This is a genomic window from Mycobacterium sp. 1274756.6 (genome assembly GCF_001668625.1).
In the GTDB taxonomy this organism is placed as follows: domain Bacteria; phylum Actinomycetota; class Actinomycetes; order Mycobacteriales; family Mycobacteriaceae; genus Mycobacterium.
The window spans coordinates 55073-111318 of sequence record NZ_LZLJ01000091.1 but is presented as its reverse complement, the minus strand read 5'-3'; the positions used below and the strand labels follow the sequence as shown (position 1 = coordinate 111318).

Here is a 56246-nt window from a genome sequence, read left to right as displayed (position 1 = left end):
TTGTCCTCGGCGGAGTCGGGGAGGCCGGCCCGGTCCAGCGCCTGCCGTTCGGTCTCGGTGGTCAACACGCCGTTGGCCACCGGGACGGCGGCGTCCAGCGACACCCGGGTCAGGCCCTGGGTGACCGCGTCGCAGACGTAGTCGAAGTGCGGGGTCTCGCCGCGGATCACCACCCCGAGGGCGACGACCGCGTCGTGGGAGCGGGCCAGTTCCTGGGCGACCACCGGGATCTCGATGGCCCCGAGCACCCGGGCGACGGTCGGCTCGGCGATGCCCGCGTCGGTGGCCACCGTGCGCGCCCCGGCCAGCAGCGCGTCGCAGATGCGGGCGTGCCAGGTGCTGGCCACGATCGCCAGCCGCAGCCCGGACGCGTCGAGCGTCGGCAGCTCCGGCACGCCGGCACCACCGCTCACCGCGCGTCCCCCAGTTCGCCGGGCAGCCGCGGCTCGTCGTCGAGGCCGGTGAGTTCGTGGCCCATCCGGTCCCGTTTGGTGCGCAGATAGCGGATGTTCTCGGCGTTGGCGCGCACCGGCAGCGGCACCCGTTCGAGGATGTGCAGCCCGTAGCCGTCGAGGCCGACCCGCTTGGCGGGGTTGTTGGTCAGCAGCCGCATCGAGCGCACCCCGAGGTCGACCAGGATCTGGGCGCCGGTGCCGTAGTCGCGGGCGTCGGCGGGCAGGCCGAGTTTGAGGTTGGCGTCGACGGTGTCGTCGCCGGCGTCCTGCAGCTGATAGGCCTGCAGCTTGTGCATCAGGCCGATGCCGCGGCCCTCGTGGCCGCGCATGTAGAGCACCACGCCGCGGCCCTCCCGGGCCACCATCGCCAGCGCGGCGTCGAGCTGCGGGCCGCAGTCGCAGCGCTGCGAGCCGAACACGTCGCCGGTCAGGCATTCCGAGTGCACCCGCACCAGCACGTCGGTGCCGTCGTTGTGCGGTCCGGCGATCTCGCCGCGCACCAGCGCCACGTGTTCGACGTCCTCGTAGATGCTGGCGTAGCCGACCGCGCGGAACTCCCCGTAGCGGGTGGGGATGCGCGCCTCGGCGACCCGCTCGACGTGCTTTTCGTGTTTGCGGCGCCACTCGATGAGGTCGGCGATGGTGATCAAGGCGAGCCGGTGCTCGTCGGCGAAGATGCGCAGCTCGTCGGTCTGGGCCATCGCGCCCTCGTCCTTCTGGCTGACGATCTCGCAGATCGCGCCGGCGGGCTGCAGGCCGGCCATCCGGGCCAGGTCGACGGCGGCCTCGGTGTGGCCGGGGCGGCGCAGCACCCCGCCGTCCTTGGCGCGCAGCGGCACCACGTGGCCGGGCCGGGTGAAGTCGTCGGCGACGCTGGCCGGGTCACCCAGCAGCCGCATCGTGGTGGCCCGGTCCGACGCCGAGATGCCGGTGCCGATGTTGTGCTTGGCGTCGACGGTGACGGTGTAGGCGGTGCCGTGTTTGTCCTGGTTGACCGCGTACATCGGGAGCAGGCCGAGCCGGTCGCAGATGGCGCCGTCGAGCGGCACGCACAGGTAGCCGGAGGTGTAGCGGACCATGAACGCCACCAGTTCGGGGGTGGCCTTCTCCGCGGCGAAGATCAGGTCGCCTTCGTTCTCCCGGTCCTCGTCGTCGATGACCACGACGGGTTTCCCGGCGGCGATATCGGCAACCGCCCGTTCGACGGAGTCGAACCTCGTCATTGTCGCGTCGTCCCGTCCCGATCGAAGGTTACCGGCCGGTAGCGGCCGGTCGTGGTCTGTTCAGTATGGACCACCGGGTTGCGGCGGCTGCCCCGCGGGACGCCCCAGTAGCCGCTCCACATATTTGGCGACCACGTCGACCTCCAGGTTGACCGTGGCGCCCACCGCGGCGGCGCCCAGCGTGGTCACCGCCCGGGTGGTCGGGATCAGCGACACCTCGAACCAGTCCTCCCCCGCCGAGTCGCCCACCGCCGAGACGGTCAACGAGATGCCGTCGACGGTGATCGAGCCCTTCTCCACCACATAGCGGGCCAGCGCGGCGGGCAACCCGATGCGCACCACCTCCCAGTGCGGGGTCGGGGTGCGGACCAGGATCCGGCCGGTCCCGTCGACGTGGCCCTGCACGATGTGCCCGCCCAGGCGCCCGCCGACCGCCACGGCGCGTTCCAGGTTGACCGGGCTGCCCGCCCGCAGCCCGCCGAGGCTGGAGCGGCGCAGGGTCTCGGCCATCACGTCGGCGCTGAAGCGGCCATCCGCCCCCACCTCGGCGACGGTCAGGCACACCCCGTTGACCGCGATCGAGTCGCCGTGGCCGGCGTCGGCGGTGACCAACGGTCCGTGGATGGTCAGTCGGGCGGAGTCGGCGAGCTCCTCGCAGCCGACCACCTCGCCGAGTTCCTCGACAATTCCGGTGAACATCGTCCCAGGCTAGCCGCGTGCCGGGCGCCGGCCACCGGGCCGGCGGGCGGTGTTGGTGGCGCCGGTGTCCCCCGGCACCCTCTACCATTGCCCTCATGCTGAGACGCCGTCGCCTTCACACCAGCTTTCCCGCCGCTTTTCTGGCCACCGTCGCCCTGACCGCCGGGCTGATCGCCGGCTGTTCCTCCGCGAAGGACGCCGCCACCGACACCGCCGACCTGCCGGATGCGGCCACGCTGCTCGACCAGGCCCACACCACCACCGCCGCGCTGACCAGCGTGCACCTGGAGCTGTCGGTGGACGGTGAGATCGAGGCCCTGCCGATCAAAACCCTCAGCGGGGATCTGACCGCCACGCCGCAGACCGCGGCCAAGGGCAAAGCCAAGATCGTCGCCTTGGGCCAGGAGGTCGACGCCGACTTCGTCGTCCTCGACGGGATCCTCTACACCTCGATGTCCGGCAACCGCTGGTCGGACTGGGGCAAGGCCGCCGACATCTACGACCCGTCGCTGATCCTGGACCCCGACACCGGGCTGGCCAACGTGCTGGCCAACTTCACCGACGCCAAGGCCGAGAAGCGCGAGACGATCAACGGGGTCGACACGGTGCGGATCTCCGGTGAGGTCAGCGCCGACGCGGTGAACAAGCTGGCCCCGCCGCTGGATGTGAGCGCTCCGGTGCCGGCGACCGCCTGGATCCAGGCCGACGACCCGCATCAGCTGGTGCAGGCACAGCTGGAGCCCAGCAGCGGCAACACCGTGCAGATGACCCTGTCGGACTGGGACGCGCCGGTCACCGTTGAGAAACCGGCGGTGTGATGCGCACTAACCGCGGCATAGCGATCGGCGCTGGCAGCCTCGCTGTTCTGCTCGGTGCCCTCGACACCTATGTCGTGGTCACCATCATGCGCGACATCATGGCCCCGCCCCCGGCGGGCGTGGGCATCCCGATCAACAAGATCCAGCAGGTCACCCCGATCATCACCGGGTATCTGCTCGGTTATGTCGCGGCGATGCCGCTGTTGGGTCGCGCCTCCGACCGGTTCGGCCGCAAGCGGCTGCTGCAGAGCAGTTTGGCCGCGTTCGCGGTCGGCTCGGTGATCACCGCGCTCTCCACCGACCTGGCCACCCTGGTGGTCGGCCGGTCCATCCAGGGCGTGGCCTCCGGTGCGCTGCTGCCGGTCACCCTGGCGCTCGGCGCCGACCTGTGGGCCGAACGCAACCGCGCCGGGGTGCTGGGGGTGATCAGCGCCGGGCAGGAGCTGGGCAGTGTGCTCGGTCCGCTGTACGGGATCTTCATCGTGTGGCTGCTGCGCGACTGGCGCGACGTGTTCTGGATCAACCTGCCGCTGACCGCGGTGGCGATGATCATGATCCATTTCAGCCTGCCGTCGAAGAACCCGCAGCAGGGGCCGCCGGAGCGGGTCGACGTGGTCGGCGGGCTGCTGCTCGCGGTGGCGCTCGGCCTGGCGGTGATCGGGTTGTACAACCCCGAGCCCGACGGCACCCAGGCGCTGCCGGATTGGGGCCCGCCGGTGCTGCTCGGCGCGCTGGTCGCCGGGGTGGCGTTCTTCGCCTGGGAGTACTTCGCCCGGACCAGGCTGATCGACCCCGCCGGGGTGCGGTTCGGACCGTTCCTGGCCGCGCTGGGCGCCTCGCTGTGCGCCGGTGCGGCGCTGATGGTGACGCTGGTCGACGTCGAACTGTTCGGCCAGGGCGTGCTGTCGATGAGCCAGAACGAGGCCGCCGGGCTGCTGCTGCGCTTTTTGATCGCGCTGCCGATCGGGGCGCTGGCCGGTGGGTTCATCGCCACCCGGGTCGGGGACCGTGCGGTCACCTTCGTCGGGCTGCTGATCGCGGCCGGCGGCTACTGGCTGATCTCGAAGTGGCCGGTGGACCTGCTGTCCTACCAGCACGACCTCGGGGTGGTGCGGCTGCCGGCCCTCGACACCGACCTGAGCCTGGCCGGGCTGGGGCTGGGCCTGGTGATCGGGCCGCTGACCTCGGCCACCCTGCGGGTGGTGCCGTCGGCGCAGCACGGCATCGCCTCGGCGGGGGTGGTGGTTGCCCGGATGACCGGGATGCTGATCGGGATGGCGGCGCTGTCGGCGTGGGGCATGTACCGGTTCAACCAGATCCTGGCCGGCCTGCCCAGCGCCGAAGGCGACACCCTGGCGCAGAAACTCTCCGCCGAGGCGGCGAACTACCGGTTGGCGTTCGCGCTGCAGTACGGCGAGATGTTCGGGATCACCGCGCTGATCTGCGTGGTCGGCGCCGTGCTCGGGTTGTTCATCGCCGGGCGGGGTGCGTCGGCCGAGCCGGAGCCGCCGGCCGCCCCGGAGAATCTGGTGCGCGAGGGGTCCCCGACACCGGGATAGGATTTCCACACCCCGTCGGATTCGGGGCGGGTGCCGTCAGGCGCGCCGCCGCAGTCCGCAGCGAAAGGAGCGGGATGGTCCCCGGGCCGCTGGTGCACCCGCAGGCCGCTCCGCCGGCCCCCCAGCGACGCCGAATCCTGATCGTCATCGTCACGGCGACGCTGCTGCTCGCTTCCACGCTCGCGGTGATCGCCTACCAGCGGCACACCTCGAGCACCGGCGCGACGGCCCGCCCGCCGGCGGCGCCGGACCTCATCACGGTCGGCAACGGACCGTCCGGAGTGGCCGCCGACGCCGGCGGCCACGTCGCCTACGTCACCAACAGCGGTGACGGCACCGTCTCGGTCATCGACACCACCACCCACACGGTCACGGCCACCATCGCCGTCGGTAACCGGCCCTTCGCAGTGGATGTCAACCCCGCCGCGCGGACCGTCTACGTCGCCAACAGCGAGGACGGCACCGTCTCGGTCATCGACACCACCACCAACACGGTCACGGCCACCATCGCCGTCGGCGCAACCCCGGCCACAGTCATCGTCGACCGCCCTGACACCGTCTACGTCGCCAACCTCGACGACGGCACCGTCTCGGTCATCGACACCACCACCAACGCCGTCACCGCCACGTGGCACAGCGCCGGCGCCACCCTGGGCGCGGTCGCCGTCGACGCCGCCACCGGCACCGCCTACGCCACCAACTTCGTCGACGAGTCCGTGTCGGTCATCGACACCACGACCGGCACGATCACCGCGACCGTTCCGGTCGGCATGAATCCGGGACCGGTCGACTTCGACCCCCGCACCGACACCGTCTACGTCGCCAACTTCGGGGACGGCACCGTCTCGGCCATCGACACCACGACCCACACCGTCACCGACACCATCGCTGTCGGCGGCCAGCCACGCGCGGTGGCCGCCGACCCGGAGACCGACAGCGTCTATGTGGCCAACGGCGAGGACGGCACCGTCTCGGTCATCGACACCACCACCAACACCGTCACCGACACCATCGCTGTCGGCGAGCGGCCGTGGAGCCTCGCGGTCGACCCGGCCACCGACACGGTCTACGTCGCCAACAACGCCGACGGCACGGTGTCGATACTCCACCGGTGATTCACCCGTCCGCGGGACGGGTTCATCACCCGGTTAAGGTTTTCCGCACCCAGTCGGGCCGGGACCATGGCCGCACCACCGGCCAGCAGTTGGTCGATCCCATTCGTTCGGATGACGCCGAGCGTCGTCCGCCGTGATTTCTTTGTGCCATGTCCACCGATGGCTCGAAAACCGCCGCCCCGCGCGACGTCGATGCGGTGAGTTGCGATCTCTGCATCGTCGGAGCCGGCATCGCCGGGCTCAATGCGCTGTTCAGCGCGAGCAGGTATCTCTCCGCCGACCAGACGATCGTCCTGGTCGACCGCCGTGCCCGGGTGGGCGGCATGTGGGTCGACACGTACTCGTATGTCCGGCTTCACCAACCACACCCGATGTTCACGGCGGGGAACATCAAATGGACCTCCGGGAAAGACCCCTCGTATCTCGCGACCAAGGGTGAGGTGCTCGACCACCTGCGGCATTGCGTCGAGGTCATCAAGCAGCGCGTGCACGTCGACGAGTACTTCGGCTGGGAGTTCGAGTCTGAGGAGGAGACGGGCGGACAGGTGTGGGTCAGGTGCCGGTCGGTGACCGGTCGTTTTGTCGTCATAGCGGCCAAGCGACTGATCAAGGCTTATGGGTTGGGCGCCACACCGAATGAGCCACTGACGATCTCCAGTTCCCGGTTGAGGTCGGTGTCGCCGGACTATTGCGATATCCGCGGCGGCGAAATGCGGGAGAGCGACACCCCGGTGTGGATCATCGGCGGCGGTAAGACGGCGATGGACACCGCGTACACGCTGATCACCGAATGCCCGGGTCGCGAAGTGAACCTCGTGGCCGGCCGAGGAACCTTCTTCGGGACGCGCGACCGCTTGTTTCCGAGTGGGGCCCGGCGGTGGTGGGGCGGGGAGTCGGTAGCCGGCATTGTCGCGGAATTGGGCCGACGTTTCGACGGCACCAACGAAGCGGAAGTCCAGCGCTGGTTTCGCCCCACCTACGGCAACTTCGTCACCCCCGACGCCGATAATTATCTGTTCGGTGTGCTCTCGCAGGCGGAGAACAAGACGATCGCCGCGGGCCTCAACGGCGTCGTGATGGACTACTTCACCGACGCCGTCGACCGCAACGGTTCGACCACGCTGATGTTCCGCAGCGGAGCGACGACGACGATCCCGCCCGGAAGCTGGGTCATCAACTGCACCGGATACGTCGGGCTGGACGGGTACCCGTACGAGCCCTACGTTGCCGCGAGCGGAGCAGTAATTTCGATCAACTTGCGGTCCGCGGTACTGCACTTACCCGCGTTCATGGGTTATTTCCTGACCCACCTTCTCTTCTCGGGCAAGATCAGCGAAGTCCCGCTGTACGAACTGGATTGGCAGGATTTGCGACGAAAATCGCCGATAGCGTTCCCTTACACGGTTTTTGCGCTCGCCCAGCACAACCTCAGCCTCATCTATGATGCGGTCCCGAGCCGGGTGTTCCGGGAAAACGGACTCGACTTCGATACCTGGTATCCCCTGGCGCGCCGGTTGCCGGGCATGGTCCGCTTCATGCTCACGCACCGTCGCGAGCGCGAGCGGCAGCGCCGCGTGCTGGACACCGTGCGGGACCGCTTCGACGTGCGGTGCGGAACATTGGAGTCCGGCGGATCACCGCATCTTGTCCGAAACGCACTGTAAAAAGTCGAACGCAGACTTGTCACGTCGTGAAATCGCCGTCGGCGCAACCCCGCCACAGTCGTCGTCGACCGCCCTGACACCGTGTCGATACTCCACCGGTGATTCACCCGTCCGCGGGACCGGTTCATCGACGGCACCACCCGCGGCACGCGAAAAATCTCTGCGGAAGGGGTACGCCGCAGCGTTTTACGCTTCATTGCGATAACACACAGCAGCGTGGCCGGCTCGGTCGGCCGGCAATGACAATGAGGTGGAACACGATGAAGAAGACATTGGCACGGGCCTGGTTGGCGGCCATCGTCGGTGCCGGGCTTTTGCTGTGGGGCCTCTACGGTCTGGTGACCAGCGGCGACGTCCGCTGCGGCGGTCAAAGCATGACCGCAGGTGACACCAGCCAAGAATGTGTCCACTACGGCCAGGGCAAGCGGCTCGGTTACGACGAGCAGAAAAGCGACAACATCAAGCACAGTCTGATCAGCGGCGGGGTGGGGTTGGTGATGCTCGGAGTCGGCGGATACGGCTTCGTGGAAGTCTCCCGCCGCCGCGCCGACCAACCGGCCTCATCCCCCGACGTCGTCTGACGGCACCAGGCTGACCAGCAGATCCGGCCCGATCGTCTGCACCGCGTCGTAGCGCCAGCGCAGCGCCCGGCCGATGGTGGGTACCCCGACGTCGTCGACGGCGACGACCGGCCCGCCGAGCAGCATCGGCGCCACGTAGGCCAGGATGCGGTCGACCAGCCCGGCGCGCAGGAACGCCCCCGCCAGGGTGGGCCCGCCCTCCAGCAGCACGTCGGTGCGGTCGGCCAGCGCCTGCAGCACCTCGGCCGGGTCGCGGGTGCGGATCAGCATGGTGCGCGAGTCGTCGTTGAGCACCCGGGCGTCGCTGGACACCTCCCGCTCACCGACCACCACCCGCAGCGGCTGACGCTCGGCCAGGGTGCCGTCGGGGTGCCGGGCGGTCAGCGCCGGGTCGTCGGCGAAGACGGTGCCGGTGCCCACCACGATCGCCTCCACCACCGCCCGGCGGCGGTGCACGTCGGCGCGGGCTTCGGCGCTGGTGATCCACTGGCTGGTGCCGTCGGCGGCGGCGCTGCGCCCGTCGATGCTGGCGGCGAACTTCCACGTCACGTGCGGGCGGCCGGTGCGCTGCCGGTGCAGCCATTCCCGCAGCGGCCCGGCGGCGACCTCCTCGGCCAGCACCCCGCCGGTCACGGTGACGCCGGCGGCGGCGAGGCGCTCGGCCCCCTCCGCGGCGACCGGGTTGGGGTCGGTGACCGCGTAGACCACCGCGGCGATCCCGGCGTCCAGCAGGGTGTCGGCGCACGGCGGGGTGCGGCCGTGGTGGTTGCAGGGCTCGAGGGTGACCACCGCGGTGCCGCCGGCGGCGCGGGCCCCGGCCCGGCGCAGCGCCACCACCTCGGCGTGCGCGCCGCCGACCGGTTCGGTGCCGCCCGCCCCGGCCAGCCGGCCGTCGCGGTCCAGCACGACCGCCCCGACCGGCGGGTTCGGGTAGGTGGCGCCCTTGACCCGCAGCGCCTCCGCGATGGCCCGGCGCATCGCCGCCTCGACGGTGAGCGGCTCGGCGGCGCTCATCGATGCCGGTGCGGCGAGACGGCCGCGGCCTGTCGCCGCAGCGCCTCGACGGTGGCCGCCGGGTCCTCGGTGCCGTAGACCGCGGAGCCGGCGACGAAGCAGTCCACCCCGGCCTCGGCGGCGGCCTCGATGGTGTCGGCGTTGATGCCGCCGTCGATCTCGATGAGGATGGTCAGCTCGCCGGAGTCGACGAGTTTGCGCATGGTGCGCACCTTGTCGAGCACCTCGGGGATGAAGGCCTGCCCGCCGAAGCCGGGCTCCACCGACATGACCAGCAGCGTGTCGAAGTCGCGCAGGATCTCCAGGTAGGGCTCGAGCGCGGTGGCCGGTTTGATGCCCAGGCCGGCCTTGGCGCCGGCGGCCCGGATGTCGCGGGCGACCGCGACCGGGTCGTCGGTGGCCTCGGCGTGGAAGGTGACGTTGTGGGCGCCGGCCTCGGCGTAGGGCGGCGCCCAGCGGCCCGGGTCCTCGATCATCAGGTGGCAGTCCATCGGGATGTCGGTGACCGCCAGCAGGCTTTCCACCACCGGCAACCCGATGGTCAGGTTCGGCACGAAATGGTTGTCCATCACGTCGACGTGCAGCCAGTCCGAGCCGGCCACGGCGGCCACCTCGTCGGCCAGTCGGGCGAAGTCGGCGGACAGGATCGAGGGGGCGATCAGCGGTCGGCCCGCGGTGTCGGACATGGGGTTCAGACTACTTGCAGTGCGGCGGCGAACATGGCGTCGGTGCCGTGCCGGTGCGGCCACAGCTGCACGTACGGTCCGGGCCCGAGCCGGTCGACCGGGCCGAACAGCGCCGGAGTGTCCAGCGCGCGCACCGGGTGGCGGCGCAGCGCGTCGGCGACCACGCCGGTGGTTTCGGCCAGGTGCGGCGAGCAGGTCGCGTACAGCACCACCCCGCCGGGGCGGGTGAGCCCGATCGCAGCGGCCAGCAGCTCGCGTTGCAGCCCGGTCAGCGTCGGGATGTCGGCGGGGCTGCGCCGCCAGCGGGCCTCCGGGCGGCGCCGCAGCGCCCCCAGTCCGGTGCAGGGCGCATCGACGAGCACCCGGTCGAAGCCGGGCTCCAGACCGGACTCCCGCCCGTCGACGATGTGCACCCGCACCGGCAGCCCGGCGGTGTTCTCCTCGACCATGGCCGCGCGCCGCGGCACCGGCTCCACGGCGGTGACCTGGGCGCCGTCGGCGGCGCCGAGCGCGGCCAGCAGGGCGGTCTTGCCGCCGGGCCCGGCGCACAGGTCCAGCCAGCGGCCGGTGTCGTCGGCGACCGGGGCGGCGGCCAGGGCGCGGGCCACCAGTTGACTGCCCTCGTCCTGCACCAGGGCGCGGCCGTCGCGCACCGGGGCCAGCTGTCCGGGGTCCCCGGCGGGCAGGTACACCGCGTGCGGTGAGTACCGGCCGACGGTGCCGCCGACCTCGGCGGCCAACTGCTCGGCGGTGAGTACGCCGGGGCGGGCGGCCAGGTGCACCCGCGGGCGTTCGTCGTCGGCGGCCAGCGCCGCGTCGAGTTCGCCGGCGTCGGCGCCGAGCGCGTCGGTGAACGCCTGGGCGATCCAGCGCGGGTGGGCGCGGACGAAGGCGGTGTGCCCGACCGGGTCGCGGGCCGGGTCCGGCGCCAGCTCGGCCACCCAGGACGCCTCGTCGCGGCCGTCGATGCGGCGCAGCACGGCGTTGACGAATCCGGCTCGGGCCGAATCGAATTCGATGCCGGCCTGCTCGACGGTGGTGGAGACCGCGGCGTGGTTCTCCACCCGGGTGCGCAGCAGTTGGTAGGCGCCGAGGCGCAGCAGGTCCAGCAGCACCGGGTCGATGGCCTCCGGCGCCCGGCCGGCGGCCGCGCCGATGATCGCGTCCAGCAGGCCGCGGGTGCGGCAGGTGCCGTAGGTCAGTTCGGTGGCGAACGCGGCGTCGCGGCCGGTGATGTTGCGCTGGCGCAGCAGCGCGGGCAGCGCCAGGTTGGCGTAGGCGTCCTGGGCGCTGACCGCGCGCAGCACGTCGAAGGCGGCGCGTCGGGCCGGGTCCAGCGGGGTGCGGCGCGGCCGGGGCCGGCGCGGCCGGGTCATGAGGCGCCCACCTGCGGGTCGGGGCGGGCGCCGCGCGCCCAGTCGGCGGCGTTCATGAATTTCTTTCCGGGCGGCTGGATCTCGCCGAGGCGCACCGGGTCGGAGCCGGTGCCGATCCACACGTCGCGCCGCCCGATGTGCAGCCGGCCGGGTGCCAGCGCGGCCGGCGGGTCGGGGTCGACGTGCACCGGGCCGAGCTTGATCCGCTGTTCGCCGAGCATGGTCCAGGCGCCCGGGCTGGGGGTGACCGCCCGGATGTGCCGGTCGACGGCGCGGGCCGGATCGGTCCAGCGCACCCGGGCGCTCTCGACGGTGATCTTGGGGGCGTAGGACACGCCGTCGGCGGGCTGCGGGACGGCGGTCAGGGTGCCGTCGGCGACGCCGTCGAGGGTGGCCTCCAGCAGCTGCGCCCCGGATTCGGCGAGCCGCTCCAGTAGGTCCGCGGCGGTGTCGGTGGGCCGGATCGTCTCGGTCACCACCCCGTAGACCGGCCCGGAGTCCAGCGCCGGTTCGATGCGGAACGTGCTGGCCCCGGTGATCGGGTCGCCGGCGGCCAGCGCGGCCTGCACCGGGGCGGCGCCCCGCCACGCCGGCAGCAGCGAGAAGTGCAGGTTGATCCAGCCGTGGGCGGGAACGGCCAGCAGCGGCCCGCCCAACAGCGCGCCGTAGGCGACCACCGGGCAGCAATCCGGTTGCAGCGCGGTCAATTCGGCGACGAACTCGGCGCTGTTGGGTCGCTCCGGGCGTAGCACCGGGATGTTGTGCTCGGCGGCCAGCCGGGCCACCGGCGAGGGGGCGGTCCGGCCGCGCCGGCCCGCCGCCGCGTCGGGGCGGGTGAGCACCGCGACCACCTCGTGGCGCGGGGAGTCCAGCAGCCGCCGCAGCGACGGCAGGGCCGGTTCGGGGGTGCCGGCGAAGACGAGACGCACCGCGCCAGTGTAGGCGGGGCGCCCCGGCTAGCCGATGTGCAGCGGATCGATCTGCACCCGGGTGGGTTCGCCGCCCTGGTGGGCGGAGGCCACCGCGACGCCGCGGCGCAGCGCGGCGGCGACGGCCAGGCCGTGGTCGCGGGGCACCCGGACCAGCATCCGGATGACGGCGGCGTCGGCGGGGGTGCCCGCCGGGCGGCGGGCGCCGGGCGGCAGGTCCACCGGTCCGAGCAGTTCGGCCTCGGCGGGCAGCTCGGTTGCGGCCAGCAGCGCGGCCACCGCGTCGGCGCTGCCGTCCACCGCGGCCATGTGGGCGCTGGGCGGCAGGCCCACCTCGGCGCGGGCCACCAGTTCGGCTTCGGCGTGGCCCACCGGGTCCCAGCGGATCAGGGCCTGCACGGTCGGTATCGACGATTCGGCGACCACCACCACGACCCCGTCGCGGGCGTGCGGGCGCACCAGGGCGGCCGCCCCCAGCCAGCGGCGCAGCGCGTCCTCGGCGGCGCGCAGGTCCTGGCGGCCCAGCAGCGCCCAGGAGTCCAGCAGCAGGGCGGCGCCGTAGCCGTCCGGGGCGTGCGGTTCGGCGCCCGGGGTGGCGATGACCAGGGCGGGCCCGGCCGGCACGGTCGCGACGACGGTGTCGCCCGCGGAGGTGATCACGGTGGTCTCCGGGAAGGCGCGGCCCAACTCCTCGGCGGTGCGGCGCGCCCCGACGACGACCGCGCGCACCGCCTCGGAGCCGCAGCGGGCGCAGCGCAGCGCGGTGTCGGCGCGGCCGCACCAGCGGCAGACCGCGCCGGCGCCGCGGTCGGGCAGGGCCAGCGGGCCGGTGCAGTGCCGGCAGCGGGCGACGGTGCGGCAGCGGGCGCAGGCCAGCGCGGGCAGGTAGCCGCGCCGGGGCACCTGGACCAGCACCGGCGCCCCGGCCTGCAGCGCCGCGCGGGCGGCGTGCAGCGCCACCAGCGGCAGCCGTGCGGTGCGGGCGGCCGGGTCGCGGTCATCGGCGTGGCCGCCGTCGTCGGAGGCCACCACCCGCGGGGTGTGGTCGCGCAGCACCGCGCGGGTGGCGACCAGGTCGTGGGCCCAGCCGCCGGTCACCAGGGCCTGCGCTTCGGCGGTGCGGGCGTAGCCGCCGAGCACGGCGGCGCAGCGCACCTGGTGGGCGCGCAGCATCGCCACCTCCCGGGCGTGCGGGTAGGGGGCGCGCGGTTCGGCGAGGGAGTCGTCGCCGTCGTCCCAGACCAGCACCAGGCCCAGGTCGCGCACCGGGGCGAACACCGCGCTGCGGGTGCCGATCACCAGTCGCGCGCCGCCGCGCAGCACCGCCAGCCAGCGCCGATAGCGGGCGGCCGGGCCCAGCCCCGCCGACAGCGCCACCATCGCCGACTCGTCGAAGTGGGCGCCGGCGGCCGCCCACAGCGCGTCGATGTCGCGCTGGTCGGGGACCACGGCGAGCACCGACCGGCCGGCGCGCACGGTCTGGGCGGCCGCCTCGGCGAACCGGGCCGGCCAGTCCTCGCCGGGCAGGGCCTGCCAGACCGCGCGGGCGGCGCGGGCCTCCCCCAGCGCGGTGAGGAAACCCGCGCCCCGTTCGTAGCGGGCCCAGCCGGCCGGGTCGACCGGGTCGATCAGCGGCAGGGGCGGCTCGTCCGCCGGGGTTTTCTCGACCCGGGCGTGCCGGGGCGGCACGGCCAGGCGCAGCACGTCGGGGCGGGTGCCGGCGTAGCGGGCGGCGACCGCCTCGACCAGCCGGCGGACCTCGGCGGTGAGCACCGGCTCGGGTGAGACCACCCGTTCGAGGCGGGCCAGCCGGCCGGTGTGGTCGGTGTCGGTGCGGCGTTCGAGCAGGAACCCGTCGACCAGCCGGCCGTGGAAGCGGATCCGCACCCGCACCCCGGGCTGGGCGTCGTCGGACTGCTCGGCGGTGACCAGGTAGTCGAACTCCCGGTCCAGGTGCGGCACCGAGAGCATCGGCAGTACCCGGGCGACCGGCTCGTGCTCGGCGGCCCGGTGAACCTTGGCGCTCACCCGGCCGGTCTACCAGCCGGCGCCGACACCGCCGGCCGGCCGAACAGCAGCCCGGCGGTGATCAGCAGCTGCGCCGCCGCGTAGCACCACCAGATCGGCAGCGCCAGCGCCTCGGAGCCCAGCAGGAACCGGTCGATGCCGATCATCGAGTCCGACACCGCGAACAGCACCGCGCCCGCCGCGGTCCAGCCGGTGGGCAGCCCGGCGAGCAGGGCGGCCACCGCCATCGCCGCGAGCACCGCGACGTAGACCGTGACCGGGACGGTCAGCCCGTCGGCACCCAGGTGCGGCCAGAACAGGATCAGCAGGCCCGCCGAGGCGGCCACCAGCACGGCCGCCCCGACCAGCCGGGGTCGGGTCGGGGCGGCCAGCGGCACCAGCACCGCCAGGTAGCACAGGTGCCCGAGCAGGAACGCCGCGAGCCCGCCGACGAACGACGGTGGCCACCACGGGATCGCGAGCAGCCAGTCGCCGGCGGCGCAGCACAGCAGCGCGGCGAGCAGCCAGCGCCGCTCCCGCGCCCGCGGGTGGGTGGCCGCGGCGGCGGCCAGCAGCAGGGCCATCGCGGCCTTGACCGCCGGTTGCGCGGCGAACTGCCCGGTCAGGTCGGCGCCGGTGGGCAGCCGCAGCGCGGTCACGATGAGGAAGACGCCGTAGCCGGCCGCGACGAGCGTCGCACTCCCCCACAGGCGGGCGCGCCATGCTCCGTATGGTGTTGCCATGCCCGCCCAGCGACCCGATGTCGACGCCATCTTGCAGAAGGTACTGGACGCGGTGCCGTTCCGGTTGACAACCGAGGGTGGGGTGGCCGCGGCCCGGCAGCGGTTCCGGGAGCTGCGCCGCCGGCCGGTGCATCCCGATCTGCGGGTGCAGGACCGGGTCATCGACGGCCCGGCGGGGGCGCTGCCGGTGCGCATCTACTGGCCGCCCGAGGAGCCGGGGGTGACACCGCCGCTGGTGATGTTCTTCCACGGCGGTGGTTTCGCGATCGGGGATCTCGACACCCATGACGGCACCGCCCGCGAGCACGCGGTGGGCGCCGGTGCGGTGGTGGTGTCGGTGGATTACCGGCTGGCCCCCGAGCATCCGTATCCGGCGGCGGTGGAGGACGTTTGGGCGGCCACCGAGTGGGCGGTCGCGCACGGGGCGGAGCTGGGGGCCGACCCGGCCCGGCTGGCGGTGGCCGGCGACTCGGCGGGCGGCACCCTGTCGGCGGTGGTGGCGCAGCTGGCCCGCGACGCCGGTGGACCGCCGATCGCCTTCCAACTGTTGTGGTACCCGGGTACTACCTACGACACGGCGCTGCCGTCGTTCACCGAGAACGCCGACGCCCCGGTGATGGACCGGGCGGCGCTGGCGGCGTTCACCCGCTGGTATGCCGGCCCGGACGTCGACCTGCGCAACCCACCGGCGATGATGGCCCCGGCGCGGGCGCAGAACGTGGCCGGTCTGCCGCCGGCCTACATCGCGGTGGCCGGGCACGACCCGCTGCGCGACGACGGCCTGCACTACGCGCGGTTGCTGGCGGCGGCCGGGGTGCCGGTGCAGACCGACAACGCCGCCACCCTGGTGCACGGCTACCTGGGCTATGCCGGGGTGGTGCCCGCGGCCACCGAGGCCACCGAGCGCGGGCTGGCCGCGCTGCGGGCGGCGCTGCGCTGAGCCGGCCCGGCCCGCACCGGTTCCGGGCGCCTCAGATGGCGCGTTTGAGGTCGTCGACCTTGTTCAGCTGCTCCCAGGGCAGGTCGATGTCGGTGCGCCCGAAGTGGCCGTAGGCGGCGGTCTGGGCGTAGATGGGCCGCAGCAGGTCCAGTTCCCGGATGATGGCGCCGGGGCGCAGGTCGAACACGTCGCCGATGGTCTTCTCGATCTTCACCGGGTCGATGGTCTCGGTGCCGAAGGTCTCGACGAACAGCCCGACCGGGGCGGCCTTGCCGATCGCGTAGGCCACCTGCACCTCGACGCGTTCGGCCAGCCCGGCGGCGACGACGTTCTTGGCCACCCAGCGCATCGCGTAGGCCGCCGAGCGGTCCACCTTCGACGGGTCCTTGCCGGAGAACGCCCCGCCGCCGTGGCGGGCCCAGCCGCCGTAGGTGTCGACGATGATCTTGCGGCCGGTCAGCCCGGCGTCGCCCATCGGCCCGCCGAGGACGAACTTGCCGGTCGGGTTGATCAGCAGCCGGTAGTCGGAGGTGTCCATCGTGGAGTGCTGCAGTTCCCCGAGCACGACGTTGACCACCTGCTCGCGGATGTCGGGGGCCAAGGTGGCGTCCAGGTCCACGCCCTCGGCGTGCTGGGTGGAGAGCACCACGGTGTCCAGCCGGACCGGGGTGGTGCCGTCGTATTGGACGGTGACCTGGGTTTTGCCGTCGGGGCGCAGGTAGTCCAGGACGCCGGTCTTGCGGACCTCGGTGAGCCGGCGCGACAGCCGGTGGGCCAGCGCGATGGGCAGCGGCATCATCTCCGGGGTGTCGGTGATCGCGTAGCCGAACATCAGGCCCTGGTCGCCGGCGCCCTGGGCGTCCAGCGGGTCGGTGGCCGCCTCCACCCGGGCCTCGTGGGCGGTGTCGACGCCCTGGGCGATGTCCGGGGACTGCCGGCCGATCGCGATGTTGACCCCGCAGGTGGTGCCGTCGAAGCCCTTCTCCGAGGCGTCGTAGCCGATGTCGAGGATGCGCTGGCGGACGGTGTCGGTGATGTCGGCGAAGGCCTCTTTGGCGCTGGTGGTGACCTCCCCGGCGACGTGCACCTGCCCGGTGGTGACCAGCGTCTCGACCGCGACGCGGGAGGCGGGGTCCTGGCTGAGCAGCGCGTCGAGCACCGAGTCGCTGATCGCGTCACAGACTTTGTCCGGATGCCCCTCGGTTACCGACTCGCTGGTGAACAGCCGCCCCATCTCACTCACAATGGCATCCTTCCCGGACCTCGTAAAAAACTTAGCTAGCCAAATGGTATCGCCGCGGTGGAAGGCCGCCCGGTCGGTGCCCCGGTTGGTCTAGTCCGCCGACCCGCGCAGGAACGCGGCGACGGCGTCCACGATACGGCTCGCCATCACCGTTTTGGACGCGGGTTCCAGCGCGGATTCGGCGCCGTCGGCCGACAGCAGCCAGCCGTCGTTGTGGTCGACCTCGAAGGCGCGGCCCTCCCCGACCGCGTTGACCACCAACAGGTCACAGCCCTTGCGCCGCAGTTTGGCCCGGGCGTGGAACAGCACGTCGCCCTGGGCGTCGCCGGTCTCGGCGGCGAACCCGACGATCGCCCGCATGTTGGGCAGCTGGCCGTCGGCGCGGGCGCGGACCGCTCCGGCCAGCACGTCGTCGTTGCGCACCAGCGTGATCGTCGGCGCCTGCGCCGCGGCGTCGGCGGTCTTCTTGATCTTGGCGGCGGCCACCTGGGCCGGGCGGAAGTCGGCGACGGCGGCGGCCATCACCAGCACGTCGGTGTCGGGGGCGTGTTTGGAGACCGCGTCGTGCAGCTGCTGGGCGGAGCTGACCCGCACCACTTCGACACCGGCCGGGTCGATCAGCCCGGCGGTGTGCCCGGCGATCAACGTGACCTGGGCGCCGCGCTGGGCGGCGACCCGCGCCACCGCGTAGCCCTGTTTGCCCGAGCTGCGGTTGCCGATGAACCGGACCGGGTCGATGGCCTCGCGGGTGCCGCCGGCGGTGACCAGCATCCGCACCCCGGCCAGGTCGTAGGGCAGCGCGTCGGGGCGGTCCAGCAGCAGCTGGGTGAAGGTGGTGATCTCCTCGGCCTCGGGCAGCCGGCCGGCCCCGCTGTCGGCGCCGGTCAGCCGGCCGGAGGCGGGCTCGAGGACCACCGCGCCGCGGCGGCGCAGGGTGGCGACGTTGTCCTGGGTGGCCGGGTGCAGCCACATCTCGGTGTGCATGGCGGGGGCGAACAGCACCGGACATCGCGCGGTGAGCAGGGTGGCGGTCAGCAGGTCGTCGGCGCGGCCGCCGACGGCGCGGGCCAGCAGGTCGGCGGTGGCCGGCGCCACGACCACCAGGTCGGCGCCCTGGCCGATCGCGACGTGGGGCACCTGCGGGACGTCGTCGAACACGCCGGTGTGCACCGGCTGCCCGGAGAGGGCTTCGAAGGTGGCCGCGCCGACGAACCGCAGTGCCGCCGCGGTGGGTGCGACCCGGACGTGGTGGCCCGCTTCGACGAGTTGACGGACGACCGTGCAGGCCTTGTAGGCGGCGATGCCGCCGGAGACGCCGACGACGATCCGCTTGCCGTCCATCCGCCCGGCCTCGGCTATTCGCCTTCGGTGTGTTCGAGCAGGTCGGAGTGGATCTCGCGGAGCGCGATCGACAGCGGCTTCTCGTGCAGGCCGGGCTCGACGAGCGGGCCGACGTACTCCAGGATGCCGTCGCCGAGCTGGTTGTAGTAGTCGTTGATCTGCCGGGCCCGCTTCGCGGCGTAGATCACCAGCGCGTACTTGCTGGAGGCGCGTTCGAGCAGTTCGTCGATGGGCGGGTTGGTGATGCCCAGCGGGGTGTCGTAGGACTCGTAGCTCGCGTGGGCGTCGGCCAGCGGGGTCTCGGCTTGCGAGGTGCTCACGTGGATTGTCTCCCGGGTTGTTGGGGTCGGGGTGCTCGGCGGACTCGGGTGGCCCGGCGTGGCCCCCGGCGGTGTCGGCGGGACGTCATGTCGGGTCCGGTGCCGTTCCCACCAGCAACGATACCAATTTCTGGGCCGCGTTCTCCAATCGGTCGTTGATCACGACCGTGTCGAACTCGTCCTGGGCGGCCAGTTCGGCGCGGGCGGTGGCCAGCCGCCGGGCGATCACCTGCGCGGTCTCGGTGCCGCGGCCGGTCAGCCGGGACTCCAGCGTGGCCCAGTCCGGCGGCGCCAGGAACACGCTGACCGCGTCGGGCAGGGCCCGCTTGACGGCCCGGGCGCCGGCCAGGTCCACCTCGATGAGGACGGGGTGCCCGGCTTCGGCGGCGGCCCGGATCGGCTCGGCCGGGGTGCCCGACCGGTGCAGCCCGCCGTGGATCTCGGCCCACTCCAGCAGCGCCCCGTCGTCGATGAGCCGTTGGAAGGCCGCCGGGGTGACGAAGTGGTAGTCGACGCCGTCGACCTCGCCGGGGCGCGGGGCCCGGGTGGTGGCCGAGACGCTGAAGTGCAGGTCGGGGACCTGACGGCGCAGCATCGCCACCACGCTGGTCTTCCCGACGGCCGACGGGCCGGACAGCACCACCACCCGTCCGGGGCCGTCCGGCCCGGACCGTGGGTGATGTGCGCCGCCCGGCCCCTCGCTGGCGTTGGCTGCCAGTGGTCTAGGAGAAGTCGAACTTCTCCAGCAGCGCCTTGCGCTGCCGGTCACCCAGGCCGCGCAGGCGGCGGGTGGGAGCGATCTCCAGCTCGGTCATGATCTCCTGCGCCTTGACCTTGCCCACCTTCGGCAGCGCCTCGAGCAGCGCGGAGACCTTCATCTTGCCCAGGACCTCGTCGGTCTCGGCGTCCTTGAGCACCTGCTTGAGGTTGGTGCCGCCGCGCTTGAGCCGGTCCTTGAGTTCGGCTCGCGCCCGGCGTGCGGCGGCAGCCTTCTCCAACGCTGCCGCGCGCTGCTCGTCGGTCAACTGGGGAAGGGCCACGATTCCTCCGTCTCATGATCACGTGTAGCCGCTGTCGGCCACTGATCGGTTTGTGCTGGTTCAGGGGTACATCCGCCAGCGACGACGACCGTACCCACGCCTACCGACGAAATCTAACCCCACCCCCGGACGGCCGGGCGCGCCGGTCCGCCCCGCGGTGGCGCCACCCGGCTCCCCCACCCGGGGCTGCCGGCCTGTGCACCGGGCGCGGGCATGCCCGGCCTGCACCGCCGTGGCGGGGCAACGCCGTTGCGCGGCAGGCGGTTTCGCGCGACACGGCGGCCGCGTGCCGGGTTTCACGGCGGGTCGGGGCCGGCGCCGGCGGCGGGAAAAGGTGAAAAAAATCTCGGTTCCGCGCGTCTTGGCGTGTCGCGCGTGTCGCCGCCGCGTGTCGCCGGCGCCGCGCGCCCGTCGGCGGCGATCAGTGCAGGTCACAGGCACCGCAGCCACCGTGTCGGGTGGGACCTGCGGGGCTGTTGAGGTGCCGCGGGTGGTTCAGTCCAGGAGGTGGGCGGCGGCGTCGCGGAGCCGCTCCCCCGCCGCGCGCATCGCCGCGACGTCGGGGCCGGCGCCGAGCACCTCGCGCGACACCGCGGGCAGCAGCTGGCCGGGCAGCGCCCCGCCCAGCCCGCGCAGCGCGTCGAGGCGGCCGCCCTGCGCCCCCACCCCCGGCACCAGCACCGGACCGCCCAGGGCGCTGACGTCGGGCGGGTCCGCGACGGTGGCGCCGACGACCACGCCGACGTCGCCGGTGCCGGCGGCCCGGTTGGCGGCCGCGGCGTCCGCCACGATCCGCTGCGCCACCGTCACCCCGCCGACGGTCGCGCCCTGCACGTCGGGGCCCTGTGGGTTGGAGGTGGCGGCGAGCACGAAGACCCCGCGGCCGTGGGCGGCGGCGACGTCCAGCAGCGGCTGCAGCGACCCGAATCCCAGGTACGGGCTGGCGGTCACGGCGTCGGCGGCCAGCGGCGACGCCCCGGCCCAGGCGGTGGCGTAGGCGGCCATCGTCGAGCCGATGTCACCGCGTTTGGCGTCGGCGAGCACCAGCACCCCGGCGGCCCGCAGCCCGGCGATGGTGTCCTCGAGCACCGCGTAGCCGGCGGCGCCGTAGGCCTCGAAGAACGCGACCTGCGGTTTGACCACCGCGAACCCGGCGTAGGCGGCCACACAGATCGCGCTGAACCGGGCCAGCCCGTCGGCGTCGACCGGCAGCCCCCAGGCGGTGAGCAGCTCGGGGTGCGGGTCGATGCCCAGGCAGAGCGGGCCGCGGGCGCGCATCGCCGCGGTCAGCCGCACACCGAAACCGTCCACGGCTACCCCGAGCCCAGCCGCCGGTGCAGTTCCTGCAGCGACTGCACCCCGATGTCGCCGCGGATGCCCGCCTCGATGCCCTGCACGGCGGCCGAGGCGCCCTGCACGGTGGTCACGCACGGGATGTTCATCGCCACCGCCGCCGACCGGATCTCGTAGCCGTCGCGACGCGGCCCGGAGTTGCCGTACGGGGTGTTGAGCACCAGGTCGACCTCGCCGGCGAGGATCGCGTCCACCGCCGACATCGACGGCCGGCCCGGCTGCGGGTCCTCGAAATGCTTGCGGACCTCGTCGCAGGGGATGCCGTTGCGGCGCAGCATCTCCGCGGTGCCCTCGGTGGCCAGCACCCGGAACCCCAGGTCGGCCAGGCGTTTGACCGGGAACACCAGCGAGCGTTTGTCCCGGTTGGCCACCGACACGAAGATGGTGCCGCTGGTGGGCAGCGACCCGTAGGCGGCGGTCTGGCTCTTGGCGAACGCGCTGCCGAAGTCGCGGTCGATGCCCATCACCTCGCCGGTGGACTTCATCTCCGGGCCCAGCAGGGAGTCCACCCCGGAGCCGTCGGCGGCGCGGAACCGGTAGAACGGCAGCACCGCCTCCTTGACCGCGATCGGCGCGTAGGGCGCGACGGTGGCGCCGTCGCCGGTGGCGGCGAGCAGGCCCTCGGCGCGCAGCGTGGCGATCGACGCGCCCAGCATCACCCGGGCGCAGGCCTTGGCCAGCGGGACCGCGGTGGCCTTGGACACGAACGGCACCGTGCGGCTGGCCCGCGGGTTGGCCTCCAGCACGTAGAGCACGTCGTCTTTGAGCGCGTACTGGACGTTGAGCAGCCCGACCACGCCGATGCCGTGGGCGATGGCCTCGGTGGCGCGGCGGACCTTGTCCACGTCGGTGCGGCCGAGGGTGACCGGCGGCAGCGCGCAGGCGGAGTCCCCGGAGTGCACCCCGGCCTCCTCGATGTGCTCCATCACCCCGCCGAGGTAGACCTCGGTGCCGTCGCAGAGCGCGTCGACGTCGATCTCGATGGCGTCCTCGAGGAACCGGTCGACCAGCACCGGGTGCTCCGGGGAGAGCAGCGCCGCGCGGGTGATGTAGCCGCGCAGGGTCTCCTCGTCGTAGACGATCTCCATGCCGCGCCCGCCGAGCACGTAGGACGGCCGGACCAGCACCGGGTAGCCGATCTCGGCGGCGATGCGGCGGGCCTGCTCGAAGGTGGTGGCGGTGCCGAAGCGCGGGGCGGGCAGCCCGGCGGTGGCCAGCACCTCGCCGAACGCGCCGCGGTCCTCGGCCAGGTCGATGGCCGCCGGCGGGGTGCCGACGATGGGCACCCCGGCGGCCTCGAGCCGTTCGGCCAGCCCCAGCGGGGTCTGGCCGCCCAGCTGCACGATGACCCCGACCACGCCGGGTCCGCCCTGCCCGGACTGCTGTTCGGCGTAGTAGACCTCCAGCACGTCTTCGAAGGTGAGCGGCTCGAAGTACAGCCGGTCGGCGGTGTCGTAGTCGGTGGAGACGGTCTCGGGGTTGCAGTTGATCATCACCGTCTCGAACCCGGCCGCGCTCAGCGTGGTGGCGGCGTGCACGCAGCTGTAGTCGAACTCGATGCCCTGGCCGATGCGGTTGGGACCCGAACCCAGGATCAGCACCTTGGGTTTCCCGGTCTGCGCGGCCACCTCGGTCTCGGCGGCCGGGTCCAGTTCGAAGGTGCTGTAGTGGTACGGGGTCTTCGCCTCGAACTCCGCCGCGCAGGTGTCGACGGTCTTGAACACCGGGTGCACCCCGAGCCGCTGGCGCAGCGTGCGCACGCCGCCCTCACCGGCCAGTTCCGGTCGCAGCGCGGCGATCTGGTGGTCGGACAGCCCGTAATATTTGGCGCGCCGCAGCAGCGGCTCGTCGAGCACCGGGGTCGCCAGCAGCTCGGCGCGCAGCGCCACCAGCTCGGCGATCTGGGCGACGAACCAGGGGTCCACCCCGGAGGCGGCCGCCACCTGCTCGACGGTGCCGCCTAGCCGCAGCGCCAGTTCCACGTCGTAGAGCCGGCCTTCGGTCGGCACCTTCAGGCGGTCCAGCACGGCGTCGAGCCCGCCGTCGGGGTCGGGACCGGTCCAGAACCCGGCGCGGCTGGTCTCCAGGGAGCGCATCACCTTGCCGAGCGCCTCGATGAAGTTGCGGCCCAACGACATCGCCTCGCCGACGGATTTCATCGTGGTGGTCAGCGTGGGGTCCGCGCCGGGGAACTTCTCGAAGGCGAACCGCGGCGCCTTGACCACCACGTAGTCCAGGGTGGGCTCGAAGCAGGCCGGGGTCTCCTTGGTGATGTCGTTGACGATCTCGTCGAGGGTGTAGCCGATCGCCAGCTTGGCGGCGATCTTGGCGATCGGGAAGCCGGTGGCCTTCGACGCCAGCGCGCTGGATCGCGACACCCGCGGGTTCATCTCGATGACGATCATCCGGCCGTCGGCCGGGTCGATCGCGAACTGGATGTTGCAGCCGCCGGTGGCCACCCCGACCTCGCGCAGGATCGCGATGCCCAGGTTGCGCATCGCCTGGTATTCCCGGTCGGTCAGCGTCATCGCCGGGGCGACGGTCACCGAGTCGCCGGTGTGCACGCCCATCGGGTCGACGTTCTCGATCGAGCAGACCACCACGACGTTGTCGTTGGCGTCGCGCATCAGCTCGAGCTCGTATTCCTTCCAGCCGTAGATGGATTCCTCGATGAGCACGTTGGCGCTCGGTGAGGCGGCCAGCCCGGCGCCGGCCATCCGGGCCAGCTCCTCGCGGGTGTGCGCCAGCCCCGAGCCCAGCCCGCCCATGGTGAACGACGGCCGGACCACCACCGGCAGCCCGAGTTCGGCGATGGCCGCGTCGACCTCGGCCATGGTGTAGCAGACCGCCGAGCGGGCCGACTCCCCGCCGACGGTGGCGACGATGTCTTTGAACTTCTGCCGGTCCTCGCCGCGCTGGATCGCCTCGAAGTCCGCGCCGATCAGTTCGACGCCGTAGCGGGCCAGCACCCCGTTGTCGTGCAGGGCGACCGCGGTGTTCAGCGCGGTCTGCCCGCCCAGGGTGGCCAGGAGCGCGTCGATCTTGTTGCCGCGCTCGGCCTGCTGGGCGATGACCCGCTCGACGAACTCCGGGGTGATCGGTTCGACGTAGGTGTGGTCGGCGTACTCCGGGTCGGTCATGATCGTGGCCGGGTTGGAGTTGACCAGGCTGACCTGCAGGCCCTCGGCGCGCAGCACCCGGCAGGCCTGGGTGCCCGAGTAGTCGAACTCGCAGGCCTGACCGATGACGATCGGCCCGGAGCCGATCACCAGCACATGGTTGATATCGGTGCGACGCGCCATCAGCGGCCCTCCATCAGCTCGCAGAACTGGTCGAACAGGAACTCGGCGTCGTGCGGTCCCGCACCCGCCTCGGGGTGGTACTGCACCGAGAAGGCGCGGCCGTCGGCCAGGCGCACCCCCTCGACCACGCCGTCGTTGGCGCAGGTGTGGCTGACCTCCGCCGGGCCGAAATCGGTGTCGAAGCGCTGGCCGGCCTCGCCTTCCAGGGCGAACCCGTGGTTGTGGGCGGTCACCGCGACCCGGCCAGTGGCGTGGTCGATGACCGGGATGTTGATGCCGTGGTGGCCGAAGACCATCTTGTAAGTCGACAGGCCCAGTGCGCGGCCCAGGATCTGGTTGCCGAAGCAGATGCCGAACAGCGGGATCCCGGCGCCGAGCACCTCGCGGGTGACCGCCACCACCCGGTCGGCGACGGCCGGGTCGCCGGGGCCGTTGGACAGGAACACCCCGTCCGGGCGCAGGGCGGCGATCTCGTCGAAGGTGGTCGACGCCGGCAGCACGTGGCTGCGGATGCCGCGGCGCACGAAGTTGGTCTGGGTGCTGGTCTTCACCCCGAGGTCCAGCTGGGCGACGGTGAACCGGGGCGGGCCGGCCGGCTCGATGGTGTAGGGCTGGGCGGTGCTGACCTCCCCGACCAGGTCGGCGCCGAGCATGGCGGGCTGGCTGCGCACCCGGTCGAGCAGTTCGTCGGTGCCGGCCAGCGCCGGCCCGGAGAACACCCCGGCCTTCATCGAGCCGCGGCTGCGCAGGTGGCGCACCACCGCGCGGGTGTCGATCCCGGCGATGCCCACGATCTGCTGGGCGGTCAGTTCGTCGGCCAGGGTGGTGGTGGCCCGCCAGTTCGACACCCGCGGCGAGGGGTCGCGCACCGCGTAGCCGGCCACCCAGATGCGGTGGTCGCGGCTCTCGTTGTCCTGCGGGTTCCAGCCGGTGTTGCCGATCTGCGGCGCGGTGGCCACCACGATCTGGCGGTGGTAGCTGGGGTCGGTGAGGGTCTCCTGGTAGCCGGACATGCCGGTGTTGAACACCGCCTCGCCGAGGGCCTGCCCGGTCGCGCCGAACGGCACGCCGGTGAAGATCCGGCCGTCCTCGAGCACCAGGTGCGCGGTCAGCGAGCTCATCGGGCCTCCTCGAGCCAGTGGGCGTAGTCGCGGCGGTCGTCGGCGCGGATGCCGGTGTCGATCTCGGTTCCGGACGGCAGCCGCCACCGGATGGCCAGGATCCCGTCGTGGGTCATCGCCTTGCCGACCATGCCGCGTTCGGTGCGGACGGCGACGACGGCGTCCGCGGGGATCCAGATCGGGCGGGCGCCGCTGCGCTGCACCATGATTCCCTCCGGGTAGCGGGTGGCCACCGCCTTGCTGCGGTAGCCCAGGTCGCCGACGGCGACCCGGTCGTGCCAGCGCGGGCTGATCGTGCAGCCGACGTAGAGGCCGCGCAGCGGTCCGGCGGTGACCGGTCCGACCGTGTCCGGGACGGCGGGCAGCTCCCCGATCAGCGCGGCCTGGCGCTGGGCGCGCCGGCGCCACCCGCGGACCATCAGTTGGATCAGCCAGGTCACCAGCACCAGCAGCGCGAGCGCGAAGACCAGCGACCCGACCAGTGTGCCGGTGTTCACGCGGGGCTCTTCCCGTCCCGGGCGGTGATCCGGCCGCGCAGCAGCGTGGCGGTGACCGTGGCGGGCAGGGTCAGCTCCTCGTAGGGGGTGTTGGCCGAGCGGCTGGCCATCGCGGCGCCGCGCACCGTCCAGCTGGCGTCCGGGTCGACGACGGTGAGGTTGGCCGGCTCCCCGACCGCCAGCGGCCGGCCCTGGTCCGGCAGGCCGACGATGCGGGCGGGGTTCTCGCTCATCACCGCGGCGACGCCGCGCCAGTCCAGCAGGCCGGGGGCGACCATGGTGGCGGCGACGACCGACAGCGCGGTCTGCAGGCCGAGCATGCCGGGGCGGGCGGCGGCGAACTCGCAGCATTTCTCGTGGTCGGCGTGCGGGGCGTGGTCGGTGGCCACGCAGTCGATCACCCCGTCGGCCAGGGCCTCGCGCAGCGCGGCGGTGTCGGCGGCCTCCCGCAGCGGCGGGTTGACCCGGTTGATGCCGTCGTAGCTGGTCAGCCGGCTGTCGTCGAGCAGCAGGTGGTGCGGGGTGACCTCGGCGGTGATCGCGATGCCTTGCGCCTTGGCCCATTTGAGGATCTCCACGGTGCCCGCGGTGGAGGCGTGGCAGATGTGCACCCGGGCGCCGGCGTCGCGGGCCAGCAGCGCGTCGCGGGCGACGATCGCCTCCTCGGCGGCGCGCGGCCAGCCGGTCAGGCCCAGCCGGGCGGCGGTGGGGCCCTCGTGGGCGACGGCGCCGACGGTCAGCCGGGGCTCCTCGGCGTGCTGGGCGATGAGCACGCCCAGCCCGGAGGCGTACTCCAGGGCGCGGCGCATCACCAGCGGGTCGGCCACGCACAGTCCGTCGTCGGAGAACATCCGCACCCGGGCGGCGCCGGCGGCCATCATGCCCATCTCGGTGAGTTCGGTGCCGGCCAAACCGACGGTGACCGCCCCCACCGGGTGCACGTCGACCAGCCCGACCTGCTGGCCGCGGGCCCACACGTGGTCGGTGACCACCGGGGAGTCGGCGACCGGGGTGGTGTTGGCCATCGCGAACACCGCGGTGTAGCCGCCCAGGGCGGCGGCGGCCGAGCCGGTCTCGATGTCCTCGGCGTATTCGCGGCCGGGTTCGCGCAGGTGGGTGTGCAGGTCGACCAGGCCGGGCAGCAGCACCTGGCCGGCCGCCTCGATCACCTCGGCGCCGGCCGGCGCGGTCAGGGCCGGACCGATCTCGGTGATCTGGCCGTCGGCCACCACGACGTCGACCGGCTCGCCCTCGCCGTAGGGGCGCACCCCGCGGATCAGCACGCTCATGCGCCCACCGCCGCGGTCTCCGCGCTGCCCGCGCCGACCAGCAGGTGGAACAGCACCGCCATGCGCACCTGCACCCCGTTGGCGACCTGCTGCAGCACCGCCGAGCGCGACGAGTCGGCCACCGAGGAGGTGATCTCCATGCCGCGCAGCATCGGGCCGGGGTGCAGCACCACGGCGTGCTCGCCGAGCAGCGCCGCACGCCGGTCGGAGAGCCCGTAGCGCACCGAGTACTCCCGCGGGGACGGGAAGAATCCGCCGGTCATCCGCTCGGCCTGCACCCGCAGCATCACCACGGCGTCGGCGGCGGGCAGTTCGGCGTCCAGGTCGTAGCTGACCGTCACCGGCCAGTCGGCCACCCCGACCGGCAGCAGGGTGGGCGGGGCCACCAGCACCACCTCCGCGCCGAGGGTGGCCAGCAGCATCACGTTGGAGCGGGCCACCCGGGAATGCAGGATGTCGCCGACGATCACCACCCGGCGGCCGTCGATGCCGCCGAGGCGCTGCCGCAGGGTGAGCGCGTCCAGCAGGGCCTGGGTGGGGTGTTCGTGGGTGCCGTCGCCGGCGTTGATCACCGCCGGGCCGGCGCCGTCCTCGGCGGTCCAGTCGGCGAGCAGTTGGGCGGCGCCGGAGGCGGGGTGGCGGATGACCAGGGCGTCGGCGCCGGCGGCGCGCAGGGTGCGGGCGGTGTCGCGCAGCGATTCGCCCTTGTTGACCGAGGAGCCGCTGGCCGAGACGTTGACCACGTCGGCGCTCATCCACTTGCCGGCCACCTCGAAGGAGACCCGGGTGCGGGTGGAGTTCTCGTAGAACATGGTGATCACGGTGCGTCCGCGCAGCGTCGGCAGTTTCTTGACGTCGCGGCCCAGCAGGGCCTCGGCGAACCGGTCGGCGTCGTCGAGGATCGCGGTGGCCTCGTCGCGGGTGAGGTCGCCGGCGGCCAGCAGGTGCCGGCTCATGCGGCGTCCCGGGAGATCAGGACCGCGTCGCGGTCGTCGTGTTCGCGCAGCAGCACCCGCACGCTCTCGGTGCGCGCGGTGGGGATGTTCTTGCCGACGTAGTCGGCGCGGATCGGCAGTTCGCGGTGGCCGCGGTCGACCAGCACCGCCAGCTGGACGGCGGCCGGGCGGCCCTGGTCGCGCAGCGCGTCGAGGGCGGCGCGCACCGACCGGCCGGCGTAGAGGACGTCGTCGACCAGGATGACCAGGGCGTCGTCGAGGCCGCCGGCCGGGATGGAGGTGGCCTCCAGCGGGCGGGGCGGTTTGATCATCAGGTCGTCGCGGTAGAGCGTGATGTCCAGCGAGCCGTGCGGCACCTGCACGCCGCAGAATTCGGTGATCTTGTCGGCCAGCCGCCGGGCCAGGATGGCCCCGCGGGTCGGGATGCCCAGCAGCACCACCCGCGGGCCCGAATCACTCGGGTCGTCCAGGGCGGTCTTCTCGATGATCTGATGCGCGATGCGGGAGATCGTGCGGCCCACGTCGGCCGCGGTCATCAGTTCCCGGTCGGTCCCGGCGGTGTCGTCGGGGCGGGCGGTGCCCATGCCGATTCCTGACCTCCTTCTCCGCCTCACGGGACGGATCGTTAAAGGATGTCGTACAACTCGGCAGCCTAGCACTCCGCGACTACGCTGGGTGCAATGACCGAACGGCAGTTTCCGCGGCTGGATTTCGACGCCCTCTACCGCGGGGAGAGCCCCGCCGAGGGGGTGCCGGGCACCACCACACCACCGTGGGACACCAAAGCGCCCAAGGAGAACGTCATCGGCTGGCACGAGCAGGGCCTGGTGCGCGGTGCGGTGCTCGACGTCGGCTGCGGGCTCGGCGACAACGCCGTCTACCTGGCGCGTCAGGGCTTCACCGTGACCGGGGTGGACATCTCGGCGACCGCGCTGATCACCGCCGAGCGCCGCGCCGCCGACGCGCACGTGGACGTCCGGTTCGCCGTCGCCGACGCCACCGAGCTGGCCGGCTACACCGATGCGTTCGACACCGTCATCGACAGCGGCATGTTCCACTGCCTGGCCCCTGCCGACCGGCCCCGCTACGCCGCCGCCGCGCACCGGGCCACCCGCGCCGACGCCACCGTGCTGCTGTCCTGCTTCAGCGACGCCAACCCGCCCGACGCCGAGCGGCCGCTGCCCGGGCTGAGCGAGGCCGAGGTGCGCGCGGTGTGGGACGGGCCGGGCTGGCAGGTGGTGTCGCTGGAGCCGGCCGCGGTGCGCCGGGAGGGCTGGGGCGGCGAGATGCACTTCTTCTATGTGCGGGCCAGGCGGGTGTCGCACCGGTGAAGCTGGAACCCAACCGGGCCCCGATCCTCGAGGCCTGCGACGCCGGGCTGCTGGCCGGCGCCCTGACCCTGGTGTGGCAGCGCGGAAGGGTGCTGCAGGTCAACGAGATCGGTTGTCGCGACGTGGACGCCGGGCTGCCGATGACCCGCGACACGCTGTTCCGGATCGCCTCGATGACCAAGCCGGTGACGGTCGCGGCGGCGCTGCGGCTGGCGGAGGCGGGCAAGCTGGCGCTGAGCGACCCGATCACCCGCTGGGCTCCGGAGTTCGCCGCGATGCAGGTGCTGGCCGACCCGGACGGCCCGCTGGAGCGCACGGTGCCCGCGCAGCGCACCATCACCGTCGAGGACCTGATGACCCACCGGGCGGGGCTGGCCTACGGGTTCACCGTGACCGGCCCGCTGGCCAAGGCCTACCGGCGGCTGCCGTTCGGGTCCGGGCCGGACGCCTGGCTGGCCGCGCTCGCCGCGCTGCCGCTGGCGCACCAGCCCGGGGAGCGGCTGACCTACAGCCACGGCATCGACGTGCTCGGGGTGCTGCTGTCCCGTATCGAGGGCAAGCCGGTGGACCGGGTGCTCGACGAGCAGATCCTGGGCCCGCTGGGCATGGTCGACACCGGGTTCTTCGTGCCCGCCGCGCAGCGTGGCCGCGCCGCCACCATGTACAGCCTGGGCGATGATCTGCGGCTGCGTCACGACGTGATGGGCCCACCGCCGATCACCGCGCCGTCGTTTCCCAACGCCGGCGGCGGGTTGTGGTCCACGGTCGATGATTATCTGCGGTTCGCCCGGATGTTGTTGGCCGACGGGGTGATCGACGGGCAGCGGGTGCTCTCCGCGGCGTCGGTGCAGGCGATGCGCGCCGATCGGCTGACCGCCGCGCAGAAGCAGCACCCGTTTCTGGGCGCGCCGTTCTGGGTCGGGCGCGGGTTCGGGCTGAACCTGTCGGTGGTCACCGACCCCGAGAAGTCCCGGCCGCTGTACGGTCCGGGCGGGCTCGGCACGTTCGGTTGGCCGGGCGCCTACGGAACGTGGTGGCAGGCCGATCCGGCCGCGGAGCTGATCCTGCTGTATCTGGTGCAGAACCAGCCGGTGTTCTCCGCGACGGCCGCCGCGGCGGTGGCCGGCAACACCGCGGTCACCAAACTGCAGACCGCGCAACCGAAATTCGTCCACCGCACCTACCGCGCGCTGGCGGAGTAGCCGGCCGCGAGCCGCCCTACAGCGCCGCGCCCGCCGTCCGGGCCAGTTCGAGGGCGTCTGCGCGCATCCGGGTGCGCTCCTCGGGGGTCCAGCGGGTGGTCGGTTCGACGACCAGGGTCTGCACGGTGTAGCCCAGCATGCCGAACACGTACTCCAGGTAGGGACGCTGGAAGTCCTGCAGTTCGGCGTGGGTGCCGTCGTAGGCGCTGGAGCGGGTCAGGATCAGCTGCGCCGGTTTGCCCTCCCCCAGCGTGCCGACGTGTTCGCCGCGCTCGTTGAGGGTGAAGCTGGCCATCGGTTGCACGATGACATCGATCCAGGCCTTCAACGCATGCGGCACATGCCAGTTCCACATCGGGGACGACACCACCAGGCGGCCGAAGCCGCGCACCCGGTCGATCTCGGCGAGCACCTGCGTCCAGATCTGTTTCTGCTCGGGGCTGCGGCGCTCACCGAACAGCGGCGCGAACTTGGCGATCGCCGCCTCCCGCCCGAACCGCAGCACGTCGTCGCTCCAGACCGAGAACCGCTCGATGTCGCCGACCGCCGCGGCCGGGGCCGCGGCCAGGAAGGCCTCGGCCAGCGCCGAGGACAGCGAATCGTCTTGCTTGGGGCTGGCTTCCACCCACAGGGTGCGCATCGGTGGCCGCACTTTCAGATCATCGAGATCGGCGAGATCTTGACGCCGACCTCCAGGGCGCCGGCCAGTTCCCGGCTGACGTCGTAGTCGAAAACGACGTGCCCGCAGATGATGTCGACGTCGCGTTTGGCGCGCTGCAGCGGATTGTCCAGGAAGTGCACGCTGGCCCCGGCGGCTTCGAGCAGGTCGGCGATGATCGCGCGGGACTCGTGGACGATGTGGGCGGCGGCGGCGCGGGCGTCGGCGCGCGCGGCGCGCCCGACCCGCTCCCCGGCGGTGACCGCGGCCTGGATCGAGGTCACCGTGTCGTCGAGCAGGCCGTGCAGCGCGCGCAGCCGGACCCGGGCCGAGCCGAGCCGGATCTGGGCGGCGGGCTGATCCTTCTGTGCCGCACCGCTGTAGGCCATCACCCGTTTGCTCAGCCGCTCGGCGAACAGGTCGGTCACCCGCTCGGCGGAGCCGAGGGCCGGCATCGCGGCGACCAGCGCCAGCGCGGGCACCATCGGCCAGCGGTAGGCGGCGGCGTCGTGCAGGGCGGCGCCGGGCGTGGTGCCCGCGTAGATGTCGACGACGTTGACCAGCCGGTGGGCCGGCACCCAGACGTCGTCGACGATGACGTCGTTGGAGCCGGTGGCCCGCATGCCCGCGGTGTGCCAGACGTCCTCGACGCGCACGTCGGCGGCGGGCACCAGCACCAGGGCGGGAAAGATGTTGTCGTCGGCGCCGCAGAGCGCCCCGACCAGCACCCAGTCGGCGTCCATGATCCCGGTGGCCCACGACCAGCGGCCGGTGAGCCGGAACCCGCCGTCAGCCGGCACCCCGCGTCCGGTGGGGGCCAGCGGTGCGGGGCAGAGCACCGAGCCGTCGGCGAACACCTCGTTCTGGGCCTGCTCGTCGAAGAGCGCCAGCATCCAGTTGTGCAGGGTGTAGAAGCCGAGTGTCCAGGCGCTGGAGGCGCAGCCGTGCGCCAGCCGGCGCACCGGGTCGAGGATCGCGGGGAATTCCGCCTGGGCGCCGCCGTAGCGGGCGGGCAGCAGCAGGTCGGCCAGCCCGGAGGACCGGTATTCGCTGATGGTTTCGGCGGGCAGCCGGCGCAGCTGTTCGGCGTCGGCGGCCCGGTCGGCGAGCCGGGTGATGAAGGCGTCGTCGATGCCGGTGGCGGGCGCGGGTGTCGTCGTGGTCACGAGCCGAACATTACCATACCTTTTGGTACGGACGGTTTTTTGGTGCGGACAGCTCAGCGTTGCAGCATCAGCTCCAGAAACGCCTCCCGCCGGGCGGCGGCCTGCGGGCTGGGCCGCGAGCCGGCCAGGTGCAGGAACCCGATGCCGGCGGCGAAGGTGGCGTTGGCCCGCATGTCGGCGTCCTCGGCGGCGAAGCCGTCGTCGACGAAGGCCTGCCGCACCGCCGCGACGATGCGGGCGTCGGAGCTGCGGACCGCGTCAGCGACCGCGTCGTCGCTGCGCGCCCACTCCCGCATCGCCCGCTCGAGCATCCAGTGCCGCGGGCTGACCAGCGAGGTCATCATCCGCGACAACCGCTGGCGCGGCGGGAATTCGGTGAGGTGGTCGAAGAGTTCGCGGTCCTCGTCGCGGAAATCGGCCCAGGCCTCGATCAGGGCGCTGCGGTAGGTCTTCATGTCGGCGAAGTGCCAGTAGAAGCTGCCCTTGGTGACCCCGAGGCGGTTGCACAGCCGTTGGATGGTCAACGCCTTGATGCCGTCCTCGGCCAGGATGCGGAACCCGGCCTGCACCCAGTCCCCTGCCGACATGCGGCCGGTGGCCGTCGCTCCGGTGGCTGCCATGGCGACCAACCCTAGCGCCGGCTGACAATCGGGGTGGTCAGTTCAACCGGTCATGCGGGTTTGTGGGCGGTTGCCAGCAGGCCGGGGATGCGCAGTCGGCCGCGGTCGTCGGTGGCCGCGGCCGGCGGGGCGGACCCGTCGGGCAGCCGGGTGGCGGCCGACTGCAGGTACGCCGCCCGGATCTCCGCCACCTGCCAGTGCCGGCCGATGACCGCCCGCAGGCTCTCCGGGCTGAATCGGGCCGGGCCGCGACCGTCGGCACCGGGGAAGGCGTCGGCGGCGAAGGCGAGGATGTAGCAGCGTGCGCCCGGGGCGGCGGCCCGGTGCATCGCGGCCAGGTAGGCGTCGCGGTGCTCGGCGGGCAGCGCGTGCAGCAGCCCGCTGTCGAAGATCGTGTGGAACCGGTCGTCGTAGCCGCTCAGCGTGGTGACGTCGGCGGAAACGAATGTCGCTGGCAGGTTGTGTTTTTCGGCGGCGGCGGTGGCCGCAGCGAGCGCGGTGGCCGACAGGTCCATGCCGACGACGCGGTGGCCGCGGGCGGCCACCGCCAACGCCAGTTCGCCGTGGCCGCAGCCGGCGTCGAGCACCTCCGGGCGCACGGCGCCGGGCCGGTCGAGTAGGGCGGCGAGTTCAGGTTGAGGTTCGCCGATGCTCCACGGCGGCGGTCGGTCCCCGCGATAGGCGCTGTCCCAGTCGGTCGATTCAGTCACGGGTGTCTCGTCCTCTCCGATCGCCAGCACGGGCGCAGTGCGCGGTGACCATTGCGCGGTGACCATTGCGCGATACCGCCGCAGCCGCGACAGTGGAGGGCACCGGTACCGGCAAAGGAGTCACCATGGATCTTCTCATCCTCATCGGCCGCATCCTGTTCGTTGCGGTTTTCCTCGGTGGCGCACTGGGTCATTTCACCAACACCGACGCGATGACCGCCTACACCGAGTCGATGGGTCTGCGTCCGGGCCGGCTGTTCGTGCTGGGCAGCGGGGTCTGGCAACTCGTGGGCGCGCTGTCGGTGCTGCTGGGCGTGTGGACGGATCTGGGCGCGCTGATGCTGGTGGCGTTCCTGGTGCCGACCGCGTTCCTCATGCACCGGTTCTGGGCGGCCGACGACGCGGAGACCAAGGCGGCCGAGCAGATCCACTTCAACAAGGACATCTCGCTGGCCGGCGGGGCGCTGATCCTGCTGGGGTTCGTGCTCGACACCGGCGACGCGCTGGGTTATACGCTGACCGGCCCGCTGTTCGGCTGAGGGCCGCGCCCGCTTACGCGCGGTCCAGCACGGCCGCGGCCATCTCGGCGAGCATCCCGGGGCGCGCGGCCATCTCGTCGAGGTAGACGCCCTGCACGCCCATCGCGCCGTCGCGGTAGCGGTGGTAGACGCCCTCGGCGATGCAGCCCAGCCGCCACAGCGCGAACGCGTGGTAGTAGCCGATGGCGCCGACGTCGGCGCCGGTCCGGCGCCGGTACTCGGCGATGATCCGCTCGGTCGGGGCGAAGCCGTGGGCCGGGTCGGGCGCCCAGCCGACCGGGCGCGGGGAGTCCCACATCGCCACCAGCCAGCCCAAATCGGCGAGCACGTCGCCGACCGTGCACAGTTCCCAGTCCAGCACGGCCCGCACGGCGCCGTCGGTCCCGAGGATGAGGTTGCCGGGCCGGTAGTCGCCGTGCACCAGCCCGACCCGCTGCTCCGGCGGGATGGCGTGCGCCAGCCGGCGCGCCACGCTGCGCAGCGCGCCGGTGGTGGCCTCGACGCGGTCCAGTTGCTGTCCCCAGCGCCGCAGCTGTCGTTCGACGTAGCCGCCGGGGCGGCGCCACTGCGCGAACGGAGCACGGTCGCAGTCGATCCGGTGGATGTGCACCAGCGCGGCGACAACGTCGTCGGAGAATGCGGCCGGGCCCGCGGCGCTCAGCGCGGCGGTGTCCTCGTCGCTGTTGAGGATGATGCCGTCGACGAAGTCCATCACGTAGAAGTCCGCGCCGGTCACCGCCGGGTCGCTGCAGTGGCCGGCCACCGCCGGGACCGGGACGGCGCTGCCGGCCAGCGCGCTCAGGATCGCCTGTTCGCGCAGCACGTTGTGCGCCGAGGGCAGGACGGCGCCGGTCGGGGGCCGGCGCAACACCCACCGCCCGCCGGCGCGGTCGGTGACCAGGTAGGTCAGGTTGGAGCGACCGCCGAGCACCAACTCGAACTCCAACGGCGCGATCACGCCGGGGACGTGGGTCAAAAACCAGTCGGTGACCCCGCCGGGGTCGATGCCGGCCGGCGGTTCGGTCATTCGCCCGCCGTCATCCGCGCGAGCGCGTCCTCGGTGAACACCGACAGGCCCAATTCGGCGTGATAGCCGTGGATCTCCTTGACGTCGAGTTCGAGCAGGAACCGCAGGATCTCCGCGGAGAGCGTCTGCCCCGGGACCAGCACCGGGAATCCCGGCGGGTAGGGCACCACGAACGTGGTGGACACCAGCCGGCGACCGGTTTCGAGCACCGCCCCGGCCTTCTCCAGCGGGATGTGTTCCCGGTCGGCGTCGTCGTAGCCGGCGTAGAACGCGGTGCGCATGTCGCCGAACGGGCCGGCCGGTTCCGGCCGGAACGCGTCGTCGAAGCTGCTGAAGTCCGGCAGCGGCGGCAACCCGTCGGTGATCGCGGCCACCCGACGCTGGTGCAGCGCGGCGTCTTCGGCGCCGGCCTGTTCGGCGGCGCGTTCGAAGTCGCCGGCCACCCGCCGCAACGCATCCAGCAGGTAGTGCACGCTGGACCAGGTGGCCCCGATGGTGAAGATCAGCAGCACACTGTTGATCGAGGTCTTGTTGATCTGGATGCCGAAGCGTTCCATCAGGATCTTCTCCCGGAACGCATAGCCGGTCATCCCGGTGTTGCCGACGAACAGCGTCGCCCGGGTCGGGTCGAGCACGAATTCGTCGGAGCGCCACGCCTCGTTCCATTCGGCGAGCGCGCCCTGCCGCACCTGCCGGTAGGACTGCACCGCCGAGGCGCGGAATTCCTCGGGCACCAGGTCGAACTCGTCGAGGATGCGGAACCACCTGCTGATCAACGGATCCCGGCGGATGCGGTAGCGGAACACCAGCGCCATGTCGTAGACACCGCGGACCAGCTGGAAGCCCTCCAGGTCGACTTGGCGGCGGGCCAGGTCCAGCGACGCCAGCAGCTGCTGGTTGGGTGAGGTGGAGGTGTGGGTCAAAAATGCCTCGGTGAACGAATCCCGGTGCCCGCCGAAATCCTGGTCGCGGACGTGGATCATCGACGCCTGGCGCAGCGCCGACAGCGACTTGTGGGTGGAGTGGGTGGCATACACCCGCGCCCGGGCCCGCTCCGGGTCGGGCAGCAGCCGCTCGGTCAGCCAGTGCGCCCGGTCCTCCCCCGGCTCGAACCCGCTCATCTTGTCGCGCCAGGCGCGGTACTCCTTCGCGTACTCCGGTGCGGCGAGGCGGTTCTCCAGCCGTTCGGCGGCGATCATCGCGGTGCGCTGCCGCGACCAGGGAACCGCGGTGGCGAACGCGTACCAGGCCTCGTCCCACAGGAAGCAGATGTCGGGTTTGATCGCCAGCACTTCTTCCATCACCCGCAGCGGGTTGTAGACCACGCCGTCGAAGGTGCAGTTGGTCAGCAGCAGCATCCGCACCCGGTCCAGCTGCCCGGCGGCCTCCAGATCCAGCAGGGTCTTTTTGATGGTGTGCAGCGACACGCCGCCGTAGATCGCGTACGGCGCCAGCGGGTAGGCGTCGAGGTAGAGCGGGTACGCGCCGGCGAGCACCAGGCCGTAGTGGTGGGACTTGTGGCAGTTGCGGTCGATCAGCACGATGTCGCCGGGCCGGGTGAGGGCTTGCACGACGATCTTGTTGGCGGTCGAGGTGCCGTTGGTGACGAAGTAGGACTGGTGGGAGTTCCAGGTCAGTGCCGCCTTGTCCATCGCCGCCCGGATGTTGCCCTGCGGATCCAGCAGCGAGTCCAGTCCTCCTGAGGTGGTGGAGGTTTCGGCCATGAAGATGTTGCGGCCGTAGAACTCCCCCATGTCCTGCAGGGATTTGGAGTTGAAGATCGAGGCGCCGCGCGCCACCGGCAGGGCGTGGAACTGGCCGACCGGCTCCTCGGCGTAGCTGCGCAGCGCGTCGAAGAACGGCGTGGCGAACCGCTTGCGGATCCCGTGGAGCACCGTGGAGTGCAGGTCGGTGACGTCGTTGAGCCGGTAGAAGGTGCGGTCGTAGACGTCGGGTTCGACGGTGGTGTCCGCCGCGATCGATTCGTCGGTGACCAGGTAGCGGTCGATGTGCGGGCGCAGTTCCCGGATCCATTCGGCGCATTCGAACGCGTCGTGGGTGCAGTCGGCGGCCACCGCGTCGTCGTTGGCGCCCAGCAGCGCGGTCATCAGCGGCAGCCGGTCGCGGGACCGCAGCGGCAGGTCGTGGCGGATGATGGCGGCCTGGATCTCGCCGTTGAGCGCGACCGCGGTGATGACGTCTTCGATGCTGGTCATCACCAGCAGCTCGAAGCGGATGTCGTCGGCCGGGTCGTGCAGGGCGCGCAGGGCGCCGGCCAGGCTCTCCGGTGCGTCCGGGGAGTAGTCGTCGCCGAGCACCACGGTGTAGAACTGCTGCTGTTTGGTCTGGGCCACCAGTTCCTGTTCGGCCAGCGGGACCGAGGTGTCGAACAGCGCGGCGCGGTCACCGTATTCCGACAGCAGCCGCACCGCCAGGGAGACCTCGTCGGAGAGCCGGATGGTCTTGTTGTCGGCCAGGTACCGGCGGAACATCGCCAGGTTCGCCGCCCCCGGGTAGAGCCAGTACCGTTCGTAGGCGCCGATGCGGTCCAGCAGCCGTTTAACCCGGTTGGCGTAGTGGGTGGTGTCCAGGCGGGCCCGGTTGACCTCGGCCAGCTGCCGGCAGGCGTCGTCGAGCAGGTTCCAGGTGTCCACCCGCGAATAGGACGGGTTGGCCACCGCGGCCAACGCCGACACCCGCAGCCGTCGGGGCTGTTCCCGGTCGCTGATCATGCCCGCACCCGCGGGTCGAAATTGGAGGTCACGGCCGACATTGTCCCGTGTCCTGGCACCGGATGGGCGGGTTTGGGCGTTCCTCGCGCACCGCGCGGGTGACCGCGCCCGCTACCCGGTGAGGAAGTCGGCGACCGCGGCCGCCACGGTGCCGCGCGAATCGCCCAGCCAGAAGAAGTGGCTGACCGCGTCGGTGGACACCAGCCGGGCGTGCGCGATGGTGCGCCGGAAGTCCTCGGCGTGCCGCAGCGCGACGCCGCCGTCATACCGCGAGGCGGTCACCAGCGTCGGGCAGCCCACCGACCGCAGCAGCCGTTCGCGCTCGGCCGCCCCGGCCGGTGTTCCCTGCGCCACGTCGAGCAGGAAACCCGAACCCGACGCCATGTGGGCGAACACGGCGCGCGCGGCGGCCCGGTCGGCTGCCGACCAACCGGCCCACCAGCGGCGGACCGGCAGCGTCGACAGTGGGCGCATCATCATCCGCAGGCCCCGGTCGGTGGAGACCAGCCGGCGCACCGCCGCCCAGGTCAACCGTTGGGTGCGGGGCCCGAACGCCACCGGCGCGGCCAGCCGCTCCGCCGCGGTGTCGGGGAAGCCCAGGGTCGACGGCGCGGCACTGTGCAGGATCAGCCGCGGCGCCAGCCGGGGCGCGGCGGTGGCGAGGTGAACGGCCTGCAGCCCGCCGAAGCTCAGCCCCACCGCGGCCACCGGGTCGGGCAGCCCCAGGGCCGCCCAGGTTTCGGTGACCGCGGGAACGAACCGGGCGGCGGTCAGCGCGCCGACGGCGGTGCGTCCGTAGCCCGGGCGGGAGAAGCTGATCACCCGGTAGCCCAGGTCGACATACAGATCGCGGCAGGCGGGGGTGAGTGCGGTGCTGTGCCCGCCGGGGAAGAACAGCACCGGCTCGGCGCGCGGGTCGCCGTGGATCGCCACCTGCACCGGGCCCAGGGCGGTGCGCACCAGCGGCACCTCGCCCGCGGGGCCGGCGGCGATCACGGCTAGGGCGCCGGGTTCGGGGGCGCGGCGGTGTCCGGCCCGCCTGCCGGGTCGGTCCGGCGTACCGCCTCGGCGGCGGCGCGGATCTGCGGGGTCACCAGCATCACCTGGCCGAGCACCCCGTTGACGAAGCCCGGCGAGTCGTCGGTGGACAGTTTCTTGGCCAGCTCGACGGCCTCGTCGACGGCCACCGGCTCGGGTACGTCGTCGGCGTGCAGCAGTTCCCACACCGCCACCCGCAGGATGGCGCGGTCCACCGCGGGCAGTCGTTCCAGCAGCCAGCCCTGCAGGTGCGAGCTGATCAGGTCGTCGATGTGCGCGCCGTGCTCGGTGACCCCGTGCGCCACCGTCACCGTGTAGGGGTGCGGCGGGCTCACGTCGGGGTTCGCGGCGGCCAGTTCGCTGCGGGCGTCGGCGGCGGCGGCGGGGCTCACCCCGCGCGCCTCGGCCTCGAAGAGCAGGTCCACGGCGCGTTTACGGGCCTGATGGCGGCCCCGCACCGGTTTGCCGTCAGGCATCGGGCGGGATCACCCGCTGACCCGGCCCAGGTAGCTGCCGTCCCGGGTGTCGACCTTGATCTTGTCGCCGGTGTTGAGGAACAGCGGCACGTTGATCTGCGCGCCGGTCTCCACGGTGGCCGGTTTGGTGCCCGCGTTGGACCGGTCGCCCTGCAGGCCCGGGTCGGTGTGGGTGATCTCCAACTCGACGCTGACCGGCAGTTCCAGGTACAGCGGGACGCCGTCGTGGAAGGCGATCTGCACCGGCATGCTCTCCAGCAGGAAATCCGCGGCGGTGCCGACCATGCCGGCCGGCAGCGGGTGCTGCTCGTAGTCGGCGCTGTCCATGAACACGAAGTCGGCGCCGTCGCGGTACAGGTAGGTGGCGTCGCGGCGGTCGACGGTGGCGGTCTCCACCTTCACACCGGCGTTGTAGGTCTTGTCCACGGTCTTGCCGGAGACCACGTTCTTGAGCTTGGTGCGCACGAACGCCGGCCCCTTGCCGGGTTTGACGTGCTGGAACTCGACGATCTGCCACAGTTGGCCGTCGATGACCAACACCAGTCCGTTCTTGAAGTCGGCGGTCGATGCCACGGTCTTCTCTGTCTCCTAAACGACGGCCAGTTCCTTCGGGAACCGGGTCAGCACTTCCGGGGTCTGCCCGGATTCCCCCACGATCAGCGTGTCCTCGATGCGGACACCGCCGCGGTCGGGCAGATAGACGCCGGGCTCCACCGTTACCGCGGAGCCAGCAAGCAGTGTACCGGCGGCGCTGCCGTTGATCCCGGGCGCTTCGTGGATCTGCAGCCCCACCCCGTGGCCCAGCCCGTGCGGGAACCGCTCCCCGTGGCCCGCGTCGGCGATGACGGCGCGGGCCGCGGCGTCGACGTCGGCCAGCGCGACCCCGGCGGCCAGCGCGGCGCGGCCGGCCCGTTGGGCGGTGGCGACCAGCTCGTAGAGGTCGCGCTGCCAGTCGGCGACCGGCGCCAGCACGAACGTTCGGGTCATGTCGGAGTGGTAGCCGGCCACCAGCGCCCCGAAGTCGATCTTGACGAAGTCCCCGGCGGCCAGCACCGCGCCGGTGGGCCGGTGGTGCGGGATCGCCGAGTTGGCGCCGGCGGCCACGATCGTCTCGAACGACGGACCGTCGGCGCCGTGGTCGACCATCAGCGCCTCCAGCTCGCGGGCGACCTGGCGTTCGGTGCGGCCGGCGCGCAGACCGCCGCCCTCGACCAGGTCGCGCAGCGCCGCGTCGGCCGCCGCGCAGGCCCGGCGCAGCAGCGCCACCTCGTCGGGGTCCTTGACCTCGCGCAGCGGCTCCACCAGGCGGGGCACCCGGACCAGCTCCGCGTCCTCCCCCAGCCCGGCGCGCAGCGCGTCGAGCCCGTCGACGGTGACGACGTGGCTTTCGAAGCCCAGCCGGCCCACCCCGGCATCGGCGGCGCGCCCGGCCAGGTGCCGGCCGACCGCGCGTTCGATGGCCAGCTCGACATCCGGTGCCTGCGCCGCGGCCTGGGTGCGGTAGCGGCCGTCGGTGGCCAGCACCGCGGGCCGCTCGTCGGCGAAGAGCAGCAGCGCGGCGTTGGATCCGGTGAACCCGCACAGGTAGCGCACGTTGATCAGGTCGGTGACCAGCAGCGCCGCGATGTCGGCGGCGCCGATCCGGTCACGCAGGGCGGCTCGACGGTGGGAATGTGTCACGCCTGCGAACCGTACTCGTTACGCTGTGGCCTCATGACCAACAACTGGCTGCTGCGCGGGCTGGTGTTCGCGGCGGGAATGCTCGTGATCCGGCTGATCCAGGGCGTGCTGATCAACACCTTCGAGATGCACGCGACCCTGATCAGTGTGCTGCTGCTGGCCGTGTTCGTCGCCGGGGTCGCCGTGTGGGCCTACTTCGACGGCCGCGAGGACGCCAAGGCCACCGCCGACCCGGATCGCCGCGCCGACCTGGCGATGACCTGGCTGTTGGCCGGGCTGGTGGCCGGGGTGCTCGGCGGCGCCCTGGCCTGGCTGTTCGCCCTGGTCGACAAGGGCATCTACACCGGGTCGCTGATCAACGAGCTGACCACGTTCGCCTCGTTCACCGCCCTGCTGACCTGGGTGCCCGCGGTGGCCGCGGTCTCGCTGGGGCGCTGGCAGGTGGACCGCGAGTACGAGAAGCACCCCGAGCTGCGGCGGTCGCGCCCGGGCGAGGACGACGATCGCGCCGACACCGACGTGTTCGCCGCGGTCGGGGGCGGCGAGCCGGAGCCCTCCTGGTCGCAGGCCGGGGAGGAGACCGCCGACCTCGGGGAGACCGCGGAGCTCGGCGAGGAGCCGACCACCGCGATCGCGACGCTGCCGGACTTCGAGAAGACCGAGCCCAAGAAACGCTGGTGGCAGCGGCGCACGAAGTCCGCGGCCGAGCCGACGGTGCCGGCCCCGACCGCCTACACGATGGAGGAGACCCAGCCGGTCGACACCGAGCAGACGACCCGCCTCGACGCCGACGGGTCGGCGGAGCCGACCACCGAACTCCCGGCGCCCTCCCCCGCCGCGGAGGAGCAGACCACCGAGATCGACCGCGACGAGCGGTCCTAGTTAGCCTTCGGCTCCGGCCAGATAGCGCAGCGCCAGCAGGTAGCCCTGCACGCCCAGGCCGACGATGACGCCGGTGGCCACCGGGCTCAGATAGGAGTGGTGGCGAAACTCCTCGCGCGCGAACACGTTCGAGATGTGCACCTCGATCAGCGGGGCGGTCAGCTCGGCGCAGGCATCGCGCAGCGCCACCGAGGTGTGGGTGAGCCCGCCGGCGTTGAGGATCACCGCTTCGCCGGCGTCGGCGGCGTGATGGATCCAGGTCAGCAGTTCGGCTTCGCTGTCGGTCTGGCGGACCACCGCCTCGAGGCCGAGGGTCTGGGCTTCGCGGCGCACCATCGCGGCGAGGTCGTCGTGGCTGAGCGCGCCGTAGACGTCCGGCTCCCGGCGACCGAGCCGACCCAGGTTGGGGCCGTTGAGGATCTGCACTCTCACCACGGCCGCGCCACCTCCGCGTAGGCGGCGGCCAGCAGTGTCGGGTCCGGGCCCTCCAGCCGGCCCGGTTTCGCGAGCCCGTCGAGCACCACGAAGCGCATCACCCCGGCCCGGTTCTTCTTGTCCCCGGCCATGTACTCCATCAGTTGCGGTAATGCGTTGGCGCGGTAGGTGTCCGGCAGGCCGAGGGCGCGGATGACGCTGCGGTGCCGGTCGGCGGTCGCGTCGTCGAGCCGGCCGGCCAGCCGGGCCAGCTCGGCGGCGAAGACCAGACCGACGGCGACGGCGTCGCCGTGGCGCCAGCGGTAGTTCTCCAGCGCCTCGATGGCGTGCGCCAGCGTGTGGCCGTAGTTGAGGATCTCGCGCAGCTCCGATTCCCGCTCGTCGGCGGCGACCACCTCGGCTTTGACCGCGATCGCGCGCCGGATCAGTTCGCCCAGCACCGGTTTGGCGGGGTCGACGGCGGCCTCCGGGTCGGCTTCGATCAGGTCGAGGATCACCGGGTCGGCGATGAACCCGGCCTTGACCACCTCGGCCATCCCGGTCACGATCTCCCGCGGCGGCAGGGTCTCCAGCGTGGCCAGGTCGACCACGACGGCGTCGGGCTGGTGGAACGCGCCGACGAGGTTCTTGCCCGCCTCGGTGTTGATCCCGGTCTTGCCGCCGACCGCGGCGTCGACCATCGCCAGCAACGTGGTGGGCACATGCACGATCGAGACGCCGCGCAGCCAGGTCGCCGCCGCGAAGCCGGCCACGTCGGTGGCGGCTCCCCCGCCGAGGCTCACCAGCGCGTCCTTGCGGCCCAACCCGATTCGGCCCAGCACATCCCAGATAAACCCGAGGACCGGCAGTTCCTTGCCGTCCTCGGCGTCGGCGATCTCGACCCGGTGCGCGTCGATCCCGGTGTCGGCCAAGTGGCTTCGGATGGCTTCGGCGGTGGCCGCCAGGGTCGGCTGGTAGAGGATCGCCACCCGGTGCCGACCTTTGAGCAGGTCGGCGAGGTCCCCGAGCAGACCGGTTCCGATCACCACCGGGTAGGGCGGGTCGGTCCGGACCTGCACGGTGACCGGGTCGGGGAGACTCATTTGCGGACCTCGCTTCGTCGGGCGGCCAGCGCCGCGGCGGTGGCCGGCGTGGGCTTGGCATCGGGGGCGGGCTTCGGGTTCTGCAGCCGCGCCACGATCTGGCGCACCACCGCGCCGGGGTTGCGCCGGTTGGTGTTGATCCGCATGGTCGCGACCTTGCGGTAGAGCGGGGCGCGTTCGGCCATCAGGGCGCGGTACTTCTCGGTGCGGTTCGGGCCGGCCAGCAGCGGGCGCACGGTGTTGCCGCCGGTGCGCCGGACCCCTTCGGCCAGGGAGATGTCCAGGTAGACCACGGTGTGACCGGCCAGGGCGTCGCGCACCCCGGCGGTGGTGATCGCACCACCGCCCAGCGACAGCACCCCGTCGTGGTCGGCGAGCGCGCCGCGCACGACCTGTTCTTCGATGCGGCGGAACTCCTGTTCACCGTCGGTGGCGAAGATGTCGGCGATGCTGCGGCCGGTCTGCTGCTCGATCGCGACATCGGTGTCGAGCATGGCGACGTCGAGGGCCTTGGCCAGCCGCCGCCCGATCGTGGACTTGCCCGACCCGGGCAGGCCCACCAGTACGGCCCGCGGTGCCATGGCCGGCTACCCCGACGCCCGGTGCGCGGACGGCTCCTGCTCGGCGACGGCACGCCGGTAGGCGTCGATGTTGCGGCGGGTCTCGGTCAGCGAGTCCCCGCCGAACTTCTCCAGCGCCGCCCGCGCCAGGACCAGCGCCACCATCGTCTCGGCGACCACCCCGGCGGCCGGCACCGCGCACACGTCGGAGCGCTGGTGGATGGCGACGGCCTCGTCGCCGGTGGCCATGTCGACGGTGGCCAGGGCCCGCGGCACGGTGGAGATCGGTTTCATCGCGGCGCGCACCCGCACCGGCTGGCCGTTGCTCATGCCGCCCTCCAGGCCACCGGCCCGGTTGGTGGAGCGCAGCACCCCGTCGGGGCCGGGGTGCATCTCGTCGTGGGCGGCGCTGCCGCGCCGGCGGGCGGTGGTGAAGCCGTCGCCGATCTCCACGCCCTTGATCGCCTGGATGCCCATCACCGCGCCGGCGAGCTGGCTGTCCAGCCGGTTGTCGCCGCTGGTGAACGAGCCGAGGCCGACCGGCAGCCCGGTGGCGACCACCTCGACCACCCCGCCGAGGGTGTCGCCGTCGGCCTTGGCGGCCTCGATCTCGGCGATCATGGCCTCCTCGGCCGCCTTGTCGAAGGCCCGGACCGGGCTGGCGTCGATGGCCGCCAGGTCGTCGGCCTGCGGCGGCGGGCCGGCGTAGGGCTCCGACGCGCCGATCGCGATCACGTGGGAGAGCACCTCCACCCCGAGCGCCTGGCGCAGGAAGGCCCGCGCGATCGTGCCGGCGGCGACGCGGGCGGCGGTCTCGCGGGCGCTGGCCCGCTCGAGCACCGGCCGGGCGTCGTCGAAGCCGTACTTGAGCATGCCGGCGTAGTCGGCGTGGCCGGGCCGCGGCCGGGTCAGCGGGGCGTTGCGGGCGACCTCCAGCTGGGCCGGGTCGACCGGGTCCGGGGACATCACGGCCTGCCATTTGGGCCATTCGGTGTTGCCGATCTCCATCGCGACCGGCCCGCCCAGGGTGTGGCCGTGCCGGACCCCGGCGAGCACGCTGACCTGGTCCTGCTCGAACTTCATCCGGGCGCCGCGCCCGTAGCCGAGCCGGCGGCGGGCCAGCTGGGCGGCGATGTCGTCGGCGGTGACCGCGACGCCGGCGACCATGCCCTCGACCACGGCGATCAGGGCGCGGCCGTGGGATTCACCGGCGGTAGTCCATCGCAACACGCGTCCCATCTTCCCATGCGCGCCGCGCGCGGGGAAAACCGCGGACGCTCACAGCAGGGCCAGGGTGACGGCCGCGACACCGGTCAGCGCCATCGCCGGTGCGTGCGGAACGCCGCGGGCCCCGCCGCGCAGCGCGATCAGCGCCCAGCCCGCGGTCAGCAGCGGCGCGCCCAGCGCGGCCAGCGCCCACACCGCCGGCCCGAACGTCCCGGTCAACGCCCCGACCCCCAGCGCCAGCTTGATGTCACCGCCGCCCAGGCCGGCCGGGTTGGCCAGGTGCACCAGCAGGTAGAGCCCGGCCAGGCCCGCCGCCCCGGCCAGTGCGGGCAGCCCGCGGCCGGCCAGCAGCGCCCCGGCCAGCAGCGCGCCGGCCCCGGGCAGGGTCAACGTGTCGGGTAGCCGGCGGTCGCGCAGATCGTGCCAGCTCAGCGTGATCAGCCAGGCCAGCACGGCCAGGCCCAGCCCCGCCCGTAGCGCCACGGGGTGCAGGTTAGCCGTGCTCGGCCAGCGCGCAAGTCATCGCTTCGCGGGGGGCCGGCCGGCCGGTGAACAGCTCCACCTGTGTGAACGCCTGGTGCAGCAGCATCTGCAGGCCGTTGATCGCTTGACCGCCCGCGGCGCTGACCGCGGCGGCCAGCGGCGTGGGCCACGGCTGGTAGATCGCGTCGAGCAGCACCGGGGTGCCGGCCAGCGCGGCGGTGTGCTCGGCGGCCGCGGCGGCGGGGATGGTGCTGACCAGGGCGGCGGCCGCGGCGACGACGGCGGGCAGTCCCGGGTCGTCGAGGGCGCGGTAGTCGGTGGCGGTCCCGAGGCGCCGGCCCAACTCCACCAGCCGGGCGGCCTTCTGCCGGTCGCGGGCCACCACGGTGATGCCGTCGGCGCCGAGCGTGGCCAGCGCGACCACCGCCGCCGGCGCGGTGCCGCCCGAGCCGACGACCACGGCGGGTCCGGCCACCGCGCCCAGCGCGCCGGTCACCCCGTCGACGTCGGTGTTGTCGGCCAGCCAGCCGTCCGGGGTGCGGACCAGGGTGTTGGCCGACCCGATCAGCGCGGCGCGGTCGGTGCGCTCGTCGGCGACGGCCAGGGCGGCGAACTTGCCCGGCATGGTCACCGACAGCCCGACCCACTCCGGGCCGAGCCCGGCGACCAGCGCGGGCAGGGCGGCGGCGTCGCACTCGATGCGCTGGTAGGTCCAGTCGGTGAGCCCCAGGGCGCGGTAGGCGGCCAGGTGCAGCAGCGGTGAGCGGGAGTGGTCGATGGGTGAGCCGAGGACGGCGGCTTTGCGGGCGCGGTGCTCAGCGGACACTGTCGAGGACACCGTTGCGTTTGGCGGTCTCGATGTTGGCCAGATGCTGCTCGTAGTCGGCGGAGAACAGGGTGGTGCCCTGCAGGTCGACGGTGACGAAGTACAGCCAGGGCCCGTCGGCGGGGTGCTCGGCGGCCCGCAGCGCGTCCTCGCCGGGTGAGCAGATCGGGGTGGCCGGTAGCCCCTCGGTCATGTAGGTGTTCCACGGGGTGGCTTCGGCGCGGTCGGCGTCGGTGGTGGCCACCTCGAGGCGGTCCAGCCGGTAGTTCACCGTCGAGTCGAATTCCAGCTTGCGGTGCTGGTGCAGCCGGTTGTAGATGACCCGGGCCACCTTGGGGAAGTCTTCGGGTTTGGTCTCCCGCTGCACCAGCGAGGCCACCGCCAGCACGTCGTAGGGCGACATCTCCAGCGGTTCGGCCGACCGGGGCAGCCCGGCGGCGGTGTAGGCGGTGGCGCTGGCGCCGATCAGCCGGGACAGGATCGTGGTGGCCGAGCCGGACGGGTCGATGTTCCAGGTGCCCGGGGTGATCAGGCCCTCGATGCGGCGGTGGTCGCGGCCCATCTGGGTGACCGGCAGCGCCGCCCATTGCGGCACCGACAGCATCGCCGGGGTGGCGGTGCCCGCGGCGGCGCGCAGGTCCTCGACCTTGACGCAGTGGTCGACGCCGTCGAGTTCGACGCAGCTGGCCTGGGAGATGAGCGTGAAGATGCCGGGGGTGACCTCGTCGGTCTTCATGTCGATGGTGTCGTCGAGCTGGCGGCCCTCGGGGATGACCAGCCGGCCGACCCGGTTCTGCGGGTCGGTGAGGCGCTCGACGGCGGCGGCGGCCGGGATCACGGTGCGCATCCGGTAGAAGCCGGGCTGGATGGCGGAGATCTTGGTGTTGCCGTGGGCGGCGTCGACGAAGGCGCGCACGGTGGCGACCACGCCGGTGTCGAACAGGGTCTGGCCGACGGCGGTGGTGGTGTCGCCCTCGTGGATCTGGATCACCACGTCGTGTTCGCCGTCGCCGCGGAAGTCCCCGCGGTCGCCGGTCACGGCGTGCCACAGTTTGGCGCCGAGCACCACCGTCGCCGCGACCACCACGATCAGCAGCCCGGTGACCAGCGTGCCGGTGATGCGCCGGCGCTGCCGCGCGCGTTCCTGCCGTATCCGCTGCGAGCGTGGCAGCCGGTGGCGGGCGGGCCCCACCGCGACGGGTTTGGCGCGCCGCTGGCCCCAATCGTCAGGCACCCTCGACACCTCCGGGCCGGCCCTGCACGACGCGGCGTTCGTCGAGCCAGTTCTGCAGAATCGCCACCGCGGCGGCCTGGTCGATCACCGCGCGCTGCCGTTTGGCCCGCATCCCGGCCTGCCGCAGGGACCGTTGCGCCCCGACCGTGGTCAGTCGTTCGTCGGCCAGCCGGACCGGCACCGCCACCCGGTCGGCGAGCGCGTCGGCCACCGCGATGGCGTCGCGCGCCGACGGTCCGGTGCGGTCGGCGAGGGTGCGCGGCAGCCCCACGATCACCTCGACCACGCCGTGGTCGGCGGCCAGCGCGGCGAGGCGCCGCAGGTGCCCGTCGGAGCGGTCGCGGCGCACCGTCTCCACCGGGGTGGCCAGGATGGCGTCCGGGTCGCTGACGGCCACCCCGATCCGCACCGTACCGACGTCGACGCCCAGGCGCCGCCCGCGGCCGGGATCGTCAGCACCGGGCCGGTCGGGGAGGCGATGTTCTGCTGTGGCCATCGGTCAGCTCCGGGCGATCTCGTCGCGCACCGCGGCCAGCGCGGCCGCGATGCCGGACGGGTCCTTGCCGGAGCCCTGCGCCTGGTCGTCTTTGCCGCCGCCGCGGCCGGCCACCGCCGCCGACAGCGGCTTGATCAGCTCGGCGGCGCGCAGCCCGAGATCGCGGGCGGCGTCGTTCACCGCGACCACGTAGGGCACCGCGCCGTCGCCGGCCTCGGCGATCAGGGCGACCACCGCCGGGTCGGCGCCCAGCTTGCCGCGGATGTCACCGACCAGCGAGCGCAGGTCGGCGCCGCTCATCTGGTCAGCCAGCCGGTGCGCCACGAGACGCACCTTACCGATCCGCTCGGCGCTGGCGGCCGCATCGGCGGCCGCCGCGCGCGCCCCGGCGAGCCGGGCCCGCTCCAGTTCCTTCTCCGCGGCCTTGAGCCGGTCGACCAGGGTGGCGACCCGGGCGGGCACATCCTCCGACGGCACCTTGAGGGTGGCGGCCAGCCCGGCCATCAGGGCGCGCTCCTTGGCGAGGTGCCGGAAGGACTCCAGCCCGACGTAGGCCTCCACCCGCCGCACCCCGGAGCCGACCGAGGACTCCCCCAGCAGGGTGACCGGGCCGATCTGGGCGGAGTTGCGCACGTGGGTGCCGCCGCACAGCTCCAGCGAGAACGGGCCGCCGATCTCGACCACCCGGACCCGCTCGGGGTAGCGCTCCCCGAACATCGCCATCGCGCCCATCGCCTTGGCCTTCTCCAGGTCCTCGTCGAAGGTGTGCACCGCGAAGTCGGCCTGCACCGCCTCGTTGGTGACCTCCTCGACCCGGCGCCGCTGGTCCTCGCTGAGCGGGCCCTGCCAGTTGAAGTCGAACCGCAGGTAGCCGGGCCGGTTCAGCGAGCCGGCCTGCACGGCGCCCGGGCCCAGCACCTCGCGCAGCGCGGCGTGCACCAGGTGGGTGCCGGAGTGTCCCTGGGTGGCGCCCTTGCGCCAGCCCGGGTCCACCGCCGCGGTCACGGTGTCGCCCTCCACGAATTCGCCGGACTCCACGGTGACGCGGTGGGTGAACAGGGTGTGCGCGATCTTCTGCACGTCGGTGACCGCGGCGCGGGCGGTGCCGCCGCTGCCGGTGATGGTGCCGACGTCGGCGATCTGGCCGCCGGATTCGGCGTAAAGCGGGGTGCGGTCCAGCACCAGTTCCACCCGCCCGGCGTCGACGGTGGTGTCGTGGGCGACCACCGGGACCCGGACACCGTCGACGAAGACGCCCAGAATCCGGGCCTGCGAGCTCAATTCGTCGAACCCGGTGAACTCGGTGGGCCCGGCGTCGATCAGCTCGCGGTAGGCGCTCAGGTCGGCGTGGGCGTGTTTGCGGGCGGCGGCGTCGGCTTTGGCCCGGTCCCGCTGTTCGGCCATCAGCGACCGGAACCGGGTCTCGTCGACCTCCAGGCCCGCCTCGGCGGCCATCTCCAGGGTGAGTTCGATCGGGAAGCCGTAGGTGTCGTGCAGGGCGAAGGCGTCGGCGCCGGACAGTACGGTGGTGCCCGCCGCCCGGGTGGCCTGCGCCGCCTCGTCGAACAGCTTCGAGCCGGCGGCCAGGGTGCGGTTGAACGCGGTCTCCTCGGCCACCGCGATCCGCGCGATCCGGTCGAAGTCGGTGACCAGTTCCGGGTAGGACGGGCCCATCGCGTCGCGGACGGTGGCCATCAGGTCCCCGACGATCGGGAGCTCGATGCCCAGCAGTTTCGCCGAGCGGATCACCCGGCGCAGCAGCCGGCGCAGCACGTAGCCGCGGCCGTCGTTGCCGGGGCTGACCCCGTCGCCGATCAGGATCGCCGCGGTGCGGCAGTGGTCGGCGATGATGCGGTAGCGGACGTCGTCGGCGTGGTTGCCGACGTCGTAGGGCCGGGCGGCCGACGCGGCCACGGTGTCCAGCACCGGGCGCAGCAGGTCGGTCTCGTAGACGTTGTGCACCCCCTGCAGCACCAGCGCGACCCGCTCGACCCCCATCCCGGTGTCGATGTTCTTCCGCGGCAGCGGCCCGAGGATCGGGTAGGCCTCCTTGCCGGTGCCCTCGCCGCGCTCGTTCTGCATGAAGACGAGGTTCCAGATCTCCATGTAGCGGTCCTCGTCGACCACCGGGCCGCCCTCGGCGCCGAAGTCGGGGCCGCGGTCGTAGTAGATCTCCGAGGACGGTCCGCACGGCCCGGGGATGCCCATCGACCAGTAGTTGTCGGCCATGCCGCGCCGCTGGATGCGCTCGGCGGGCAGCCCGGCGACCTCCTGCCACAGCGCGATCGCCTCGTCGTCGTCGAGGTAGACGGTGACCCACAGGCGCTGCGGGTCCAGGCCGTAGCCGCCGTCGTCGAGGCTGCCGGTCAGCAGCGTCCAGGCCAATTCGATGGCGCGGCGTTTGAAGTAGTCGCCGAACGAGAAGTTCCCGGCCATCTGGAAGAAGGTGTTGTGCCGGGTGGTGATCCCGACCTCGTCGATGTCGGGGGTGCGGATGCATTTCTGGATGCTGGTGGCGGTGGCGTACGGCGGGGTGCGCTGGCCCAGGAAGTAGGGCACGAACTGCACCATGCCGGCGTTGACGAACAGCAGGTTGGGGTCGTCGAGGATCACCGAGGCGCTGGGCACCTCGGTGTGGCCGGCCTTCACGAAGTGATCGAGGAACCGCTTCCTGATCTCGTGTGTCTGCACGTTTCCGCCGTCCTTGTATGCGTGGGTTCGACCGCACCACAGTACCGGCCCGTGCGGCGGTCCCCCACCGACGAGCCGGGCCGGCGGTCAGCCGCCCAGGAAGCTCAATCGCACCGAGCGGCGCGGGTTGTCGCGGTTGAGGTCGACCAGCACGACGCTCTGCCAGATCCCCAGCAGCGGCTCCCCGCCGCGCACCGGCACGGTCACCGACGGGGCGACCAGCGCGGGCAGCAGATGGTCGGCGCCGTGGCCGGGCGAGCCGTGGGCGTGGCGGTAGCGGTCGTCGCGCGGCAGCAGCCGCTCGAGGGCGTCGACGAGGTCGGCGTCCGAGCCGGACCCGGTCTCGATGATGGCCACCCCGGCGGTGGCGTGCGGCACGAACACATTGCACAGCCCGTCGGTGTGCCCGGCGCAGAAGGCGCGCACGGCGTCACTGAGATCCACGATGCGCCGGTCGGCGGTGTCGACTTCCAGCACGTCGGTGTTCATCGCTCCAGCCTATCGACGGTTGAATCCGCGGTCCGGGCGGAGGAAGGTGGAGGCAGACCGGCGGCGCCGCCGGAGCGTCGCCTCGACCTGGCAAGGAAGTGGGCCATGTTTGCGCGCTCGACCACTGTTTTCGCTCATCCCGCGTTGATCGATGACGGCATCGCCCATGTCCGCGACCGGCTGATGCCGCTCATGCAGGGCATCGACGGTTACGTCGGGTTGTCGGTGTTGGCCGATCGGCGCTCCGGGCGGTGCATCGTCACCAGTTCCTGGCTGGACCGTGAGCTGATGCACGCCAGCGCCAAGTGGGTGGCGCCGATCCGGGACAGCGCCGCCGAGGTGTTCGGCGGTCCCGCACGGGTCGCCGAATGGGAGATCAAGGTGCTGCACCGGGGGCGGTTGACCCGCGGCGGGGCGGTCGCGCGCTGCACCTGGGCCAAAGCCGACCCCGACCAGTTGGACCGCTGGGTGGGCAACTACCGGGCGGCGGCGCTGCCCGCGATGGACGGGCTCGACGGGTTCTGCAGCGCGAGCCTGCTGGTGGATCGGCGGTCGGGGCTGGCGGTGTCGTGTTCGTCGTTCGAGGACCGCGATGCCCTCGACCGCACCCGTGATGAGGCGTCGACGTTGCGCGCCGATCTGCTGCGGATGCTGGGCGCGACCCAGGTCGATGTCGGTGAGTTCGAGCTCGCGGTGGCGCATCTGCGGGTGCCGGAGCTGGTCGGTTAACCGCGCCGGCGGCGGATGATGGCCCGCAGCCGGCCCACCCGGGCGCCGATGTCGCGTTCGGCGCCGCGGCCGGTGGGCCGGTAGTAGTCGGTGTCGACCAGTTCGTCGGGCGGGTATTGCTGGGCGACCACGCCGTCGGGGTCGTCGTGGGCGTAGCGGTAGCCCTGCGCGTTGCCCAGCCCGGCGGCGCCCGAGTAGTGGCCGTCCCGCAGGTGTGCCGGCACCATCCCGGCTTTGCCGGCCTTGATGTCGGCCATGGCGGCGCCCAGGGCGACGGTGACGGCGTTGGATTTGGCGGCGGTGGCCAGGTGGACGGTGGCGTGGGCGAGGGTGAGCTGGGCTTCGGGCATGCCGATCAGCTGCACGGTCTGGGCGGCGGCGACCGCGAGCGGCAGCGCGGTGGGGTCGGCCATGCCGATGTCCTCGCTGGCCAGGATCATCAGCCGCCGGGCGATGAAGCGGGGATCCTCCCCGGCGACCAGCATCCGGGCCAGGTAGTGCAGGGCGGCGTCGACGTCGGAGCCGCGCACCGATTTGATGAACGCGCTGATGACGTCGTAGTGCTGGTCCCCGTCCCGGTCGTAGCGGATCGCGGCCTCGTCGAGGGCCTGCTCGACGGCGGTCAGGTCGACCCGCTCCCCCGTCTCGGCGGCCACCTCGAGTGCGGTCAGGGCGCGGCGCGCGTCGCCGGCGGCGAGGCGGACCAGCAGCTCCAGGGCGTCGTCGGTGACCGGGATCCGCCCGTCCAGCCCGCGCGGGTCGTCGATGGCGCGGCGCAGCACGGCGCGGACGTCGTCGGCGCCCAGCGGGCGCAGCTGCAGGATCAGCGAGCGCGACAGCAGCGGCGCGACCACCGCGAAGGACGGGTTCTCGGTGGTGGCGGCCACCAGCAGCACCACCCGGTTCTCCACCGCCGAGAGCAGCGCGTCCTGCTGGGTTTTGGAGAAGCGGTGCACCTCGTCGATGAACAGCACGGTCTGTTCGCCGTGGATGGCCGCGCGCCGGGCGGTGTCGATGACCGCGCGGACGTCCTTGACCCCCGCCGACAGCGCGGACAGCGCCTCGAAGCGGCGCCCGGTGGCCCCGGAGATCAGCGACGCCAGGGTGGTCTTGCCGGTGCCGGGCGGCCCGTAGAGGATGACCGAGGCCGCCCCGGAGCCGTCGACCAGCCGCCGCAGCGGCGACCCCGGCCCCAGCAGATGGTCCTGGCCGACCACCTCGTCGAGGGTGGCCGGGCGCATCCGCACCGCCAGCGGCGCGCCGGCGGCCGGCGTCGGCGGGCCGCTCGGCTGTTCGGGGCCGGGCTCGTCGAACAGGCCGTCGGTCACGGTCTCAGGCTTACCACGCGGCGGGGACGGGTCAGGGGCGCAGCGGGCGGCCCTGGGCGTCGTGCACCCTGCCGGTCAGGATCAGGATCCCGTCGACCACGCCCCAGATCCAGCCGAGGACCCCGAAGGTCAGGGTGGTGACGAGCAGTTGGGCGATGCCCATCCCGATGTGGCCGAGGTAGAACCGGCCGACGCCGAAGGAACCGAGGAAGATCTGCAGCAGTCCGGCGGCGATCTTGCTCTTCTCCGAGTACGCGGCGCCGTGGGCGTCGACGCCGAACGGCGCCCCGTAGTTGGCCGGGCTGTACTGCGGTGGGTAGTTCGGCGGCGGATAGCCGGACGGCGGCGGGTACGCGGCGCCGGACTGTTCGCTGAACGGGTCGTGATGGGGCGTGGTCACAGGTTCCTCCTCGGTCAGGCCAATCTACCGGCGTACGGCCGTGACGAAGTCGATCAGCTCTTCCACCCGGCCGATCAGGTCGGGTTCCAGGTCGGTCCAGTCGCGCACCCGGCCGCGGATGCGCTGCCAGGCGGCGGCGATGTCGGCCTGGGTGGCGTGCGGCCAGCCCAGCGCCGCGCACACCCCGTGCTTCCATTCGACGTCGCGCGGGATGGTCGGCCAGGCGGCCATGCCGAGGCGGGCGGGTTTGACCGCCTGCCAGATGTCGACGAACGGGTGGCCGACCACCAGGGTGTGCGCGCCGCCGGGGCCGCGCCGGACCGCGTCGGCCAGGCGCTGCTCTTTGGAGCCGGCGACCAGGTGGTCGACGAGCACCCCGAGTCTGCGGTGCGGTCCGGGCTGGAACTCGGCGACGATGTCGACCAGGTCGTCGACCCCGCCGAGCGGTTCGACGACGACCCCTTCCACCCGCAGGTCGTCGCCCCAGACCTGCTCGACGAGTTCGGCGTCGTGGCGGCCCTCCACGTAGATCCGGCTGGCCAGCGCGACCTTCGCCCGGGCGCCGGGCACGGCCACCGACCCGGAGGCGGTGCGGGCCGGCCGGGTCGGCGCACCCCGGCGCGGCGCGGTGAGGATCACCGGCTGCCCGTCGATGAGGTAGCCGGGCCCGACCGGAAACGATTTGGTACGTCCGTGCCGGTCTTCGAGGACCATCCGGCCGTACTCGATCCGCACCACCGCCCCCACGTAGCCGGTCTGCGCGTCCTCGACGACCAGGCCCAGCTCGACCGGCCGCGGTTCCGAACGGGGTTTGGTGGCGGTGTGCGGGTTGCGGGCCAGAACGTCCCGGCCGTAGCGATCAGTCACGAGACACGACCCTATGGGCGCAGCCAATCGCGCACCGGGCAGCGACACACGCTCTAGGCTGCACGATTGTGTTCGATGACTACGACTTCGACGAAGACGATGACGACGACGAAGCCGACGACGACGATTTCGACGACGAAGCCGACGACAAGCGGCACGCACCCAAACGGGACAACAGCCTGAAACTGGCGCTGGGACTGGTGGTGTTCCTGGCGGTGGTCGCGGTCGCCGCGATGGCGCTGGTGGTCTTCGGGGGCGGCGGCGCCGGCACGCCGGGGCGCGACGAGGCCGAGCCGGGCCGCACCGCCGAGATCGCCAGCGCCGACGACACCGGCCCGGTCGGTGTCATCATCGCCGACCCCACCTGTACGTCGTGGACGACGATCAACGACACCCTCAGTTCGGCCGGGGAGGGCAAGTGGAACGACCGCGACCGGTCGATTCCCGCCGCGGAGTGGACCCCGGAGTTGCAGCAGATGCACATGGGCGCCGCCGCGGTGTTGCGCAGCGCCGCCGCGCAGGCGGTCGGGCTGGCCAAGCTGACCCCGCACCGGGTGATGCGCGAACTCTACGAACAGTTCATCGCCTACGGGCGGGCCTACGCGGAGAAGGTGCCGCAGTACACCCCGGCGGACAACAACCTGGCCGAGGCCGCCAACAGCGCCGCGTCGGCGCTCGGGGCGATCTGCCGCGCCATCGACGACGGCTCGGCCGCCTCCCGCGGCCCGCTGGCCCCGATCCAGGGCCCGCCGGAGCTGACCGCCACCCCGGCCGACCCGACCAACCCGGTGCCGTTCCTGGCCGGCGCCAACCCGGTGTGCCGCGACTGGCACACCGCGTTGCGCGACTACATGGCCAAGACCACCGACTGGCAGCAGATGGATCCCAACCTCGCCGCGATCCTGTGGAATCCCCAGCAGAAGGCGGTCAATGTGGCTGCGGCACAGGTGATGAGCACCCACGCCAACAACATCGAGCAGCTCGGCCGCAACAGCGGCAACGCGACCCTGCAGGACTTCGCGATCCTGATCGCCCAGTACCAGCGGGCCTTCGTCGCGGCGATGATG

At 72.6% G+C, this 56246-nt stretch carries 55 protein-coding genes and 1 pseudogene (2 of these 56 running past the window's edge); 12 read left to right on the top strand and 44 right to left on the bottom strand.

Going from position 1 to position 56246, the window contains the following annotated elements:
* The 3 genes in view from ribH to A5643_RS14410 are tightly spaced (at most 60 nt apart) and all read right to left on the bottom strand, a layout consistent with a single transcriptional unit that may run on beyond the window.
* Window positions 1-413 carry the 5' portion of a 6,7-dimethyl-8-ribityllumazine synthase gene (ribH, locus tag A5643_RS14420; RefSeq protein WP_066856872.1) on the bottom strand. It extends 70 nt beyond the left edge of the window, so 413 of the gene's 483 nt are visible here — the first part of the coding sequence; the start codon lies at window positions 411-413; the stop codon falls past the left edge of the window.
* On the bottom strand, window positions 410-1678 hold the full coding sequence (locus A5643_RS14415) for a bifunctional 3,4-dihydroxy-2-butanone-4-phosphate synthase/GTP cyclohydrolase II (protein WP_066856869.1): 1269 nt from the start codon (window positions 1676-1678) through the stop codon (window positions 410-412). The genes ribH and A5643_RS14415 overlap by 4 nt, the downstream gene beginning before the upstream one ends.
* A gap of 60 nt (window positions 1679-1738) precedes the next feature.
* On the bottom strand, window positions 1739-2377 hold the full coding sequence (locus A5643_RS14410; RefSeq protein ID WP_066856866.1) for a riboflavin synthase: 639 nt from the start codon (window positions 2375-2377) through the stop codon (window positions 1739-1741).
* 95 nt (window positions 2378-2472) lie between these two features.
* Between A5643_RS14410 and A5643_RS14405 the strand changes: the two genes are divergently transcribed.
* The 5 genes from A5643_RS14405 (at window position 2473) to A5643_RS14385 (ending at window position 8114) form a co-directional block, all read left to right on the top strand.
* Window positions 2473-3195, top strand: a complete 723-nt coding sequence (locus A5643_RS14405; protein WP_066856863.1) for an LppX_LprAFG lipoprotein — start codon at window positions 2473-2475, stop codon at window positions 3193-3195.
* Window positions 3195-4754 carry an MFS transporter gene (locus A5643_RS14400; protein WP_066856860.1) on the top strand — a complete coding sequence of 520 codons (1560 nt, stop codon included), beginning with the start codon at window positions 3195-3197 and terminating at the stop codon, window positions 4752-4754. Before A5643_RS14405 ends, A5643_RS14400 begins: the two co-directional genes overlap by 1 nt.
* Window positions 4755-4828: 74 nt before the next feature.
* The gene (locus A5643_RS14395) at window positions 4829-5869 is read left to right on the top strand and encodes a YVTN family beta-propeller repeat protein (protein WP_066856857.1); all 1041 of its coding nucleotides are present in this window, start codon (window positions 4829-4831) and stop codon (window positions 5867-5869) included.
* A 149-nt stretch (window positions 5870-6018) separates the two neighbouring features.
* Complete coding sequence (locus A5643_RS14390; protein WP_066856854.1) at window positions 6019-7533, top strand: FAD-dependent oxidoreductase; 1515 nt, start codon at window positions 6019-6021, stop codon at window positions 7531-7533.
* Window positions 7534-7793: 260 nt separating this feature from the next.
* Window positions 7794-8114, top strand: coding sequence for a hypothetical protein (locus A5643_RS14385; protein WP_066856851.1), 321 nt, complete (start codon window positions 7794-7796; stop codon window positions 8112-8114).
* On the opposite strand, the gene ribD is transcribed toward A5643_RS14385, so the two are convergent.
* The 6 genes from ribD to A5643_RS14355 are packed head-to-tail and all read right to left on the bottom strand — an operon-like array spanning window position 8094 to window position 14869.
* Window positions 8094-9128, bottom strand: coding sequence for a bifunctional diaminohydroxyphosphoribosylaminopyrimidine deaminase/5-amino-6-(5-phosphoribosylamino)uracil reductase RibD (gene ribD, locus A5643_RS14380; protein WP_066856848.1), 1035 nt, complete (start codon window positions 9126-9128; stop codon window positions 8094-8096). The two genes, A5643_RS14385 and ribD, sit on opposite strands and share 21 nt — an antisense overlap.
* The gene (gene rpe / locus A5643_RS14375; protein ID WP_066856845.1) at window positions 9125-9814 is read right to left on the bottom strand and encodes a ribulose-phosphate 3-epimerase; all 690 of its coding nucleotides are present in this window, start codon (window positions 9812-9814) and stop codon (window positions 9125-9127) included. Before rpe ends, ribD begins: the two co-directional genes overlap by 4 nt.
* Before the next feature lie 5 nt (window positions 9815-9819).
* Entirely contained in the window at window positions 9820-11190 is a 1371-nt protein-coding gene (locus A5643_RS14370; protein WP_066856842.1) for an RsmB/NOP family class I SAM-dependent RNA methyltransferase, read from the bottom strand.
* On the bottom strand, window positions 11187-12119 hold the full coding sequence (gene fmt, locus A5643_RS14365) for a methionyl-tRNA formyltransferase (RefSeq protein WP_066856839.1): 933 nt from the start codon (window positions 12117-12119) through the stop codon (window positions 11187-11189). Before fmt ends, A5643_RS14370 begins: the two co-directional genes overlap by 4 nt.
* Before the next feature lie 27 nt (window positions 12120-12146).
* Complete coding sequence (locus A5643_RS14360; RefSeq protein ID WP_066856930.1) at window positions 12147-14090, bottom strand: primosomal protein N'; 1944 nt, start codon at window positions 14088-14090, stop codon at window positions 12147-12149.
* 53 nt (window positions 14091-14143) lie between these two features.
* Window positions 14144-14869, bottom strand: coding sequence for a lysoplasmalogenase (locus A5643_RS14355; protein WP_156628818.1), 726 nt, complete (start codon window positions 14867-14869; stop codon window positions 14144-14146).
* On the opposite strand from A5643_RS14355, the gene A5643_RS14350 reads away from it, so the two are divergent.
* Window positions 14868-15809, top strand: coding sequence for an alpha/beta hydrolase (locus tag A5643_RS14350; RefSeq protein WP_066856836.1), 942 nt, complete (start codon window positions 14868-14870; stop codon window positions 15807-15809). The two genes, A5643_RS14355 and A5643_RS14350, sit on opposite strands and share 2 nt — an antisense overlap.
* Window positions 15810-15840: 31 nt before the next feature.
* Here A5643_RS14350 and metK read toward each other — a convergent pair whose 3' ends face one another.
* The 12 genes from metK to pyrR all read right to left on the bottom strand — a co-directional run bounded on the left by metK (window position 15841) and on the right by pyrR (window position 28855).
* On the bottom strand, window positions 15841-17052 hold the full coding sequence (metK, locus tag A5643_RS14345) for a methionine adenosyltransferase (RefSeq protein WP_066856833.1): 1212 nt from the start codon (window positions 17050-17052) through the stop codon (window positions 15841-15843).
* A 90-nt stretch (window positions 17053-17142) separates the two neighbouring features.
* The gene (gene coaBC / locus A5643_RS14340) at window positions 17143-18393 is read right to left on the bottom strand and encodes a bifunctional phosphopantothenoylcysteine decarboxylase/phosphopantothenate--cysteine ligase CoaBC (RefSeq protein WP_066856830.1); all 1251 of its coding nucleotides are present in this window, start codon (window positions 18391-18393) and stop codon (window positions 17143-17145) included.
* A 14-nt stretch (window positions 18394-18407) separates the two neighbouring features.
* Window positions 18408-18713 carry a DNA-directed RNA polymerase subunit omega gene (gene rpoZ / locus A5643_RS14335; RefSeq protein WP_066856827.1) on the bottom strand — a complete coding sequence of 102 codons (306 nt, stop codon included), beginning with the start codon at window positions 18711-18713 and terminating at the stop codon, window positions 18408-18410.
* 85 nt (window positions 18714-18798) lie between these two features.
* A complete protein-coding gene (gmk, locus tag A5643_RS14330; protein ID WP_066856824.1) occupies window positions 18799-19359 on the bottom strand; it encodes a guanylate kinase in 561 nt (186 codons plus the stop codon).
* A 76-nt stretch (window positions 19360-19435) separates the two neighbouring features.
* Window positions 19436-19753 carry an integration host factor, actinobacterial type gene (mihF, locus tag A5643_RS14325; protein ID WP_003932123.1) on the bottom strand — a complete coding sequence of 106 codons (318 nt, stop codon included), beginning with the start codon at window positions 19751-19753 and terminating at the stop codon, window positions 19436-19438.
* 495 nt (window positions 19754-20248) lie between these two features.
* Window positions 20249-21064, bottom strand: a complete 816-nt coding sequence (gene pyrF / locus A5643_RS14320; protein ID WP_066856821.1) for an orotidine-5'-phosphate decarboxylase — start codon at window positions 21062-21064, stop codon at window positions 20249-20251.
* Window positions 21065-21066: 2 nt separating this feature from the next.
* On the bottom strand, window positions 21067-24408 hold the full coding sequence (carB, locus tag A5643_RS14315) for a carbamoyl-phosphate synthase large subunit (RefSeq protein ID WP_066856818.1): 3342 nt from the start codon (window positions 24406-24408) through the stop codon (window positions 21067-21069).
* The gene (gene carA, locus A5643_RS14310; protein WP_066856815.1) at window positions 24408-25529 is read right to left on the bottom strand and encodes a glutamine-hydrolyzing carbamoyl-phosphate synthase small subunit; all 1122 of its coding nucleotides are present in this window, start codon (window positions 25527-25529) and stop codon (window positions 24408-24410) included. The genes carB and carA overlap by 1 nt, the downstream gene beginning before the upstream one ends.
* Window positions 25526-26026 (bottom strand): PH-like domain-containing protein, encoded by a 501-nt coding sequence (locus tag A5643_RS14305; protein ID WP_066856813.1) that lies wholly within the window; start codon window positions 26024-26026, stop codon window positions 25526-25528. Before A5643_RS14305 ends, carA begins: the two co-directional genes overlap by 4 nt.
* Entirely contained in the window at window positions 26023-27315 is a 1293-nt protein-coding gene (locus tag A5643_RS14300; RefSeq protein ID WP_066856810.1) for a dihydroorotase, read from the bottom strand. Before A5643_RS14300 ends, A5643_RS14305 begins: the two co-directional genes overlap by 4 nt.
* Window positions 27312-28271 (bottom strand): aspartate carbamoyltransferase catalytic subunit, encoded by a 960-nt coding sequence (locus tag A5643_RS14295; protein ID WP_066856807.1) that lies wholly within the window; start codon window positions 28269-28271, stop codon window positions 27312-27314. The genes A5643_RS14300 and A5643_RS14295 overlap by 4 nt, the downstream gene beginning before the upstream one ends.
* Window positions 28268-28855: a bifunctional pyr operon transcriptional regulator/uracil phosphoribosyltransferase PyrR gene (pyrR, locus tag A5643_RS14290; RefSeq protein WP_066856803.1), complete on the bottom strand. Its 588-nt coding sequence runs from the start codon at window positions 28853-28855 to the stop codon at window positions 28268-28270. Before pyrR ends, A5643_RS14295 begins: the two co-directional genes overlap by 4 nt.
* A 96-nt stretch (window positions 28856-28951) precedes the next feature.
* Between pyrR and A5643_RS14285 the strand changes: the two genes are divergently transcribed.
* Both A5643_RS14285 and A5643_RS14280 read left to right on the top strand, forming a co-directional pair.
* Window positions 28952-29602, top strand: a complete 651-nt coding sequence (locus A5643_RS14285) for a class I SAM-dependent methyltransferase (protein WP_066856800.1) — start codon at window positions 28952-28954, stop codon at window positions 29600-29602.
* Window positions 29599-30804 carry a serine hydrolase domain-containing protein gene (locus A5643_RS14280; RefSeq protein WP_066856797.1) on the top strand — a complete coding sequence of 402 codons (1206 nt, stop codon included), beginning with the start codon at window positions 29599-29601 and terminating at the stop codon, window positions 30802-30804. The genes A5643_RS14285 and A5643_RS14280 overlap by 4 nt, the downstream gene beginning before the upstream one ends.
* A gap of 16 nt (window positions 30805-30820) precedes the next feature.
* On the opposite strand, the gene A5643_RS14275 is transcribed toward A5643_RS14280, so the two are convergent.
* Genes A5643_RS14275 through A5643_RS14260 form a run of 4 tightly spaced genes read right to left on the bottom strand, consistent with a single transcriptional unit; the run spans window position 30821 to window position 33958 of the window.
* Window positions 30821-31456, bottom strand: coding sequence for an NAD(P)H-dependent oxidoreductase (locus tag A5643_RS14275; protein ID WP_231995570.1), 636 nt, complete (start codon window positions 31454-31456; stop codon window positions 30821-30823).
* A gap of 2 nt (window positions 31457-31458) precedes the next feature.
* Window positions 31459-32628, bottom strand: a complete 1170-nt coding sequence (locus A5643_RS14270; protein WP_066856793.1) for an acyl-CoA dehydrogenase family protein — start codon at window positions 32626-32628, stop codon at window positions 31459-31461.
* A gap of 53 nt (window positions 32629-32681) precedes the next feature.
* Window positions 32682-33248, bottom strand: a complete 567-nt coding sequence (locus tag A5643_RS14265; protein WP_066856790.1) for a TetR/AcrR family transcriptional regulator — start codon at window positions 33246-33248, stop codon at window positions 32682-32684.
* Between the two features lie 50 nt (window positions 33249-33298).
* Window positions 33299-33958, bottom strand: a complete 660-nt coding sequence (locus A5643_RS14260; protein ID WP_066856924.1) for a class I SAM-dependent methyltransferase — start codon at window positions 33956-33958, stop codon at window positions 33299-33301.
* 125 nt (window positions 33959-34083) lie between these two features.
* On the opposite strand from A5643_RS14260, the gene A5643_RS14255 reads away from it, so the two are divergent.
* The gene (locus tag A5643_RS14255; protein ID WP_066856788.1) at window positions 34084-34497 is read left to right on the top strand and encodes a DoxX family protein; all 414 of its coding nucleotides are present in this window, start codon (window positions 34084-34086) and stop codon (window positions 34495-34497) included.
* A 13-nt stretch (window positions 34498-34510) separates the two neighbouring features.
* Here the strand turns inward: A5643_RS14255 and A5643_RS14250 are convergent, their stop codons facing one another.
* The 6 genes from A5643_RS14250 to A5643_RS14225 form a co-directional block, all read right to left on the bottom strand.
* A complete protein-coding gene (locus A5643_RS14250; protein ID WP_066856785.1) occupies window positions 34511-35524 on the bottom strand; it encodes a phosphotransferase family protein in 1014 nt (337 codons plus the stop codon).
* Window positions 35521-38256: an aminotransferase class I/II-fold pyridoxal phosphate-dependent enzyme gene (locus tag A5643_RS14245; RefSeq protein WP_066856769.1), complete on the bottom strand. Its 2736-nt coding sequence runs from the start codon at window positions 38254-38256 to the stop codon at window positions 35521-35523. Before A5643_RS14245 ends, A5643_RS14250 begins: the two co-directional genes overlap by 4 nt.
* Before the next feature lie 111 nt (window positions 38257-38367).
* On the bottom strand, window positions 38368-39252 hold the full coding sequence (locus A5643_RS14240; RefSeq protein ID WP_066856766.1) for an alpha/beta fold hydrolase: 885 nt from the start codon (window positions 39250-39252) through the stop codon (window positions 38368-38370).
* A gap of 2 nt (window positions 39253-39254) precedes the next feature.
* Window positions 39255-39770, bottom strand: a complete 516-nt coding sequence (gene nusB, locus A5643_RS14235) for a transcription antitermination factor NusB (RefSeq protein WP_066856763.1) — start codon at window positions 39768-39770, stop codon at window positions 39255-39257.
* A 9-nt stretch (window positions 39771-39779) separates the two neighbouring features.
* On the bottom strand, window positions 39780-40343 hold the full coding sequence (gene efp, locus A5643_RS14230) for an elongation factor P (RefSeq protein WP_066856761.1): 564 nt from the start codon (window positions 40341-40343) through the stop codon (window positions 39780-39782).
* Window positions 40344-40358: 15 nt separating this feature from the next.
* Entirely contained in the window at window positions 40359-41450 is a 1092-nt protein-coding gene (locus tag A5643_RS14225) for a M24 family metallopeptidase (RefSeq protein WP_066856758.1), read from the bottom strand.
* A 33-nt stretch (window positions 41451-41483) separates the two neighbouring features.
* Between A5643_RS14225 and A5643_RS14220 the strand changes: the two are divergent.
* Window positions 41484-42113 (top strand): annotated as a pseudogene (locus A5643_RS14220) (B-4DMT family transporter); the annotation flags it as partial.
* Window positions 42114-42332: 219 nt separating this feature from the next.
* Here A5643_RS14220 and aroQ read toward each other — a convergent pair.
* The 10 genes from aroQ to A5643_RS14170 all read right to left on the bottom strand — a co-directional run bounded on the left by aroQ (window position 42333) and on the right by A5643_RS14170 (window position 51843).
* Entirely contained in the window at window positions 42333-42767 is a 435-nt protein-coding gene (gene aroQ, locus A5643_RS14215; RefSeq protein ID WP_502686241.1) for a type II 3-dehydroquinate dehydratase, read from the bottom strand.
* On the bottom strand, window positions 42761-43849 hold the full coding sequence (gene aroB / locus A5643_RS14210) for a 3-dehydroquinate synthase (RefSeq protein ID WP_066856752.1): 1089 nt from the start codon (window positions 43847-43849) through the stop codon (window positions 42761-42763). The genes aroQ and aroB overlap by 7 nt, the downstream gene beginning before the upstream one ends.
* On the bottom strand, window positions 43846-44430 hold the full coding sequence (locus tag A5643_RS14205; protein WP_066856749.1) for a shikimate kinase: 585 nt from the start codon (window positions 44428-44430) through the stop codon (window positions 43846-43848). Before A5643_RS14205 ends, aroB begins: the two co-directional genes overlap by 4 nt.
* Before the next feature lie 6 nt (window positions 44431-44436).
* A complete protein-coding gene (gene aroC / locus A5643_RS14200) occupies window positions 44437-45639 on the bottom strand; it encodes a chorismate synthase (protein WP_156628817.1) in 1203 nt (400 codons plus the stop codon).
* A gap of 48 nt (window positions 45640-45687) precedes the next feature.
* A complete protein-coding gene (locus tag A5643_RS14195) occupies window positions 45688-46119 on the bottom strand; it encodes a prepilin peptidase (RefSeq protein WP_066856743.1) in 432 nt (143 codons plus the stop codon).
* Window positions 46120-46129: 10 nt separating this feature from the next.
* Window positions 46130-46945 (bottom strand): shikimate dehydrogenase, encoded by an 816-nt coding sequence (locus A5643_RS14190; protein ID WP_231995569.1) that lies wholly within the window; start codon window positions 46943-46945, stop codon window positions 46130-46132.
* Entirely contained in the window at window positions 46935-48179 is a 1245-nt protein-coding gene (locus A5643_RS14185) for an endolytic transglycosylase MltG (protein WP_066856737.1), read from the bottom strand. The genes A5643_RS14190 and A5643_RS14185 overlap by 11 nt, the downstream gene beginning before the upstream one ends.
* Complete coding sequence (gene ruvX, locus A5643_RS14180; RefSeq protein WP_066856734.1) at window positions 48172-48675, bottom strand: Holliday junction resolvase RuvX; 504 nt, start codon at window positions 48673-48675, stop codon at window positions 48172-48174. Before ruvX ends, A5643_RS14185 begins: the two co-directional genes overlap by 8 nt.
* Before the next feature lie 3 nt (window positions 48676-48678).
* The gene (alaS, locus tag A5643_RS14175) at window positions 48679-51366 is read right to left on the bottom strand and encodes an alanine--tRNA ligase (RefSeq protein WP_066856731.1); all 2688 of its coding nucleotides are present in this window, start codon (window positions 51364-51366) and stop codon (window positions 48679-48681) included.
* Between the two features lie 87 nt (window positions 51367-51453).
* The gene (locus A5643_RS14170) at window positions 51454-51843 is read right to left on the bottom strand and encodes a secondary thiamine-phosphate synthase enzyme YjbQ (RefSeq protein ID WP_197497739.1); all 390 of its coding nucleotides are present in this window, start codon (window positions 51841-51843) and stop codon (window positions 51454-51456) included.
* Window positions 51844-51960: 117 nt separating this feature from the next.
* Here A5643_RS14170 and A5643_RS14165 point away from each other — a divergent pair, with 117 nt between their 5' ends.
* Window positions 51961-52584, top strand: a complete 624-nt coding sequence (locus tag A5643_RS14165; RefSeq protein ID WP_066856726.1) for a hypothetical protein — start codon at window positions 51961-51963, stop codon at window positions 52582-52584.
* Here the strand turns inward: A5643_RS14165 and A5643_RS14160 are convergent.
* The 3 genes from A5643_RS14160 to A5643_RS14150 are packed head-to-tail and all read right to left on the bottom strand — an operon-like array spanning window position 52581 to window position 55179.
* Complete coding sequence (locus A5643_RS14160) at window positions 52581-53912, bottom strand: replication-associated recombination protein A (RefSeq protein ID WP_066856723.1); 1332 nt, start codon at window positions 53910-53912, stop codon at window positions 52581-52583. The genes A5643_RS14165 and A5643_RS14160 overlap by 4 nt on opposite strands.
* Before the next feature lie 31 nt (window positions 53913-53943).
* Window positions 53944-54312: a TM2 domain-containing protein gene (locus tag A5643_RS14155; RefSeq protein WP_066856720.1), complete on the bottom strand. Its 369-nt coding sequence runs from the start codon at window positions 54310-54312 to the stop codon at window positions 53944-53946.
* 24 nt (window positions 54313-54336) lie between these two features.
* Entirely contained in the window at window positions 54337-55179 is an 843-nt protein-coding gene (locus A5643_RS14150) for a DUF3097 domain-containing protein (protein WP_066856717.1), read from the bottom strand.
* 68 nt (window positions 55180-55247) lie between these two features.
* Between A5643_RS14150 and A5643_RS14145 the strand changes: the two genes are divergently transcribed.
* On the top strand, window positions 55248-56246 hold the 5' portion of the coding sequence (locus tag A5643_RS14145) for an ESX-1 system-associated protein (RefSeq protein ID WP_082948962.1). The gene runs 90 nt beyond the window's last position; only the first 999 of its 1089 coding nucleotides appear in the window; its start codon is at window positions 55248-55250; its stop codon lies off the right edge, out of view.

Coding starts and splice junctions, on each gene's coding strand:
- A5643_RS14415 (WP_066856869.1), bottom strand. CDS start 1,678: ATGACGAGGTTCGACTCCGTCGAACGGGCGGTTGCCGATATCGCCGCC.
- A5643_RS14410 (WP_066856866.1), bottom strand. CDS start 2,377: ATGTTCACCGGAATTGTCGAGGAACTCGGCGAGGTGGTCGGCTGCGAG.
- A5643_RS14405 (WP_066856863.1), top strand. CDS start 2,473: ATGCTGAGACGCCGTCGCCTTCACACCAGCTTTCCCGCCGCTTTTCTG.
- A5643_RS14400 (WP_066856860.1), top strand. CDS start 3,195: ATGCGCACTAACCGCGGCATAGCGATCGGCGCTGGCAGCCTCGCTGTT.
- A5643_RS14395 (WP_066856857.1), top strand. CDS start 4,829: ATGGTCCCCGGGCCGCTGGTGCACCCGCAGGCCGCTCCGCCGGCCCCC.
- A5643_RS14390 (WP_066856854.1), top strand. CDS start 6,019: ATGTCCACCGATGGCTCGAAAACCGCCGCCCCGCGCGACGTCGATGCG.
- A5643_RS14385 (WP_066856851.1), top strand. CDS start 7,794: ATGAAGAAGACATTGGCACGGGCCTGGTTGGCGGCCATCGTCGGTGCC.
- ribD (WP_066856848.1), bottom strand. CDS start 9,128: ATGAGCGCCGCCGAGCCGCTCACCGTCGAGGCGGCGATGCGCCGGGCC.
- rpe (WP_066856845.1), bottom strand. CDS start 9,814: ATGTCCGACACCGCGGGCCGACCGCTGATCGCCCCCTCGATCCTGTCC.
- A5643_RS14370 (WP_066856842.1), bottom strand. CDS start 11,190: ATGACCCGGCCGCGCCGGCCCCGGCCGCGCCGCACCCCGCTGGACCCG.
- A5643_RS14360 (WP_066856930.1), bottom strand. CDS start 14,090: ATGCTCTCGGTGCCGCACCTGGACCGGGAGTTCGACTACCTGGTCACC.
- A5643_RS14350 (WP_066856836.1), top strand. CDS start 14,868: ATGCCCGCCCAGCGACCCGATGTCGACGCCATCTTGCAGAAGGTACTG.
- A5643_RS14355 (WP_156628818.1), bottom strand. CDS start 14,869: ATGGCAACACCATACGGAGCATGGCGCGCCCGCCTGTGGGGGAGTGCG.
- coaBC (WP_066856830.1), bottom strand. CDS start 18,393: ATGGACGGCAAGCGGATCGTCGTCGGCGTCTCCGGCGGCATCGCCGCC.
- carB (WP_066856818.1), bottom strand. CDS start 24,408: ATGGCGCGTCGCACCGATATCAACCATGTGCTGGTGATCGGCTCCGGG.
- carA (WP_066856815.1), bottom strand. CDS start 25,529: ATGAGCTCGCTGACCGCGCACCTGGTGCTCGAGGACGGCCGGATCTTC.
- A5643_RS14300 (WP_066856810.1), bottom strand. CDS start 27,315: ATGAGCGTGCTGATCCGCGGGGTGCGCCCCTACGGCGAGGGCGAGCCG.
- A5643_RS14295 (WP_066856807.1), bottom strand. CDS start 28,271: ATGAGCCGGCACCTGCTGGCCGCCGGCGACCTCACCCGCGACGAGGCC.
- pyrR (WP_066856803.1), bottom strand. CDS start 28,855: ATGGGCACCGCCCGCCCCGACGACACCGCCGGGACCGACCGGGAACTG.
- A5643_RS14285 (WP_066856800.1), top strand. CDS start 28,952: ATGACCGAACGGCAGTTTCCGCGGCTGGATTTCGACGCCCTCTACCGC.
- A5643_RS14265 (WP_066856790.1), bottom strand. CDS start 33,248: ATGGCAGCCACCGGAGCGACGGCCACCGGCCGCATGTCGGCAGGGGAC.
- A5643_RS14255 (WP_066856788.1), top strand. CDS start 34,084: ATGGATCTTCTCATCCTCATCGGCCGCATCCTGTTCGTTGCGGTTTTC.
- A5643_RS14250 (WP_066856785.1), bottom strand. CDS start 35,524: ATGACCGAACCGCCGGCCGGCATCGACCCCGGCGGGGTCACCGACTGG.
- A5643_RS14245 (WP_066856769.1), bottom strand. CDS start 38,256: ATGATCAGCGACCGGGAACAGCCCCGACGGCTGCGGGTGTCGGCGTTG.
- nusB (WP_066856763.1), bottom strand. CDS start 39,770: ATGCCTGACGGCAAACCGGTGCGGGGCCGCCATCAGGCCCGTAAACGC.
- aroB (WP_066856752.1), bottom strand. CDS start 43,849: ATGAGTCTCCCCGACCCGGTCACCGTGCAGGTCCGGACCGACCCGCCC.
- A5643_RS14205 (WP_066856749.1), bottom strand. CDS start 44,430: ATGGCACCGCGGGCCGTACTGGTGGGCCTGCCCGGGTCGGGCAAGTCC.
- ruvX (WP_066856734.1), bottom strand. CDS start 48,675: ATGGCCACAGCAGAACATCGCCTCCCCGACCGGCCCGGTGCTGACGAT.
- A5643_RS14165 (WP_066856726.1), top strand. CDS start 51,961: ATGTTTGCGCGCTCGACCACTGTTTTCGCTCATCCCGCGTTGATCGAT.